The sequence below is a fragment of the Pseudofrankia asymbiotica genome (assembly GCF_001983105.1).
Taxonomy (GTDB): Bacteria; Actinomycetota; Actinomycetes; order Frankiales; family Frankiaceae; genus Pseudofrankia; species Pseudofrankia asymbiotica.
Genome location: NZ_MOMC01000055.1, coordinates 1 through 57671 on the forward strand (window position 1 = coordinate 1; position 57671 = coordinate 57671).

Consider the following 57671-nt stretch of genomic DNA (forward strand, 5'->3'; position numbering starts at 1 on the left):
GTCGGTGCTCGTGCACTCGGCGGGCGCCTACCGGCGCGGCCAGCTGGCGGGGGCGCGAGTCGCCGACCTGGACCTGCAGTTCGCGGTGAACGTCCAGGCTCCCTACACACTCACCCAGCGGCTGATCCCCGACCTGAGGAGCACCAGCGGCGACGTCGTCTTCGTCAACTCGACCCAGGGCCTGGCCGCGAGCGCCGGCGTCAGCCAGTACGCCGCCACCAAGCACGCCCTGCGCGCCATGGCGGACAGCCTGCGGGCGGAGATGTCCAGCAACGGGGTCCGGGTATGCAGCATCTATCCCGGCCGCACCGCGACCCCGATGCAGGAGAAGATCTTCCAGGCCGAGGACAGGACCTGGCGGCCGGACTGCCTCCTGTGGCCCGACGACCTCGCCGACATCGTCGCCCACACCCTCGCGCTACCCGCCCGCGCCCAGGTCACCGAACTCACCGTCTGGCCGACCCACCGCCCCTGAACCGCCCGGCGCGAGGCCCGCGGTCGGTTCGACGGCGTGGCCGGCAGAGGTCAAACCGGCGCACCGCCACGCCGTGGCAGTGCCCGAAGCCGGGCCTTCCCGCGGACATTCACCCGCCGCCGTGCACGGCCAAGATCGCGCCCCACGGCCACCGCCCCGTGACCTGGTGGGATCCTCGGCGCCAGAGCGAGGAACCGAATTTACCCAAGCCCCTCATCGGATCTGGCCATGGCTTGTGGGGTGGATCCCGGTCTCCTGGGCCCCAGAACCCAGGGACGGATGAGCGTGGCCGTGGGTCCGTCGGCGCCAGAATCCCGGAATCCATCGGGCCATGATCTGGTGGCATCGTCGGCGCCAGAGCTCCGAGGATCCCACCAGATCATGAACCTCTCCCCGCTCGGAGGGACCGCGAGGTGGGAGCCGGGTAGGTGGGAGCCGGGTAGGTGGGAGCCGGGTAGGTGGGGAAGCGGCAAGGGCGGTCAGTGGCCCTGCATGGTCTTTTCGCGGTCGGTGGCGTGCATCTCCCAGGGGGCCTGCGGAAGGACGGCGCCGGTTTCCAGGAGGGTCTTGAGGTTCGCGAAGACGGCCGGCCAGCCGTGGGCGATCGACTCGCGGGCGTCGGCGTCGGGCAGGTTCGTGTGCGTGACGGTRAGGCGCACGATGTCCGCGAAAGGCTCGATCGTGAAGGCGACGACGGACGGCTCGAAGGTCGGGTCGTCGAAGCGCGTGGGAGTGTCGAAACCGAACGCGAGCCGCAGCGGCGGCTCGACCTCCAGCACCCGGCCGACGGCGTCGACGACACCAGAGCCGTCAACCCGGACGTGCTCGACGCGGCTGCCCACCGCCCAGTCGGAGACCTGGGCGTGGCCCCAGAACCGACCAGTCAGATCCGGGCTGGTCAGTGCCCGCCACACGTCGTCGGGCGTGCTCCGGATATACGTCGTGTACACGTAGGCGGGAACCGGTTCGGCCATCGTGATCTCCTGAGCGCGGGATTTGACCTGGTCGAGGAAGCCGAGGCCGGGCTCCTCGAACTTCCAGACCCATCGGGTACGGATGTCGTGGATCGGCACCGGATTCAGGTAGTGGAGCTTGCGCCGGCCACTGCGCACGACCGTGACGAGACCGGCCGCTTCCAGCAGTCCCAGGTGCTCGCTGACCGACTGGCGGCGCATCGCCAGCCCGTCACACAGCTCGCCGAGAGTCAGTCCCGCCCGTTCGCGCAGGGCGTCGAGCAGGCGCCGTCGCGTCGGGTCCGCGAGARCCTTGAACACCGCGTCCACATCCACGCCGCCGATTATGCAGGCATCTCCCTGCATAAAGTCAAGCGCCGCGGACGGGCAAAATGCCTTGCTCGGACGACCAGCGCGCCTCGACACTGGCGCGGTGACGCGAGGCCGGACGTTCAGCGCGGTGGTGACCGCGGGCGGCGACCGCCTCGGGACCTGCGGCCCCTTCCCAGCCCAGACGCGGTGGTGGGCAGATGTCGAACCGGTCGTCGCCCGCCTGCGCCAGGAGCTCGGCGCACCGGTGATGGTGCTGCGCCTGCTGGGGGCCGACGGCGGTGACGGCGCCCGGGACGGGCATGTCCGCTACCACGCCGAAGCCTTCGGGCGGCCGGCGGTCTCGCGGCTCACGCCCTGGCCGGGCGACCCGCACGAGCTGGCCGGCCCGGTCGCGTCGCGGGCGAGCTGGGCGACACCCGACGGCCTCGCCGAGACCCTGGACTGGGCGTCGGCGGCGCTGCGCACCGCGGGGCGGCCGGCGACCGGGCCGGCGGAGCAGGTCAAGACCTGGAACCTGGCGGGGCTGTTCCGGTTCCCGACCGCGCGGGGGCCGGTCTGGCTGAAGGCCACTCCCCCGTTCGCCGCCCCGGAGGGCGCCGTGATCGACACCTTCGGGCGGGTGGACGCCGAGCTGGTTCCGCGTCTGATCGCGGCGGACCCCGCCGCCGGCCGCACGCTGCTGGATCATGTGCCGGGCACTGACAGGTGGGAGGAGTCGCCGGTCGCCATTCACGCGGCCGTGAGCCGCCTGGTGAGCGCCCAGGCGATGCTGGCCCGTGATCCGACGGCGATGCCCCACGGCCTACCGGACCGGACCATGCCCGCGCTGGTCGACCGGGTCGCGGAGCTGCTCGACGGTGAGGCGGGCGACGAGCTCGGCCCGGACGATCTCACCGCCGCCCGCGGCCTCGCCGGGCGCCTGCCCGACCTGGTGGCGGAGCTGGCCGCCTGCGGACTGCCGGACACCCTCGTCCACGGCGACCTGCACCCGGGGAACTGGAGATCGGACGGACGGCGCACGACGATCCTCGACTTCGCCGACAGCCACCTGGGCAACCCGGTCCTCGACGGCCTGCGCGTCCGCGACTTCCTGACCGACCACGCGTCGCGGGCGTACGCCACCGACACGTGGGTGACGGCATGGGAGACGGYCCTGCCCGGCAGCGACCCGGCACGCGCGCTGGCCGTCGCCGCGCCCCTCGGCCAGCTGTCCTACGCGGTCAGGTACCAGGAGTTCCTGGACAACATCGAGCCCAGCGAGCGCGTCTACCACGCTGGCGATCCAGCCGCCACCGTCCGAGCCGCGCTGCGCGAGGCCTCCGCCGTCACCGCTGCCGCCAGCACCGCCGCCAGCACCGCCGCCAGCACCGCCGCCAGCACCGCCGCCAGCACCGCCGCCAGCACCGCCGCCAGCACCGCCGCCAGCACCGCCGCCAGCACCGCCGCCAGCACCGCCGCCGAAGCATGACCGACGACTGAAACAGGTGGACGAGGTGCCCAAGTCGTCGGGCGACTACGGCTCACTCTGTTCGTTGGTCTATGAGCTCGACAAGCCGGTCGGGACGTCCTTTGGCGATGTCGAGTTCTACCGCGACCTGCTGGCCGGGACTTCCGGTGAAATCCTGGAACCGGCGGTCGGAACGGGCCGGATACTCATTCCCCTGCTGCGGGCGGGTCTGCGGGTACGCGGGTACGACTCGTCATCGTCCATGCTCGCGATCTGCCGCGACAACTGCGCCGCCAGCGGGCTGGACCCCGTGCTCTTCGAGGCGGACATGGTGACCTTCAAGGAACCCGCCGCCTTCGCCGCGATCGCGATTCCAACGGGGTCGTTCGCCCTGGTGACCGGTCGTGAACGCGCCGCCCAGGCGTTGCGCAACCTCCGGGAAAGCCTGCGGCCAGGCGGGCGGCTGATCGTCGACGTCGAGCCGCTCGAGCAGTCCACCAGCCCTGGGCCGTTGAAGCACTGGTGGTTCGGCGACGAGATGCTGACGCTCAGCTCCCTTCCACCGGCACAGCCGGAGGAGGGCCTCGTGAGCAGCTGGCTGCGCTACGAGCGATGGCGCGACGGCCGCCTCGTCGAGACCGAACTGCAGCACTTCAGGCTCCAGCGGTACGGCCTGGACGGTTTCGCCGCCCTGCTCCGGGAGACCGGCTTCACCGCCATCACCGTGCACGCCGACTACCAGGTGGGCCTGCCGCCCACCCCGGATTCCCAGGTCTGGACGTTCGAGGCGACCGTCTGATCATCCGCACCGCACGGGCATCCCGAGCCCTCGCATGATCTGGTGCGCCCCTCGGCGCCAGGACTCCGAGATCACACTCGCTCCTGGGCAGGACCAGGAGCGAGTGTGATCTTCGGCTTTGCTCCGTCCCGGCCGGCCGGGACGGCCCGGCCCGGACAACCCGGCCCAGGCGGTGTTCCCGCTAGCCGGTTCTCGGGCCGGTGTTGCCGGAGCTGCCGCCGTGGCGGGTGAAGAAGAAGACCAGGACCGCGACGACGACCAGCGCGGCGATCACCGCGAGGKCGATCTTCAGCCTGCTCCACGGGCGCTCGCCGTGGACCTCGCCGGTCAGGCCGTTGACGAGGATCTGCCAGTTCTTGCCCGCGTAGACGAAGGTGGCGATCCAGACCGGCAGCAGCATCAGCTTGAAGGTGACGTCGTTGTGCCGGGTGTTGACCGACGTGACCCGCTGCTCGTCACCGCCGATGTCGTGGCGGCAGTCCTGCTCGATGACGGGCGCCATCCGGCCGCGCGCCTCGGTGAAGCCGTTCTCCGGCTCGACGTCGTAGCGCAGCGCGAAATGCCCGGCGAGGAACTCAGGCTGGTAGGGCTCCGCCTGCTGGAGCGGCCAGGGCGCGAGGTCGTCGACCTTCTTGACCGGCAGCACGGCACTGGCCGGCACCAGCACGTCGTCGAACGCCCGGCTGACCGTGCCGCCCGCCGGGTGCCAGCGGGTCTTCTGCACACGGCGCGTCTGGGACTTGCCCTCGCTGTCCGTGTACGTCTCGGTCACCCAGTAGTGCTCGCCCCGCTGGCCGCTGTAATCGGAGACCGTCTGCGAGTCGAACGTCCAGTGCGGGACGTACGTGCTCTTCATCGACTCGGTCTCGCTGACCTTCTTCAGGCCGGACGGCGCGAACCACCGCGACTTCACCCAGGAGCGCATCGAGTCCCGGACCCTGGCCCGGTCGAGCGCGAACGGCAGCACTCCCTCAGGCACGATCTGCCCGGTCGCCGCCGCGTCGATCACCAGCGGCGCCCCGCAGAACTGGCAGACGCTGGCGGTCTCGTTCGTCTCGGTTCTCGCGGCGCAGCGCTGGCAGACGAAGACGTACGCCCCGATGCCGCCGACGGGTTTGCGGGGCAGCGTCGTCAGCTCCCCGTAGGCGGTCTCGCGGATCTCCCGGCCGCCCGCGGCGATCTCCTGGCGGAACCCGCAGTACGGGCATTGCATGGCGGTCGAGCCGGGCGCGAACTCCAGGCGCGCGCCGCAGCCGCCGCACGGGTAGGTCGTCGCCGCGACCGGTGCCTGCTGGTATGTCGGTTCAGTCATCGTGTTGGCTCCCGGGCCGGTGCCGTCAGGCCTGGGGCGGCAGCGGCGGCGGGACGTTGGCGAACAGCGGCGCGACCTCGGGCACCTGGCCGGCGGCCGTCCAGGCGGCCATGCCGGCCTTCCAGACGAGCGTGTCCGGCCGCAGCTCCCCGGCGGCGACCCGCTGGGTCAGGCCGGCCGCGTCGAACGGGCCCTGCTGCTGCCCGCCGACGCCGATGAACCACTGCGCGGCCTGCGGCAGCGGGGGCGGCGTGCCAGGCCCACCCGGCCCGCCGGGCGGCTGCCCGTAGCCGGGCTGCGGTTGCGGCTGCGGGTAGCCCTGCTGCGGGTTCCCCTGCTGGGGCTGGTAGCCGGGCTGCTGCATGCCGCCGGCGGCGCGCTGGCCGAGCGCTATGCCGAGGCCGATGCCCAGGCCCTCGCCCGCGCCGCCCTGGTTGTTCGCGGCCGCCTCGATCGCCTGCGCGGTCTGGAACTGGGTGTACTGGTTGAGGTTCCCGAGAATGCCCATCTGGCTGCGCTTGTCGATGGCCTCCTCGACCTCGGGCGGCAGCGAGATGTTCTCGATGACGAACTTCGGGATCGCGATGCCGACCGCGGCGAGTTCCTTGGTCAGCGCCTCGCCGAGCGTCGCGCCGATCACGTCCTGGCGGGTGGCGATGTCGAGGACCGGCACGCCGGAGGTCGCCAGCGCGTTGCCGAGYCGGCCGACGATGAGCTGGCGCAGGAACTCGGAGACCTCCTCGGTGCGGAACTGCGGGTCGGTGCCCGCGAGCTCGCGCAGCAGCGCCGGCGGGTCGATCACCCGGATCGAGTAGGCGCCGAACGCGCGCAGCCGGACCATGCCGAACTCGGCGTCCCGGACGATGACCGGGTTCTGCGTGCCCCACTTGAGGTCGGTGAACTGCCGGGTGTTGACGAAGTACACCTCGGCCTTGAACGGCGAGTTGAACCCGTACTTCCAGCCCTTGAGGGTGGACAGGATGGGGACGTTCTGCGTCTCGAGGGTGTACATGCCCGGCCCGAAGGCGTCGGCTACCTGCCCCTCGTTGACGAACACCGCCGCCTGCGACTCGCGGACGGTGAGCTTCGCGCCCATCTTGATCTCGTTCTCGTAGCGCGGGAAGCGCCACACGATCGTGTCCCGGCTGTCATCGGTCCATTCGATGATGTCGATGAACTCGCCGCGGACCCGGTCCATCAGCCCCACGTATGCCGCCACCCTTAGCTCTGGCCGACCGGCGGCGTTGTACCGCCGGCGGCGCTGTCACACCAGTCGCCACGCCTGATGCGTCCACATCCGAGGGGGAACCTTAGCCGCCCCGCGCCGGGCTGGTCGCGACGTGTCCTGCTCCGGACAGCACACCCGGCCCCTGCCCGCTCGCGTCAGCCGCCCGGCGCGTCGTGCCTGGCCAGGGACCGGCCAGCGGCCACGGCCCGCCAGCCCGCCAGCTCGTCAGCTCGTCAGCGGCTGGCGGAGCCGACCGTCGGCAGGGCGTGCTGGTTGCGCTCCAGCCACTGGTCGAGGATCTCGTCGAGCCGGGGCAGCTCGTCCGTCGGGAAGCTCAGCCCCTGTGTGGGGACGCTCGCGCCGAGCTCGACCAGCAATGGCCTCAGGGTGAACTCGACCGCGAGCGTGTGCGCCGGCGAGCCGATGGTGAACACCGGGAACGCGGTGACCCCGCGCAGCCCGGCGGTGGGGTACCGGTCCAGGAACGCCTTGAGCAGCCCCGTGTAGGCCGCCTTGTAGGTGGGGCTCGCGACGACGAGGAAGTCGCTGGCGGCCACCTGCTCGGTCAGGGTGTCGAGCCCGGGGTGCGGCCAGGTGAAGACGTCGCCGGCGTGGTCGGCCAGGTCGAGGCGTACCCCCCTCTCGGCGCCGAGCAGGGGGCGGAGCCGGTCGGCGAGCGCCTCGGCGATCGCCAGCGTCCGCGACCCGGCCTTCGGGTTGCCCACCACGACACTCAGCGTCGTCATCTCGGTAGTCCTCTCTGGTCGCCAGCTCTGGTCGCCAGCTCTGGTCGTCGGCCTGGCCGCCAGCACCATCCTCATGCCTCATGCCGCCGGCCAGCCATGGTTGCGGGGGTCGGGCGTCGGTGGTTCAGGCGTCGGGGTGCTCGACCAGCCCGTGGTAGCGGGACCGGTAGTAGAGCAGCGGGCGCGCCGTCTCGTGGGTGGCGTGCCCGAGCCCGACGACGTGCGCCGTGACGATCACATGGTCGCCGCCGTCGTACTCGGCCGCGAGCTCGCACTCCAGGTGCGCCAGGCTGCCGTCGATCACCGGGTGGCCGGTCCTGGCCGCGCGTTCCCAGCGGACGTCGGACCACTTGTCGGCATCCCGGCGGCCCATCGCCGCGCTGACGGCACGCTGGTCAGCGCTGAGCACGTTGACCACGAAGCTTCCGGCCCGCCTGATCACCGGGTAGGACGTCGAGGTCCGCGCGACCGAGAACGCGATCATGGGCGGGTCGACGGACAGGCTGAAGAACGACTGGCAGGTCAGTCCGACCGGCCGCCCGTCGGCGGTGGAGCTGATGATGGTGATGCCGGAGGCGAAACGTCCCAGGACGGCGGTGAACGAGGGGACGTCGGTGACCGGTCCGGTCGCGTCTCGGACAGCCATGGTCTGTCTCTCCTGTCGAGAAGGCGCGAGCGCACAGAGGGAGCACACGGAGGGAGTGAAGGGAAGCGCTCCCGCGCGGGACCGGACGCGGAAGGTCAGCGGTGCGGCGTGCTCACCCGGCGGGTGCCCACCCCAGCGCCGGCGCGACCGTGCGCGCCAGGTCGGTCAGCAGCCGGATGTTCTGCGCGAGGCCGAAGGCCGGCGGCGGGAACAGCACCAGCTCGTCCGCGGCCGAGAGCCCCGGATCGGCCAGGACGGCCTCGGTGACGGCGTCAGGGTCACCGTGGTACACCGGGCTCATCAGGAAGCCCTTGGGCAGCTCGGCCGACAGGGCCGGTCGCAGGGCGCCCTTCGGCCGGGACGCGGCCGGCCCCTCGGTGCGCCGCTGCAGGTCGTAGGCCGCGTACGTCTCGCGCAGCGCGGGCGTCGTCCCGGGCAGGATCGAGGCCGCGACCGCGACCGGTGGCGGCGGCGTGCCGTGGGCGGCCGCCCAGGCGGCGCGGTACTCGCCGATCAGCCTGGCCTGGTAGACGGGGAACGACTCGCCGGTCACCTCGTGCAGGACCGTGCCGGTGATGAGGCGCAGCCCCTGGCGGGCGGCCTGGACGGCCGAGGCGATGTGGCCCGACCCGTACCAGATCCGGTCGCGCAGCCCTGGGCTGTGCGGGGTCACCTTCAGCTCGGTGCCGGGCGCCGGTCCGGCGGGGCCGCGCGGCGCGGTGACGGTGTGCAGCGTCTCCCCCGCGACCCCGGCCAGGAACCGGGCGAGGCGCCGCTGGCCCTCGGCGCGGGCGTCGGTGGCGACGCCGCCGAAGACGTCGTCCCAGATGTCGGTTCCGCTGGAGAAGGCGAGCTGCAGCCGGCCGCCGGTCAGCAGGTCCGCGGTGCCGGCGGCCTCGGCCAGCAGGACCGGGTCCTGGTAGCGCATCGGGATGACCGCGCTGCCCAGGGTGATGCGTTCGGTGTGCTGGCCGGCGGCCGCGAAGAAGGGCAGCGGCGACGAGAGGTAGTTGTCGAAGTGCCGCTGGTAGGCCCACCCCGACTGGTAGCCGAGCGCCTCGGCGGCCCTGAACAGCTCGATGCCCTCGCGCAGGCCGCGGGCCGCCTCCCCGGTGGGGAAGGAGACGCGGGTGTTGAACCCGAGCCGCGGCTTCGGCCGGCGGTCCCGCGTCGCGGCGGGGTCGGGGCTGGTGGAGTGCTCGGGGCTGGCGAGCGTGGTCATCCGTTCCTCGCGGTGCGCTGGCCGGGGATGGCGTCGATGAGCTCGCGGGTGTGCGGGCTCTTCGGGCTGGTGAAGACCTCGGCGAYCGGGCCCTGCTCGACGACCCGGCCGCGGCTCATCACCGAGACCGTGTGGGAGATCTCCGCGACGACCGCCAGGTCGTGCGAGACGAACAGGTAGGACAGGCCAAGCTCGGCCTGCAGCTCGGTGAGCAGCAGCAGGATCTGCTCCTGGACCGAGACGTCGAGGGCCGAGACCGGCTCGTCGAGCATGAGCAGGTCGGGGCGGGGAGCCAGCGCCCTGGCGATCGCGACGCGCTGGCGCTGGCCACCGGACAGCTCGGTGGGCAGGCGGTCGAGGTAGGACGCGGGCAGCGCCACCTGGTCGAGCAGCTCCCTGGCGCGCAGGTGCCGGCTGCGCCGGTCGCCGATCCGGAACGCCACCAGCGGCTCGATGATCGACTGCTTGATCGTGAACTTCGGGTCGAGGGCCGCGAACGGGTTCTGGTGCACGATCTGGGCCTTGCGCCGCAGCGGCCGCAGCCGGCCCCACGACAGGCCGGCCAGCTCCGCGCCGTCCAGGACGATCGAGCCGCTGGTCGGCGTCTCGAGCCCGAGGGCGATCCGCAGCGTGGTCGTCTTGCCGCAGCCGGACTCGCCGACGAGCGCGTGGGTCTGCCCGCGCGGCACGGCCAGCGAGACGCCGTCGAGCGCGTTGAAGCCACGCTGGCCGCGGCGGCTGTCGCCGGCCCCGAACGTCTTGTGGACGTCGGTGAGGGTCAGGACCGCCTCGGGAGCCGCCTGGCCCCGGACGTCGAAGCGCGGGACGACCCGGCCGCCGTGCGCGAGCCCCGGGGCGGCGGCGATGAGCGCCCGGGTATATGCCTGCCGGGGCGAGACCAGGATCGTCGCCGGGTCGCCCTGCTCGACGACGCGGCCGTCGCGCATGACGAGGACCCGGTCGGCCCGGTCGGCGGCGACCGCCAGGTCGTGCGTGATGAGCAGCAGCGAGATGCCCTGCTCGCGGACCAGGCCGGTCAGGTGGTCGAGAATCCTGCGCTCGACGGTGACGTCGAGGGCGCTGGTCGGCTCGTCGGCGATGATCAGTTTGGGCCTGCCGGCGAGCGCGATCGCGATGAGCACCCGCTGGCGCAGGCCACCGGACAGCTCGTGCGGGTACTGGCGGGCCCGCTGCTCCGGGTCGGGCACGCCGGCCTGGCCCAGCAGCTCGTGGACCTCGGCGTCGACGGCGGGCCCGGTGACGCCGCGCAGCCTCACCGCCTCGGCGATCTGGGCGCCGATCCGCCGGGTCGGGTTGAGGCCGACCATCGGGTCCTGCGGGACCAGGCCGACGACCCGGCCGCGCAGCGGGCGCAGCGTCCTCTCCTTGGCGCCCGCCGTCTCGACCCCGTCGACGAGGACTGAGCCGGCGGTGACCCGGCCGCTGTCCGGCAGCAGGCCGATGACGGCGCTGGCGGTCGTGGTCTTGCCCGACCCGGACTCGCCGACGATCGCGACGATCTCCCCGCGGCCGATGGTGAGGTCGAGCCCGATCACGGCCGGCGTGACCCGGCGGTGCCGGACGTAGCCGACGTCGAGGCCCCTGATCTCGACGATCGGGCCTTCGTCGTCGGTCGGCGCGGTGGCCGGGGCGAGCGTGGTGGCCGTCATCGGTCCAGCTCCTGGAGCGTCTTGGAGATGTGGTTGAGGGCGAGGACCAGCAGGGCCACGAACAGGCCCGGGAGCAGGCTCAGCCAGGAGGCGGTGACCAGGTAGCCGCGCCCGTCGGAGATCAGGGTTCCCCACTCGGCGGCCGGCGGTTTCGCGCCGAAGCCGAGGAAGCTCAGCGACGCGATCGCGATGATCGCGACCCCGGCGTCCAGCACCACCAGGACCGCGACCGGGCCCCACGAGTTGGGCAGGATGTGGCGGACCAGCACCCGGCCCCAGGACGCGCCGCCGGCGCGCGCGGCCTCCACGTACGGCAGCGTCCTGACCCGCAGCACCTCGGCCCGGGTCGTGCGGGCGAACCCGGGGATGATGCCGACCCCGACGGCGACCGCGACCGGCACGGTGCCGTAGCCGAGCGCCGTGACGATGGACAGCGCGAGCAGCAGGCCGGGGATCGCCAGCTGCACGTCGACGATCCGCATGAGCAGCGCGTCGACGAACCCGCCCACGAAACCGGCGACGACGCCGAGCGCGAGGCCGGCGACGACCGCGATGCCCAGCGCGATCAGCGTCGCCTTGATGGTCAGCGCCGAGCCGTGCAGCATCCGGCTCCACAGGTCGCGGCCGTAGACGTCGGTGCCGAACAGGTGATGGCGGTTCGGCGGGGCGACCGCCAGCTCGGGATGGGTGTCGAAGGGGCTCTGGTGGGCGAACAGGCCGGGCGCGAAGGCCGAGGCGACCACGAAGAGCACGTAGAGCAGCGCCAGCAGGAAAACCGGCCTGCGGGTGAGCTGCGCGAGGTTCGCGCGCACGCCGGCCCAGCGCCCGCCGCCCCGCTCGGCGCGGTCCGCGCCGGCCGGCTCGGCGACGCCGGCCACGTCGGCCCCGGCCTCGTCGGCCCCGGCCGTCGCGGTGGCGCTCGTCGTCACGGTGGCGCCGTTCGCCGCGGCGGCCTCGGTCGTGGCGGAGACCTCGGTCGCGGCGGTGGCGGGGGGCTTGGCGGTGGGCACGAGGGCCCGGTCCCGCTCGGAGATGAGATGGACGTCCGCGGTCACAGGGAACCGACCTCCACGGGGGCGTCGGGGGCACGCACCTTGCCGCCGCGGGCGTGCGAGATCCGCGGGTCGAGCAGCGGGTAGAGCAGGTCGACGACCAGGTTGACGAACACGAACAGGGCGGCCGCGACGGTGACGATGCCGAGGACGACGGGCACGTCCTGGGAGAGCACCGCCTGCTGGGCGAGCCGGCCGATGCCCTCCCGGGTGAAGACCGTCTCGACGACGATCGACTGGGTCACGGTCAGGCCGACTAGCACGCCGAGGATCGTCATCGCGGGCAGCGCCGCGTTGCGGAACGCGTGCTTGAGGTGCACCGCCGAGCGGGACAGCCCCTTGGCGCGCGCGGTGACGATGTAGGGCTGGCGCAGCGTCTCCTCGAAGCTCTTGATGAGCACCTGCGCCAGCACCGCCGACGTGAGCAGCGAGATCGTGACGACCGGCATCACCAGCGAGCCGAAGCCCTGCGTCCCCGTCGCGGGGAAGAGGCCCAGGTTGAACGAGAAGACCTGGATGAGCAGCAGCGCGATGAAGAACTGCGGGAACGACGCGCCGAGCGCCGGCAGCCGGGACAGGAAGACCCGCAGCGGGTTGAACCGCACGAACGTCGCGACGTACGCCAGCAGGGCGCCGGCGACGAGCGAGACGACCGCGGCGCCCGCGGACAGCAGCAGGGTCTGGCCGACCCGCTGGCTGATCAGCTCGGTGACCGGGACGTGCTGGGTCAGCGAGGTGCCGAAGTCACCGTGCAGCGCGTCGACGAGGTGGTGCCAGTACTGCGCCCAGATGGACTCGTCGAGGCCGAACTGGTGCTTGAGCGCGGCCACCTGCTCGGCGCCGAGGCTGTCCTCGTCGATGCCGGCGGCGCCGAGCTGCAGCTTCACCGGGTCGCTCGGCAGCAGGTAGAGGATCATGAACGTGACCGTGAACGCGGCCCACAGCACGGCGATCGCCTGCAGGACGCGTCCGACGATGTATCTGGTCATTCGCTTGGGCTCCCTCACGAGGGTCCGCGGCGTACCGCCGCCCGCCCGGGAGAACCGGGCGGGCGGCGGGCGGGAACTAGCTGTTGTCCTTCCACACGTCGTTGAGCCGCAGGAAGCTCTCCGAGGTGAACGCGAAGCCGTGGAGGTGGCTGGAGACGCCGGCCATCTGCACCCGCTCGAACAGCGGGAAGGAGATGCCCTCGTCGATCAGGTAGTCCTGCAGGTCGGCGTAGGCCTTGGAGATCTGGGCCTCGTCGGTGGTCTGCAGGGCCTGCTTGAACAGCCCCTGGAGGTGCGCGATGACCTCCGGCGACGCCGAGCGGTTCGCGAGCGCCTTCGAGTTCGCCACGTCCGGGTTGAGGATGAACTGCAGCGCGCCGGGGTTGGCCCGGGTGAAGTAGGTGCTCGTCAGGTCGTAGTCGCCGCTCGGCAGGTACGTCGACTGCTCGGCCGGGGTCAGCGTGCGCAGGCTCAGGTTGATGCCGACCTTCTTCAGCTGGGCCTGGAGCAGCTCGGCGCCGGCGGTGAACTGGGTGACCGGGTAGTCGAGCGTCAGCTCCTTGCCGTCCTTGAAGCGGAAGCCGTCCTTGCCGACCGTCCAGCCGGCCGCGTCGAGGATCTTCTGCGCGCCCGCCGGGTCGTAGGCGAGCTTCGCGGACTCCGACTTGAAGTACGGCGTGGTCGAGTTGAAGACGCCCTGGACGACCGGGTAGTCGGGCCCGAAGACCGTCGACGCGTACGTCTTGACGTCGATCGCCTTGTAGAGCGCCTCACGGAGCTGCGGGTCGGCGAGCGGATGCCCGTCGGCGGTGTTCGCGAAGTGGGTGTTGGCGACGCCCGGCAGGGCGCGCTGCTCGACCGTGTCGCCCGACTTCTCGATCAGCTTGGTGTCCTGGACCGTGAACGGGTTACGCGGCCAGGCGATGTCGATCGCCCCGCTGACCAGGTTCCCGGTGCGGACGCTGTCCTCGCCGACGTAGGTGAAGATGACCTTGTCGAGGTACGCCGCGCCCTTGTTCTGGACGAGCTCCGACGGCCAGCCGTACGGCGTCGGCCGCTTGGTCAGGACCGTCTCGACCTTCGCGGTGTAGTGGTCGAGGACGAACTGGCCGGAGCCGATGACGCCCTTGCCGGTGCAGCGGTCGGCCGGCGTGGCCTGGTACTCGGCCGGGTCGGTGATCGCCAGGTTCGTCGTCGACGTCGCCTGCAGGAACGACGAGTTCGGCTGGCTGAGGTGCAGCCGCACGGTCGCCGGGTCGACGACGGTCGCGCCCGTCAGGCCCTGCACGTAGGAGGAGCCGTACGCCACGCCCTTGGTCGCCGCGACGGTGGCGACCCAGCCGGCGGCGTCGTCGGCGACGAGCTGAGCGTCGACCTTCTTGCCGTTGCTGAGGGTGACGCCGTCCCGGAGATGGAAGGTGTAGGTCAGGCCGTCGGAGCTGATCTCCCAGCTCTTCGCCAGCCAGGGCACGATCTTCCCGGTCTTCGGGTCCTGGTCGGTGAGGGAGTCCGCGAAGTTGCGGATGATCGTGCGGTGCTCGATCCAGTACACCTGGAACGGGTCGATGCAGGACAGGACCGGGTTGTCGGGGAAGAACGAGACCTTCAGGGCCCCGCCGGTCCTGGGCTCGCTCCCGGCCGGTGCCGCCGCCTGGCTGTTCCCACCGCCGCAGGCGGCCAGGGCCAGGAGCCCGGCGGTGGCGGCGGCGGCGAGGGGGAGGCGGCGCCCGGCCCGTGGGGCCAGACGTCTCAGGATGGTCATGCGGGTGCCCTTTCGGAACCAGGCACGCGGCACCTCGGACGAGGCGCGCGGCAGGGATGGATGGCGGTGCGCTGAGGGTGGGTGGCGCGGGACGGGTGGTTCAGGCGCCGAGGACGCGGCGGCCGCTTGCCAGCAGGGCGGCGTCCTCCTGCGGCGGGTGCACCCGGATACAGAGCGCGTCGCGCAGGTGGCGCTCCAGCGGGTGGTGGCGGGACAGGCCCGGGTTGCCCAGGGCCGCGACCGCGGTCTGGGTGGCGGCGATCACCGAGCGGGCGACGGCCGCCTTCAGGACGGACAGCTCGGGCACGAGCGAGGTGTCGCCGGCCTCGAGCCGCAGCAGCGCGCCGTGCAGCAGCGTCTCCGCCTGGACGACCTGCAGGTCGATCTCGCCGGCGACCGCCTGGATCCGCTCGGTCGTCGCGATCGGCCGGCCGAGCGCGGAGGGCACCCGCGAGCGGGCGAACTCGGCGAACGCCGCGCGGGCCGCCCTGGCGACGCCGACGTAGAGCGCCGGATGGCCGAAGCCGCCCGGCCCGGCCATCGCGGCCGGGTCCCGGTACACGCCGTCGGGCCCGCGGGGGATCTCGACGAACGCGTCGGCGGGGAGCTCCACGTTCTCGTAGATCACGTCGTCGGTGTGGGTGGCACGCAGGCCCAGGTGGTCCCAGGTCCGGACCCAGCGAATGCCGGGGCGGCCGCCCGGGACGATCACGTGGCCGACGCGGGGCCGCGCGGGGTCGCCGCCCGGCTCGTCGGCGACCGCCCACACGACGTGGTAGGCCAGCGCCTCGCCGCCGCTGCCGTAGGCCTTGTGCCCGCTCAGCACCCAGCCGTCGGCGGTCCGGGTCGCGGTGGTCTTCGGGATGCCGCCGCGGGCCGGGGCGCCCAGCTCCGGCTCGGCGCGGATCGCGTTGACCAGCGCCGGGCCGTCGAGGGAGCGGCGCAGCAGGTCGTCGTAGTACGCCACCGGCCAGTGCGGGTGCGCGGCCTGGCCCGCGTGGCTCATCAGCAGGTTGGACGCGAGCAGGCCGACCGAGGCGTCGCCCTCGCCGATGGCCGTCAGGATCCGGACCAGGTCACGCTGGCCGACCCCCGGGCCGCCGTACCGCCGGCCGACGGTGGCGGTGAGCAGGCCCGCGCGGAACGCGACGTCGAGGCCCTTCCACGGCGTCTCGCCGGTGCGGTCGTACTCGGTGGCCGTCCCGGCGATCCCGGCGGTCACCGCCGCGAGCCCCTCGGCCGACAGGTCGGGAACCGGGAAGTCGTAGGCCGCCGCCTCGGGCGCGCTGTCGACCCGCACGCCGCCGGTGGCCGTGGTCATGCCTGGCCCGCCGTCGCGTACCGGGAGTACTCCGGGGCGTAGTTGCCGAGGTGCTCGGCCTGCAGGGTGCCGCGCCGGCCGGTCTCCCTGCGATGGGCGATCTCCTGGCGCACCAGCGGCAGCACGTACCGGCCGTAGTCCACCGCGTCGGCGAGGGTGTCGTACCCGCGGATCGAGACGAGCGACGCGCCGCGGTCGACGTAGTCGAGGATCGCGGCGGCGACCGTCTCGGGCGACCCGACCAGCGCGGTCGAGGCGCCGGCGGCGCCCGTGACGGCGGCGGTCTTGGTCCACAGCGCGCGGTCGTAGAGCTCGGAGCGGTTCGCGAACGCGAGCGCGCGCTTCGAGCCGACGTTCTGCGGCGCCCCCTTGCCGATCATCCGCCCGGCGTACTTCTGGAAGCTCTCGGCGACCTTCGCCACGTAGTCGTGCGCCTTCTCCCAGGCCAGCTCGTCGGTCCTCGCGATGATCGGGCGGAAGGTCACCCAGATCCGCGGCAGGGTGGTCCGCCCGGAGGCGCGGGCGATGCCGTTCACCCGCTCGATCTCGGAGCGCAGGTCGTCGAGCGGCTCGCCCCAGAAGCTGAAGATGTCGGCCTTCTCGCCGCCCACCTGGAACGCCTCGTCGGACTGGCCGCCGATCGAGATCGGGATCGGCGACGCGTAGGGCGCGAAGCCCGGGCCGAAGTCGTCGAACCGGTAGAACTCGCCGTCGTGGCTGAACGGCGCGGACTCGGTCCACGAGCGGCGCAGGACGTCGACGTACTCCGAGGTGCGGGCGTAGCGCCGCTCCTTCGGCAGGTAGTCGCCCTGGCGGGCCTGCTCCGCGTCGCTGCCCCCGGAGATGAGGTGCACGACGGCCCGGCCCTCGGTCAGCTGGTCGAGGGTGGCGAGCTTCTGCGCGCCGACGGTCGGGAACGTGGTGTTCGGCCGCAGCGCGACGATCGGGCGGATCCGCTCGGTGAGCTGGCCGACCGCGCTGGCGACGACGAACGAGTCGGCGCTGTTCGAGCCGTAGGGCAGCAGCGTGTAGTCGTAGCCACCCTCCTCAAGGGCGGCCACGTAGCGGCGGAAGTACGCCAGGTCGATGCCCCTGGTCGGGACCGGGTTCAGCTCCGTCGACGGGTTCAGGTGCGAGAGGCTGATGAACTCCACCTCGGGCGAGGCGGTCTCGGGAATGGCCGAGTCGAAGTCGGGCACGGTCATGGAAGGTCCTCTCGACGACGTTCGGAGTCTCAGCGAGGTCACGACGGCGCGGGGTCAGGGCGGGCCGGGCTGGCCAGGGCGGGCCAGCGTGGAAGGCGGTGGATGGCGGAGGGTGGTTGGCCTGTCAGGCGCGGGACTCGGCGTCCCTGCCCGGCTCGCCCAGCGACTCCGCCACCGCGATCGGGGCCAGCTCGGCGCCGCCGCGCAGGCGCTCCAGGAACTGCACGACGACGGCGGCGACGGTGCGATGGGTCTGGTCGTTGAGCGCGTCGTGCAGGCCGCCGACGATGGTCACCAGTTCGGCCGACGGCGCGGACGCGTACCAGCGGCGCGCCAGAGCGACCGGGCTGAGCAGGTCGTTGCGGCCGTGCAGGCCCAGCACGGGCAGGTGGAGCTTGCCGGGGGTCGCCGGGTCGAACCAGTCGGCGGGCAGGTCGCTGAACAGCGCCGCCCGGCGCACCCCGGCCTCGGTGATCCGTCCCCGGTGGGCGCCGCAGGCGGTGCGGACGGCCAGCTCGTCGTCCCAGTCGCGGGCCGGCTGTGCCGCGGAGCCGGCCGGCAGGCCGGCGAGCACCAGCGCGGAGACCCCGTCGAGCTGCCCGCCCGCCACCAGGTGGGCGGCGTAGGCCGCGCCCGCGTCCGAGCCGACGACGACCCGGGGAGCGTCGGCGTCCGCCGCGTCGAGCACGCCGAGCAGTTCGTCGCGCGCCTGGTCCGGGGCGTCGGCCGGGGCCGCCACCGCGTGCACGCGGTAGCTGTCGGTGGCCAGGCGGCGGCCGAAACGCTCGTACACCCGCGGGGACTCGCCCCGGCCCGGCAGCACGACCAGCGTGCCGCGCAGCGCCGGCCCGCTGGGCTCATACCAGCTGAGAACCGTGGCTTCCTGGGCGAGGGTCATGACGGACCTTTCGTCGAAAATGGCGGCGGGCATGCGTCACCGCGCCGCTGGACGGCGTCGGGCATGGCACTGGGCATAGCGGCACTGGGCATAAGGGCACTGGGCATGGCCGGAGAGCGGCCGTGGGGAGACCGGCTGGCGCGGGACAGCGCACCGACCGCCCTGCTCGATGGCGAGGCGGTCCAGGGGTGGGCTAAGGGCGGTACTGGGAATGGCCGCGTGCCGGCGCGGCGCGTGTCACGGCGTCAGCGTCAGTGACAGCACATGGTGCCGCAGCGCATGAAGTCGATCACGCGACGACGGGTGAGGCGTCGCCGGGACGCGCGGGCAGCGGGGGTCGAGCCCGCGGCGGCGGACCGCGACACCGCGCGGCGCTCGCCGCCAATCTCGACCATGCCGGTAAAGATAATTGGTATTTGCCCGTCTGGCCAGCGACGATTCGCGATCGCACCGATCTCGCCGGCTTATCACCGCCGCCGGCGCCAGGCACGCGGTCCGGCGGCGGCCACGGTCGACGAGCAGCGAGAGGCCTCGGTCGGGACCGTGGCCCTAGGTTTCGCTAGATGGCCTTGCCGGGGTTGAGGATGCCCTTCGGGTCGAAGACGCCTTTGATCTGGCGCTGCAGGGCGCCGACGTCCTCGCCCAGCTCGGCGCGCATCCAGCGGCGCTTGAGCACGCCGACGCCATGCTCGCCGCTCACCGTGCCACCCAGGTCGAGCGCGGCGCGGAAGATGCTGTCCGCGGCCTCCTGGACGGCCGGGTCGGACGGCTCCTGGCCCTCGGACAGGACGATGATCGGGTGCAGGTTGCCGTCGGCCGCGTGCGCGAACGTATGGATCGACGTCCCGGTCGCCGTCGCCGCGGCACGCACCGCCTCGACCGCCGCGGGCAGCCGGGAACGGGGGACGCTGATGTCCTCGATCAGCACTCGTCCGACGCGTTCCAGCGCGGGCAGCGCGGCGCGGCGCACGGCCGTCAGCCGCGCGCCCTCGACCGGGTCGGTGGTGACCTCGAGATCGGTCGCGTACCGGCGCAGCTCCCGCGCCGCCTGATCGGCCTCCGCCTCGGCCGCGGCGCCGTCGGTCTGCATCAGCAGAAACGCGGCGCCCCTGGCTCGCAGGTCGGTGCCCAGGTGCTCGTCGATGCGCGTGAGCGTCGCCGCGTCGATGAACTCGGCGATCGCCGGCACCACCCCGGCCGCGCGAACCGCGCCGACGGCGGCGAAGGCGCTCGCCGCGCCGGGGAGGTGGGCGCAGATCGTCGCTGTGGCGGCGGGGATCGGCCGCAGCCGCAGCGCGGCGCCGACGATCACCCCGAGTGTTCCCTCCGAGCCCACGAACAGGCTGGTCAGGTCGTAGCCGGCGACTCCCTTGATCGCCCGCCTGCCGGTGTGGATGAGACGGCCGTCGGCCAGGACCACGTCCAGACCGAGGACGGCGTCGCGGGTGACCCCGTACTTCGCGCATCGCAGCCCACCGGCGTTGGTGGCGATGTTGCCGCCGATCGTCGAGATCTCGACGCTGGCGGGGTCCGGGGCGTAGCGCAGGCCGTGGCGGTGCGCCTCCCGGTCGAGGTCGGCGGTCAGCACGCCTGGCTCGACGATCGCGAGCTCGTCCGGCGCGGTGACCTCCACGATGCGGTTCAGCCCGGTCAGGTCGAGGACGATCCCACCGTCGGCGGCCGTCGCCGCGCCGGCGAGCCCGGTACCCGCGCCGCGGGCGACCACCGGTATCGCGGTCTGGTGCGCGAAGCGCAGGACATGCTGCACGCCGGCGACGCCGCGCACGGACGCCACGACGGCCGGGCGGACATCCGGCGTCCAGCCCGAACGGTCGAACCGGTGCGCGTCGAGCACCGCGGGATCGGTCCGCCAGTCGACGTCGTCATGCGGGGGCAGGTCGTCGTGCGGGGGCAGCCTGTCCAGGCGCGCCGTCATCGTGCGCCCGCGAGCCCGGCTACCACCGGGCCGGCACGATCAACATCCACATCACACTGATCACAAAACAGAATCACAGCTACCCTATCGGCATGGTCGGGATACTGGACATAATCGCACTGYGCAGCCTCACGTCCATCGCCGACTCTGGCGGCTTCCGCCGCGCCGCCGGCAGCCTGCACCTGTCCCAGTCGGCGGTGAGCCAGCACGTCCGGCGCCTCGAGCAGGTATGCGGGCGCCCCCTGGTGCGGCGCGACGGCAACAGCGCCCGCTTCACCCCCGACGGCGAGCTGCTGCTCGCCGAGGCGCGCAAGATCCTCGCCGCTCACGACGACGCCCTCGAGCGCCTGCGCAGGACCGACAGCGCCGAGCGCACCCTGGTCATCGGCTCGACGGAGCACGCCGCCGACCTGCTGCTCCCGCCGATCACCGCGCGGCTTCGGTCAGGCTTCCCCGACCACGCGGTGCGCTTCCGCATCGACCGCGGCAGGCAGCTCAACGACCGGCTCGACGAGGGCGCCATCGACGCCTCCCTGTTCATCGGCGAGGCCCGGGGGCGCGACGGCCACCCCGCCGGCGCGCTCCCGCTGGCCTGGTACGCGGCGCCAGGGTGGCAGCCGCCCGGCGGCACCATCCCGCTCGTCGTCATCGACGAGCCGTGCACCATCCGCCGCAGAGCCCTCCAGGTGTTGCGCGACAACCGGATCGAGGCGTCCGTCGTCTGCGAGGCCGGCCACCTGGCCGGCGTCCTGCATGCCGCCAGGGCCGGCCTCGGCGTCGCCCTGCTCGCCCACCTCGGCACCCCGCCCGAGGGCCTGTGCCAGCGCGAGGACCTCCCCGCGGTCGAGCCCGAACCCCTGCACGTCCGCGGCCGCCGCGGCGCGCCGGACACGCTGGTGACAGCCGTCGCCGATGCGGCGAAGACCCTGCTGGGCTAGGCGAAGACCCTGCTGGGCCAAAGGCCCGCGCCGACTACACGACAGCTCGGGAGACGCGCGCCGACCTCCGCCGGGCTCGCTCCCCGCACGCGTCTCCCCAGCGCGGTGCCTCAGTGGCGGTCCGGGGAGAACTCGAGGACCTGGGTGAGGCGGACGTTGTTGCCCGACGGGTCGCGGAACGACGTGTCGATGCCGTAGGGCTGCGGCGTCGGCGGGTCGTTGAAGACGACGCCCCGGGCGGACAGTTCGTCGTAGGCGGCCTGGCAGTCGTCGGTCTCCAGGAACAAGGTGCCGCCGAGTCCCTTGGCGACCAGCTCAGCGAGCGCCTCGCTCGCGGTGGCGTCGGTCATCGGCGGTTTCGGGACCGGCATCAGGACGAGCCCGACGCCGGGCTGGTCGCGCGGCCCGACGACGAGCCACCGGAACGACCACTCCGCCATGGTGACGTCCGAGCGCACCTCCCAGCCGAGCGTCTTCGTGTAGAAGGCGAGCGCCTCGTCCTGGTCGTGCACCCAGAACTGCGCGTTGGCTATCTTGATCACTGAAACTCCCTGATCACCGGAACTTCCCTGTTCGCCGCGTCGGCTGGGCGTGACGCTATGCGCCGGGATCAGGTCTCGACTTCTTCAAACGTGCGGTGTGCGGGCCGGCCGGCCGTAGGCCCGGGCGACGCAGTCCGGAATCCGGATGTGGCGGCGCGCGGGTGGAAAGCCGGCGCGGTACGCCGACGGCGTCACGCCGTACACCCGGCGGAAGCTGGTGAGGAAGGATCCGACGCTGGTGAGCCCGACGTCGAAGCAGATGTCGGTCACGGAACGGTCGGTGTTGCGCAGCAGCGCCGCCGCGCGCTCCAGGCGGCGGGTCAGCAGGTACTGGTGCGGCGACTCGCCGAACACCCGCCGGAACTCCCGGCTGAAGTACGCCGGCGACAGCCCCGCGGCCCGCGCCAGTTCCGCCACGGTGAGCGCCTCGAAGTACCGGCCGTCAGCCAGATCCTTGGCCCGCAACAGATGACGAGCCCGCGGCACCACACCTCGAAGTATCCCTGGCCGGCCGCCGCGCGTCGGCCCCGCGCGGGATGATCGGCGCGTCGCGGCCGGTACCGGTGCCGGTCAGGGCGCCGGAGGTCGCGCCCGTCTTCCTCTGCTCGTGGTATTCCTCCTCGACGTTGACGGTCCAGACGTCGTGGCGGGTGCCGTCGAGGATGTTCTCCACCGTCAGCATGGCCGTGAGCATGGAATGGTCGGCGTTATTGTAACGGTGCATGCCGTTGCGGCCTACGGGGTGGACGTTGGGGACGTTCTCGGCGAGCCATTCGCGCATGATCTCGACGTTGCGCCGGTAGTACTGGTCGTAGGTCGGGTACGCCTTCGCCACGCGCACCACGTAGCCACGCTCGACCGCGCCGCGGCGCACGAGTCCGAGCATTTCCAGCTCCCGGGTGCCGAGCCCGATCAGCTCGTCGTCCGGTTTCGACCACATGTCGTCGCCCTCGAAGACGAAGTACTCCAGGCCGAGACAGGTCCGCCCTTCCTTGACCAGGTAGGGCGACCAGGAGCCGTAGTTCTGGATGCGGCCGACCCTGACGCCCGGGTCGTGGATGTAGATCCAGTTGTCGGGAAAGCTGAACTCGGCGGGAACGACCAGCGCGACGGTGAGGTAGTCGCGGTAGCGCAGGTCCTTCGCCGCCTCGACGACCGCGGGCGGCGCCGGCGGGTCCATKCCCAGCACCAGGGCTGGCAGCGGCGTCGACGAGATCACCTGGTCGGCCGGCACGCGTGTCCGCTCGCCAGTCCTCGAGAGGACGGTGACGGCGACCGCGCGGCCCCGCTCGTGGTGAATGGTGGCGACGGCGGTGTCCATGGTGACCGTGCCGCCCATCTTCTCGACCTTGTCACGGCAGGACTCCCACATCATGCCCGGGCCGTACTTCGGGTAGTGGAACTCCTCTATCAGGCTGGTGATGTCCTTCTGGTTCCGCCTCGGGAGCACGGCGTTGACGATCGCGGAGGACAGGGAGAGGTTCTTCACCCGCTGCGCGGCCCAGTCGGCCGGCATCTCGCTGACCGGGATTCCCCAGAGCTTCTCGGTGTACGTCTTGAAGAAGGTGCGGTAGAGCCGCCAGCCGAAGCGCGCGACGAGCCAGGCCTCATAGTTGCTCTGGTCCGGCGGCGGGCGCAGCCGCGCGCGGGCGTAGGACCCGATGGCGAGCGCCGCGCGTCCCGGCCCGAGGTTGCGCAGCGCGTTGAGCGCGCGCAGCGGGTAGTCGTAGAGCTTTCCCTGGTAGTAGATCCGGCTCATCCGCGGCCGGAGCAGAAAGTCCTGGGCGGGCAGGATCTCCCGCCACAGCGCCTCGACGGCGGCGACCTTCGTGAAGAACCGGTGCCCGCCGATGTCGAACCGCCAGCCGTCGCGCTCGACCGTGCGACTGATGCCGCCGACGACGTCGTCGGCCTCGAACACCGTGACGGCCGCGCCGCGGGCGGCCAGCTGGTAGGCGGCGGTCAGGCCAGCCGGGCCGGCGCCGATGACCACCGTGTGCGGAACCTCGGGCGATGCCATGTCTCCCTCTCCTTGGTCGCGATCGGAAGCGGGCCAGGCGAGACTCTTCGGTCCACTTATCTGGACAGTAGAGTCCAAATTTCTGACCACACGAGTCCAGGAGGGTAGCGTGTGCTCGTGGCCACCGACGCAGCGGGTGCGAGCGCCGCCGCGCCGGCCCGTGRCCGGCTGGCCAAACGCGAAGCGATCATGAGGACCGCCTTCGAGGTCTTCGCGCGGCGGGGCTACGCGGCGACGAGCCTCGACGACATCGCCTCCGCGACCCCGGTCTCCCGCCAGACCGTCTACAACCACTTCGGCGACAAGGAGAAGCTCTTCCTCGCCGTCGTCGACGAGCGGATCTCGGCGAACCTCGACGCGCTGCGCGACGCGACGGAGGCGTTCCCCGACCGGATGGACAGCGTCGACGACGCGGCCGCCTACCTCCTCGACCTCGCCCGCCGGGTCACCAGGGTCTACGCCAGCCCGAGCACCACGTCCCTACGCCTGCTCGTCCAGACCGAGGCACCCCGTCATCCACAGCTTCTTGCCCTGTGGCKTTCCCGCGTCGCCACACCCGTCTGGCCGGCCCTCATCGGCAGCCTCGCCCGCCTCGCCCACGCCGGCGCGCTGTCCATCGACGACCCGGCCCGCGCCGCCGGCCAGTTCGTCACCCTGGTCACCGGGGCCTCCTGGCAGATGACCGAGCTCGGCACCTTCGCCCTGTCCGCGCCCCCGGACCTCGGCTCCCCCGACGTGGACGCCGCCCTTCGCGCGAACGTCGCCCTCTTCGTCCGCGCCCACCTACCCGTCACGGCGAGACCCACCGCGCCCGATCACCGTGAATAGTTCGGCCGGAGACGCCCGGTGCGCCCGTCGTCGTGGCGGCGCGCGACGGCCGGGACGCTGCTTCCAGTTCGAAGTAGTCGGCTAGCCTGCTGTCAGGCCGTGGCAAAGGGGAGGGCTTGTGGATCTCGATGCCCGTCGCATCGAGGCGTACTTCGCCTTCATGGAAGCGGGCAGCCTCCTGCAGCTCCTGGTGGATGACCAGGTGCGCAGGGACGGGAACCTCAGCTACCCGCAGTTCGTCCTGCTCGCCCGGCTGGCCGACGCCCCCGACGGCCGCATGCGGATGACCGACCTCGCCGACAGCGCCGTCCACAGCCGCAGCGGCCTGAGCTACCAGGCCCGCCTCCTCGAGGACGCGGGGCTCATCCAGCGCACCCCCTCGCCGCACGACGACCGCTCCGTGACCGCCGCGATCACCGACGCGGGGCGGGACATCCTCGCCCGCGTCATGCCCGGCCACCTCGACGCGGTACGGCAGGGGTTCTTCTCGGTGCTCGACGACAGCCAGGTCGAGGCGCTGGCCGTCACCCTCAGCGCGGTCCGCGACCGCCTGCGCACCCTGGTGCCCTCCGCCACCCAACGACGCAGAAAGGCGGCCGGCGGCTAGCGGCCACCGCCGGGAGTCAGGAGGGTCCTGCCGGCGAGCTCTCCGGCGTCCGCCTGCGCGTGGACGGCCGCGAGGTCGGCGAGGGGGCGGCGGTCGGCGACGTACAGCCGCAGGTCGCCGGTCTCGACGCGGGCGACGAGCTCGGCGAGCTGGGTGGCGTCGCCGCGCACGGCGACGCGCGCGGTGCGGACGGCGCGTTCGGCGTCGGGAAGCGCCGGGGTGGTGGCGCTGACCAGGATCCCGCCGTCCGCGACCAGGCCGACCAGATCCGCGGTCTCGGGCTCCGAGGTGCTCACCAGGTTGAGCACGACGTCGAACCGGTCGTCGGCCGCGGCCGTCGTCACCGGGGTGGCGGTGTAGTCGATGATCCGGTCGGCACCGTAGCCGCTGACGCGGTCGGCGCTGCGCGCGCTCGCGGTCGCGGTGACCACGGCTCCTGCCTGCCTGGCCAGCTGAACAGCGTATCCGCCGACGCCCCCGCCCGCACCGTTGATCAGAACTGTCTGGCCGGCCGTCAGCTCGGCGTGTTCGAACAGCGCCTGCCAGGCGGTCAGCCCCACCGCCGGCAGCGTCGCCGCGTCGGCCAGGTCGACGCCGCGCGGCGCGGCGGCCAGGACCTCAGCCGGAGCAAGCGCGTACTCGGCGGACGCGCCGTCCCCGGTCAGCGGCAGGAACGCCACGACCGCGTCACCGATCCGCCATCCCTGGACGTCCGCGCCGAGCTCGGCGACCGTTCCGGACACATCGACGCCTGGCACATGCGGGAGGTGAACGGGGAGCACCTCCTGCAGGTAACCGGCGCGGATCGCCGCGTCGGCGGGGTTKAACGTGACGCCGGCGACCCGGATGAGCACCTGCCCGGCGCCCGGCGACGGCCGGTCGACCTCCTCGTGGACCAGGACGTCGCTGGCGCCGAACTCGTGGAAGCGCACTGCCTTCATCGTGTCTCCTCGGACGAAACTGCTTCGAACTGGAAGTACATGGCAACGTAACCGCTTCCAGTTCGAAACGATGCCGACGAGTTCCAGTGACCGCCATCACGACGCGCGGGGCAGGGTCGCGGGCTCGGGCGCCGTCGGTCGCCGAGGCGATCGACCTGCTCGCCGATGGTCGCCAGACCCAGCCGCGACGGGCCCGTGTCGGGCTCAGTCGTGGAGGTCGAGCAGACGGCACGCGTAGTGGAAGACGCGCTCCCACAAGAGCGTCGGGTCGAGCGCCGCGAGCGCGGGCTGGCCGACGGCGGTGATGGCGGCGGCGAGCATCGCGGCGGGGATGCTCCAGTCGGTCTCGCTGTCGTCGTCCGCGAGCAGGGCGAACATGCGCCTGGTGAGGCGGCTGAACGGCTCGTGCTTCGCGAGGACCCGCATCATCGCGGGGTCGCCCTGCCAGGCCCGGACCTGCGCGCGGTTGCGCACGGAGAAATCGACTAGCTGCCGCAGCAGGACCCGGCGCGCCTCCACGCTGCCCGGTACCGCCTCGGCGTCCTCGACGGCCGCCTCAAGCGTGACCAGCTCGTGGTCGGCCGTCGCGATGACGATCTCGTCCTTGGTCTTGAACTGGTGGTAGACCGCCGCCTTGGTGACCCCCATCGCGTCGGCGATCATCTGCAGCGAGGTTCCGGCCACGCCGTACTCGCCGAACAGCCCGAGCGCGGCGGTGATCACGCGTACCTGGGCCGGGGACGCTCCCAGGAGATCGTCGAGACCTGCGCCACGTACTGGCACACCGTCGACTTCCTCTGGGTTCTGATCTTCGCCCTGCTCTACGTCGCGAGGTGATCCGTGGGAACCACGTTCAACAAAAGACTCCTCGCCGTCTGGCTCGTCCTGTCAGCCATCACGGTGATCTACCTGTGGATCGACCACTCGGCCGACGACCACGACGCCCCGACGGCGAGCACCGTCGTCACCGTCAGCGCGATCGCCCTCGCCCTGATCAAGGTCAGGATCATCATGCGGGAGTTCATGGAGGTACGGCACGCGCCCGCGCCGCTCCGCCGACTCACCGATCTCTGGGTCGTGCTCATGGCCGCCGCCCTGCTCGGCCTTTACTTCGCGGGGAAGGCCGCCGCATAGCAGGTCGGCACCACCACCGATGATCTCCCGCTGCGCGAACGGACCAGCCGCGCCGGCTCCGCGGAACGCGTTGATCAGTGGCGTGCGAGTTCGCCGGCGGCCTCGGCCGTGGCGGCCAGCTGGCGAGGAGCTTGAGGCCGTCCGCGGTCGGGGTACCAGCTGGCGCGGTGTGGACGAGCAGGGTCGGCGCGCCCCAGTATGCCGAGGTGCCGATGGACTTCCGATGTCTTCTTCCGCAGCGTCACCCTCACCGGCGGCGTCGCCCCAGCCCGGACATACATCGAGCAACTGCTACCAGACGTGCTCGACAGCACCGTCTAGCCCGGCCGCGTCTTCGACCGAACCATCGGACTTGAGGACACACCGGACGGGTACCAGGCGATGGCGGACCGGGGAGCGCTCAAGGTCCTCATCCGCCTCTGAACACCCACGCGCCGCATGGAAGGAAGGACCTGACAATGAAGCACGCCAAGCTGGGCGACCTGGATGTCTCGCGGATCGGCCTGGGCGCGATGGGTATGTCGACCGCGTACATCGGGCCGGGCGAYGACGACGAGTCGATCCGGACCATTCACCGGGCGCTGGACCTCGGGGTCACCTTCCTCGACACCGCCGAGGTCTACGGGCCGTACACCAACGAGGAACTGGTCGGCCGGGCGCTCAAGGGCCGGCGGGACGGCGTGGTGCTCGCGACGAAGTTCGGGATGATCTCCCACACCGGCCGCGACGGGCTCGACAGCGGCCCGGCGAACGTGCGGGCCGCCGTCGAGGGATCGCTGCGCCGGCTGGGCACCGACCACATCGACCTCTACTACCAGCACCGGGTCGACCCGAACACCCCGATCGAGGACACCGTCGGCGCCCTGGCCGAACTGGTCGTCGCGGGGAAGATCCGTCACATCGGGCTCTCCGAGGCCGGAGTGACCACGATCCGCCGGGCCCACGCCGTCCACCCGATCACCGCGCTGCAGTCGGAGTACTCCCTGTGGACCCGCGACCCGGAGCCGGCGGTGCTGCCGCTGCTGCGCGAGCTGCGCATCGGCTTCGTGCCGTACTCGCCGCTGGGCCGCGGCTTCCTCACCGGCCAGATCCGCTCCGCCAACGAGCTCGACGACGCCGACTTCCGCCGCGGCAACCCCCGGTTCTCCACCGAGAACTTCGACCGCAACCTGCGCAGCGTCGACGAGGTCGCCGCCGTGGCCGCCGAGGTGGGCGCCACACCCGCCCAGGTCGCGCTGGCCTGGCTACTCACCAAGGGTGACGACATCGCCCCGATCCCCGGCACCAAGCGGGTCACCCGCGTCGAGGAGAACGCCGCCGCCGACCAGGTCACCCTGACTCCCGAACAGATCGACCGCCTCGACCGCCTCACCCCCGCCGTCGGTGACCACTACAACGAGGAGCAGATGCGGATGATCGAAAACTGACCGCGGTCAGCGTCCCCGACGTTCGGTGTTCGGTGTTCGGTGTTCGGTCAGTACCGAACACCGAACACCCAGGAGCGTCAAGCTGGCCTGACGCTCCCCACGGCATGGCCCGCTCCCTGGCCGATGGCGGGTTCAGTCCGCCGTGGCGGCGCCGCGGCGGGCGTTGTAGACGATGACGTCCTCACGGCTGCCGTAGTCCGCGAAGACCTTCAGGGCTTCGTCGCGGAGGATGTCGGTACGCACGGTGATACCGCGGTGGGCGAACTGCTCGGCCCAGTCATCGCGCATCGGCCCTTCATCGAAGCCCGTGAGCGTTTCGAGCTCCTCGCCGTCGCCGGCGATGGTGAGCAGCTGGACGCCGGACCACAGGACAGCGCCGTAGCACATGACGCAGGGCCGCCAGTTCACGACGAGCTCGACCGGAGTGCCGATGGCGCTCAGGTCCCAGAGCCCGAGGCGGGTCTGGGCGAAGGAGAGGGCCACGACCTCGGCGTGCATCGCCGACACGCCGGTGGCGAGGACGAGGTTGACGCCGGCGGCGTAGATCTCGCCGGTGTCGGGGTTGGCGACGGCGGCGGCGAACGGGCCGCCGCTGCCTTCCTGGTGGTTGCGGGCCGCGAGCCGGTGCACGAGGCGCATCCGGTCCTCGACGTCCGGGAGCACGCCCCCGGCCGCGCGGACCTCCTCGTCGACCCAGGCGGGCAGGGCGATGTCGAGCGCGGTGGCGGCGGTACGGATGGCGGGCGCCGCGGGGATGGGGTTCATCAAGGGTGAACTTCCTGTTCAGGCGGTGAAGAAGTGGCTCAGACCAAGGGCGCGCAGGCCACGGCGGTAGGCGACGGAGCTGCGGTCGGCGACGATGTTGACCTCGATGCGAGGGTCGAGCGGGAGGTTCTCGGGCCGCTGTGCCTCGACGATCGCCCGGTCCTCCTCGAAGATCCGCAGATTGAAGTCGTAGATCTCCTGGTCGGGCTGGTCGGTGGAGAAGTTCTTCGCGATCGGCGCGAACATCCTGGTCCGCCGGGCGGAGACGGGAGACGCGGCATTCATGATCACAAGGCGGTCGTCGTCCGGGAAGTGCACGACGAGCACGCCGGTGAACGGCAGGTGGGCCTCGAAGTGGCGCAGCCAGCGGAATTCGGGGTCGCCCTGCGGGCCGCCGCGGGGATAGTTGGCGACGGTGCTCCAGTAGTCGGCGACGAAGCCGTGTTCGGTCGGGGTGGGTGAGTACTCGGGGACCTGCGCGTTGTCCGGGTCGGCGAACGTGGCGGTGTGCACGAAGGCGAAGTGCGCGACGTCGAGGAAGCCTTCCATTTGCCGGYCGGCGAACGCGGCGACGTCGAAAGGCGGGCAGGTAACCCGCTGGAAGCCGGGGTCATCCCAGTGCGGCATCCGCGGGATGACCGGTGCCGGCGGCCCGCCTGGGGCCGGATCCGGGTCCGAATCCGGGCGCAGGCAGGTCCAGACCAGTCCGTAGCGCTCGACGGCGGGGTAGGTCGTCAGGGTCATCCGGGCGGGGATCTTCGCCTGGGGATGCGCGGGTATCGCGACGCAGGCGCCGGCGGCGCCGAACCGCAGGCCGTGGTACGCGCAGGCGATGGTCTCGCCGTCGCCCTTGCCCAGGGTCAGCGGGACGCCGCGGTGGGGGCACAGGTCGCGGGCGACGACGACGGCGTCGCCGGCCCGGTAGACGACGAGCCGCTCGTCGAGCAGGCGGGCCCCGACCGGCTGGTCGCGGACCTCGCGGGACAGCGCGACCGGGTACCAGTGCCGGGCGAGGATCGCCCAGTCGTCCGGGTCGAAGGTGCAGTCGGTGGGAAGCGTCGCCGGAGCGGCGAGCGTGCCAGGTGCGTCAGCCATCGGAAGCCTCGGAAGGGATTCGGAAGGGTTCGGAACGGGTGGGAATCGCGCGCCGCCGGGCACGCGAGAGGGCTGCTGGGCACGCGAGAGAGCTGGTGGGCCGCCACCGGACGGGCACGACGAGGCGCTGGTTGGCGCGGGGCCAGCCGGAACGGGGYGGCAGCCCGGAGAGCGTGGTGGTGGGCGTCGCCAGCGTCAGGCGCCGTGCGCGATCCGCCCGCGGGTCCAGGCATGCCGGTGGACATGGCGGCGTACGTCCACGCGACGGTCCTGCCTCGTCCTCATCCGACACACCTCCTTCTGTCCGCGGGGTCATCCGGCCACGGAGCTACCCGACTCTCCGCCACCGTGGTTACGAGCCGGTGGCGTTCGTCGAAAAACGGCGTGTCGACCGACGGGGGCCACAGGGCTACCGGCGGGCACGCGAGACCAGGATCCGCGCCCGACCTGGGAAGCCGGATGATCACAATGGTGGCATCGGGGGCGGGGCGCAAAGAGGGTCTGTGACGGACCGAACAGATACGATTCCGTCCTTCGGGCGAGCGTCAGGCACGGTGGGCGGCGCACGGGAGCGGGTGGGAGATCATCCCGGGCCCGGCGCGGCTGGTGGCCCCGGCCGAGGACGCGCAATTCCGAGACAGGAGCATGCTGATGTTCGGGCGCTCTCCCCAGACGCGGACGACCACCGGGTCCACGATCACCGGGTCCACGATCACCGGGTCCACGATCACCGATCGGCGAGGGACCCTGGCGCTGGCTCTCGTGACCGGCCTGACCGAGACGGGCACGGGCACCGGTGGCCACCCGGAGGTCAGGGTCAGCCTGCACGTGACGGGATCGGGCCTCGCGTTCGACACGGCGGMCCGGCTGCTCGCCGGCGAGAGCCGCAGGGCGAGCCTGGACGCCGGAAAGATCGTGGTGCTCGTCGATCCGTCCACACACGCCATCCAGATCGACTGGGCCCGCAGCGCGCTGGTCAACGGGCTGGTTCCCGCGCGGTTCACCCTGGCCGAGGACGACACGACCTACGACCTGAGCGGGCAGACCGGCCCGCTGATGGAGATATTCCAGCTTCTCTGGAAGGCGGGCGTCTCGCTGAACCGGTCGGTCGACGCCCATCGCGACCCGGCGCTGCGCGGGCAGCTCCAGGCGATCATCCGCCGCGCGCCGGCCCAGCCGCCGGGGACCGACCGGCCCGAGCCCGCGTCTGAGTCTGAGCGCGACGCCTGAGCAGGGCGTTCCGACCGTCGGGCGCGGGGGCGCCCGCCCGCGCGACCTTCGGAGAAGGTACGGCGGGCCTGACCGGTCGTGGGGCAAGGGCGCCCCGCGACCGGTCAGGCCGTCCGGCCAGGTGGCCGGGGTCAGATGCGGGTTCGCCGGTGGGAGCCGCCCTGGTGGGGGATCTCGACGGTGCGGCCCTCGGTGGGCGGGCCGGTGTCGGCGTGGCCGGGCCACCAGGCCGCGTGGCCGATGAGTGCCGTGAGCGACGGGGTGAAGAACATCGCCATGACGAAGGCCGCGACGGCGATGCCGAAGGAGATCGCGAATCCCATCTGGGTCAGGGTGGAGTTGCCGGCGAGCATGAGCGAGGCGAAGGTCCCGGCCAGGATGACGCCGGCGGCGGCGACCGTGGGGCCGGTGTGCCGCAGCGACATCGCGGCGGCCTCGCGGGGATCGCGGCCCTCGCGGGCCTCTTCCCGAAGCCGGGCGATCATCAGGATGTTGTAGTCGGTGCCCAGAGCGACGACGAACAGATACATGATGATCGGCAGCATGAAGATCAGGCCGGGTTCCCCGCCGGCGTGCTGGAAGATCAGAACCGTGGCGCCCAGGGTCGCCGTGAAGCCGAGCCCGACGGAGAGCATCAGGTACAGCGGGGCGACGACGCTGCGCAGCAGGAGGCCGAGAATCAGCATGATCAGAAKGGCGGCGATGGGGAAGACGACCGTGTAGTCGTGGTTGACAGCCTTCTGGATGTCGACGTAGACGGCGGTGATGCCGCCGACGACGGCGGTGGTGCCGGCCGGTGCCGCGGTGTGCGCGGTCGAGCGCAGCGGGCCGCGGACGGTGTCGATCGCCGTGCTCGACTCGGGCTTGTCCGCGAGCGTGACCTGGTAGTACGCGACGGTCCTGTCCGGGGACAGCTCGGCGGGGGCGACCTGGCCGACGCCGCCGACCTTGGCCAGCGCGTCGTGGTAGGCGGCGGTCTCGGTGCCAGTCAGGGCCGTGTGCGCGGTGGAGCGCAGGTAGATCTGGGTGGGCTCGGTGGCGCCCGCTGGCAGGCCCTTGAGGAGCTCGTCGTTGTAGACGCTGGACTCCGCGTCGCTCGCGGTGGAGCCGCCGCTGAGGTCGAAGTTCGGGTGGAAGCCGAGCGCGGCGATGGACAGCGCCACGAGGACGCCGCCCGAGGCGAGGGCGAACCGGCCGGGGTGGCGGCCCATCGCGGTGCCGATCGCGGCGAAGCGGGCACCGGTCGGCTCGCGGCGCCAGCTCTTCGACGGCCAGAACACGCGGGTCCCCAGCAGGGACACGATGGCGGGAATGAGCGTGAGCCCGGCGAGCAGGGTGACCGCGACGGCGATGGCCAGCGCCGGGCCGAGCGACTTGAACAGCCCGAGCGTGGACAGGCTGAGGATCAGGAAGGCGATGATGACGGCGCCGGCGGCCGAGGCGATCGCCTCGCCCACCCGGGTGACCGCGGCGACCATCGCCGTCTTCGGGTCCTCACCTGCCCGTAGGCGTTCCCGGTAGCGGAACATCAGGAACAGGATGTAGTCGGTACCGACGCCGAACAGCACCACGATCAGCAGCGACGTCACGGAGCTGTCGGTCTTGAGGTTGAACGCCTCGTTGGCCCAGCCGATGAACCCGGTCGCGATCTGCGAGACCAGGCCGATGGTGATGATCGGCAGCAGCGCGATGATCGGGCTACGGAAGATCACCAGCAGCAGGATGATGATGAGGCCGATCGTGGCTATGCCGATGATCGCCTCGGCCCGGTTGCCGGACTTCTCCGAGTCGAGTGCCTGCGCGGCGGTGCCGGTGATGCCGCCCTTCAGCGCGGTGCCCGCCAGTTTCTCCTGAAGGTCGGCACGCAGGACCTTGGCCGCGTCGCTCTGGCGCTTGTCGTTCGCGCCGGAGAGCTCGGTCATCTGCACGCCGATCGTCTGGATCAGCTTGTTCGGGGATGGCTTCCCAGTCTGGACCGCGGTCACGTTCGGCACCTTGGCCGCGGTCAGCGCCGCGCCGATCTCGGCCACCTTCGCCGAGTCGGCCGCGGTCAGCGCCGCGCCGTCGGCGCGTTCGAGCACCACGATCGCCGCGGGCGTCGCCGCCTGCGGGAACGCCTCCTCCTGCACGTTCTGCGCCTGGATCGACTCGTAGTGGCTCGGCAGGAAGGACGCCTCGTCGCTGGTCGACTTCAGCTTCGGCGCGGAGGCCACGATCGCGACCGCCGCCACGACCCACGCGGCGATCACCCACCACCGGCGGCGCACCACGAATCGGCCGAGCGCGGCGAACATGTGCGGCTCCTTTCCCGAGCTCGGGAGGGCCGGCCGTGCCTGGCCGGCTACCGGTCCCGGGTCGCGAAGCGGTCGGACCGACCGCGCCAACGGAGGGGAGCATACCTGGCGCCCGACAAGGGACTTACTAGGCGCCCGTCAAGTAGATTCCCCGCGTGTACACGGGCGGAGCGCGCCTCCGACCGGGCGCACGTCAAGTGAATGTGAGGATGTCAACGCCCTACAATCAAGCCCCGGTCCCGGCCCGGACCGGCCGGATGACAGACACCGCTGTGAGGAGAAAGCCCGTATGGCAAGCGCTGCCGCCACGGCCCTGACGGGCGGCGTGACCCCGCCGGCGGGCACCCGAGAGCAGATCCTCAGCACGGCGCGCGAGCTGTTCGTCTCCCAGGGCTTCGCGGCCACGACGACCCGCGAGCTCGCCGAGCGGCTCGGGTTCACCAAGGCGGCCCTCTATTACCACTTCCGCACCAAGGACGACCTGCTGAAGGCGCTGGCCGCCCCCTTCGTCGACCAGATGCGGGCGCTGGTCACGGGAACACCGCTGAGCGCCTCGCCCGCGGCCCGCCGCGCGCTGCTCGCCGCCTACATCGACATCGCCACCGCGGACCTGGACCTGATCCGCGTCCTCACCCAGGACCCGTCCGTCAACCACCGCCCCGCCACCGCCGAGCACACCGACCTGTCCCGGCGGCTGCTGCAGCTGCTGTCCGGCCAGGACGAGCCGGACACGACCGCCCGCGCGCGGGCCCGAGCCGCCCTCGGCGCCATCTGGGCGGGGCTGGTCCACGCCGCGCCGGACGACGACCCCACCGCCGTCCGCGCCGCGACGCTCGCCGCCGCGTGCGGCGCGCTGGGCGTTCCCGCACCGTCGACGCGGCCTTCTTTAGTCAATCGGGCAGCCGCGCGGTGAACGCGGTGATGATGGGCAAAGGACACATCAGGAAGACACAAGTTCAGGGAAGCCACAGGGACCTGGAGGTAGCTCCATGAGCTTCGACACGCCGAACGGCACCCGCGGCGCCCGGCAACCGGGCAAATGGACCAGCTTGCCGAACAAGCTGATGACGAAGAGGATCCGCAAGAGCGGCCAGGCCATGAACACCGACGCCCTGGTCCTGACGACCATCGGCCGCAGGACCGGAACCGCGCGCGAGACCCCGGTCGCCTGTTTCCCCGGCGGCGAGTTCAGCTGGTTCATCGTGGCGTCGGCCGCCGGCGCGCCCCGCAATCCGGCCTGGTACTACAACCTCGCCGCGCATCCCGACGAGGTCCAGGTCGAGACGGCTGGCCGGAAGGTGGCCGTGACCGCCGAGCAGCTCCACGGCAGGGCGCGCGACGCCGCGTGGCAGCAGATCACCGCCAGCTCCCCCCGTTTCGCCCAGTACCAGCAGAAGACCGACCGCGAGCTCCCGGTCATCCGCCTGACCCCCCGCGAGACCTGACCACACCCGGCCCGTGCGCGGAGACGCCCTGATCCGCCTGTCCGATTTCTTACCTGGGAGGTTCTTTACTGTTCCGCTCTCGGACCCCCGGCCCGATTCTGCCTACGCTCCAGCCACATTGCCGCGGGCAGGATCGCGTACGCCCCGGCAACCAGCTGGAAGGGGCCGGCGGCTCATGGCAGGAACGGGAAGATCCAGGAACCATCGCGCCGAGACGGTGTGCTTTCTCGTCATCTTCATCGGGTTGCAGTCCATCGCGATCCTGTTCGTCGAGAACGGCGACAGCCTGTGGCAGGACGTCGTCGCCGCCTTCGTCGTCGCCGTGATCGCGCGCTGCGTGACCTGGCTGGCCTTCAGCCGTCGCCGGGCGCGCCCGTGACCGGCCAGCGCTGACCGCGCCCGGGCCGACTTTCTCGCGGTTCCAGGCAACCATGCGCGCCTTGCGTGGCCTCTGGTGGGGCGAGGAGGTCGGATGGATCTCGATCTCCACCGGGCCATCGGCTCGTCCAGGACCGGAGTGACCCATCGCTTCACCGGGCACGACCACGACGGACGGGTGTCGAGGAGACGGACGAACGGGCCGGGAGGTGGAGCGTGGGCAGGATCCTGGTCGGCACGGCGTCCTGGACGGACCCGACCCTGTTGGCGTCGGGGTGGTACCCGCCGGAGGTCAGGACACCGGAGGAACGGCTGCGCTACTACGCGCGGCGGTTCCCGCTGGTCGAGGTGGACGCGACGTACTACGCGCCCCCGAGCGAGCGCACGGTGCGCGCGTGGGCCGAGCGCAGTCCGCGGGACTTCATCTTCGACATCAAGGCCTTCTCCCTGCTCACGCAGCATCCGACCCGACCGGCGGCGCTGTATCGGGATCTGCGTGCCAAGGTCCCCGAGAACCGAAAGAACGTCTATGCCCGCGACCTGCCATCGGCCGTCGTGGACGAGGTGTGGGACCGTTTCCTCACGACGCTCGACCCGCTGGCGCGGGCCGGCAAGCTCGGCGCCGTACTGTTCCAGTTCCCGCAGTGGTTTCCCATCGGGGCCGCGAACAAGAAGTACATCCTGGAGTGCCAACGACGCTGCGCGCCGTTGCCGATCTGCGTCGAGTTCCGCAACCGGACCTGGATGGAGGAGCGTAACCAGCGCGAGACGCTCGACTTCCTGGCCTCCTACGCGGTGCCCTATGTCTGCGTCGACATGCCGCAGGGCTATCCCAGCTCGATACCGCCGGTCGCGGCCGCCACCGCCGATCTCGCCGTCGTGCGCTTCCACGGCCGTCGCGACACCTGGACCAGCAAGGACGTCCACGAGCGCTTCGGATATCTGTACAGCGACCAGGAGCTACGTGAGTGGACGCCTAAACTGCGCCACCTCGCGGAGGAGGCGTCCACCACCCACGTGCTGATGAACAACTGCTTCGCCGACTACGCGCCCGTAAACGCGCGGCAGCTGGCCGACCAGCTTGGGGCCGACGCCGTAGCCGCGTCCGCCGAGGCCTGATCGGCGACCGTGATCGGCACGGAACCGCCGCCCGTGAGAACCAAACCGACCATCCCTGGCTCACGGGGCGCCATGCCGCACCGTCGGCACGACCTACGKCCTCAGCCCAGGCGACGGTCCCGGCTGAGGCGTGTGGGCTGGTTGACGGCACATCTCAGCCGAAATCCTCATTTCCCGCGAGGTCGCAGGTGAGTCCGACGGAAACGCGGGTAGGAGAAGACGCAGAACGGACACGCAGAGAACGGAGTCGAAATGACGAGGCCCACGTCGACGCACGACGCCGCGAACTCGCGGGTCACTGACAGCAACCCATTTGTGCCGCCGGACGAGGGAACCGTCCAGAACACCGGTGGCCAGGCCGCGCCGCATGCCGGGTACCCGGTTCCTCCGGCCGACCAGACCGGATACATGCCCTATCCGGAATCCGGTCAGGACCAGTACGGCCGCTCCCCCTATTCGTACGGCGCTGCCCCGGTTGGCGAGTCCTCCGGTGTCCGCACGCTGTGGATCCTCGGCTTCGTGCTGGGCGCGCTCGGCGTCGTGGTCCCGTTCGCCGGTGTCGCCGGCATCGTCTGCGGCGCCGTGGCCTGGGGGAAGCGGAGCAGCCGCGGTAAGGCGGCGACGATCGTGGCGATCGTGTGCACGCTGATCGGCGTGGCCCTCGGGATCATGGTGTACGTCTGATCCGTGGCCGCGTCGCGTCCGGCGACGCGGCGGTCCGCCTCCCCGGACGCGACGCGGCCCGAGCTGGGTACCCAGCTCGGGCCGCGTCGCGTCCGGTTCATCCGGTTCGGGCATTCGATATCCGCCGTCAGCGGCGCCGGGTCAGCGTGGTGATGCGTTCGCCCGTTCTGGGGGCCATACGACCGCCCGTCGCCCGTTCTGCCACTGGATTGTCAGGACCTGGTGCCCGAGCTGCCGCCCGGCCGCGTCGACGCGGAACGGGCCGAAAAGCGTCGTACACGTCAGGCCCAGCGCCGCCGTCCGCAGCGCGTCGTCGCCAGACTCCCCGGCCGTACCCGACGCGCGCAGACAGCGCAGGGCGACGAGTCCCGCGGCGAACGCCTGCGCGGCCGGGTAGGGCGGTTCGAAACCGGTACGCGCCCGGTAGGCGGCGACGAACGACGCCGCGGCGGGGCCTTCGTCCGGCTCGGGCGCGGCCTCGGGCAGCCACTGCGCCGGGCCGACGAGACCCTCCCGCCCGTCGCCCAGCTCGGCGAGCACCTCCCGCACGCCGGCCGCGACGAAACCGAGCACCCGCCGGCCCGCGCGGTCCACGGCGCGCGCGACCGCGAGCTCCTCGTCGAAACGAGCCGCCACCAACAACGCGTCCGCGGGCGGAGGCGCGGCGGGCAGCACCGCCGGGCTGGCGGCGAGGCCGTCCCGTTCCGCCCGCGCCACCGCGCCGGCGGCGACGGCGCGCGCGAATCCAGTGGGGCCGTGCAGCACCCCGACCGTCCCGACACCGGGGAACTCCCGGCGGATCATCTCCACCGTGCCGGCGAAGTACGTGTCCGCCGGGGCGAGAACGCTCACCACGTTGCTCCGTGGCGGAACGACGGCGCCACCGTGGTTCCAGACGAGCCGACGGGTGGCCGCGCAGACGTCGGCTGCCGGGCGGCTTCCGTACGGACCGAACAACAGGTCCGGGCGCAGGGCCTCCGCGCGGCGGGCCGCCGCGCCGGCGTCCGGATGCGCGTCGACCACCTCAAGCGCCACCCGGTCCGGCGCGGCGAAATCCTCCGCCCAGAGGGCGAGGGCGGCCGCACCGGCCCGGCCGTACCGTGCCAGGGGGCCGGACATGGGCGTCACCAGCACCGCCCGCACCGCCGCCATCAGTCGGCGGACGCGGTCAGTAGGCGGTGGCCAGCGCCGGATGGCCACCGCCAAGGGGCCAGGGCCGGCCCGGCGTCAGGTCGCCATCCTTCTGCCGGACACCCAGCCATGCCAGGTCTCCACCTCGATCCACGCGCTCACCCGCCCGCGGACCCGGTCCGGGTAGGGCTGGCCGGTGTAGTGCGTGGCGATCCGGTCGATGTCGACCCGCTCGGGATCGTCCTTCAGCTCCACCACCTTGCCCTGCAGGCTGACGTGTGTGTACCAGTCGCCCGCCTTGAGCACGGTGAGCGACACCCGGGGGTCCGATCTCAGGTACTCGAGCCGTTTGCGGCCTTCGTCCAGGTTGACCAGCACCCGGCCGCCCTCCCACAGGTACCAGGTGGCCACCGAGACCGGCTGACCATCCGACCGCACGGTCGCCATCACGCACGGATTCGGCTCCGCCAGCAGTTCGCTGACCTTCTCTGGCAACGGGGGCTTCGCCACGGCCAGGTCCTCCTCCAGGTCGCCATCCATTCGTGCCACGGTGCGGCATGGTTCTGCCCAGAGCCCGGCCCCTCGACACCGGGCTGGACGGCCGTTGCCAGCGCCCCGCTCCGGCAACGGCCGTCCAGCCCGGTGTCTAGCGGCCGGCCAGGGTCGCGACGGAGACGTCCCACAGCCGCGTGGCGGCCTCGGGGTCGAGGGCGTACGGCGCGACGCCGTTGCGGGCACTGAGGGCACCGACCTCCGCCTCGCCGCAGTCCTCGAAGTAGCGTCCGCCGATGCCGTCGAGCAGGGGTGACGTCGCGACGAGGATCGACGTGGCGGCACCCTGTTCGGGGGTCTTCCACTGCACGTCGACCGCGCCCGCGGCGGCGCGCAGCCGCGCCAGGTCCTCCTCGGACACGTAGCGCTGCAGGTTGGTCCGGATGCCGCCGGGCATCAGGGCGTTGACGGTGATCCCGTCGCCGGCCCACCGCTTGCTCGCCTCGACGGCGAACAGCACGTTGGCGGTCTTGGACTGGCCGTAGGCGGACCACGGCTCGTACTCGCGGCGCTCGAAGTGGATGTCGTCGAAGACGACGGCCRAGCGATGGTGCGCGCTGGAGCTGACCGACACGACCCGAGCGCGGCCCGCGGCGGCCAGAGCGTCGTGCAGCCCGGTGGCGAGGGCGAAGTGGCCCAGGTGGTTCGTGGCGAACTGCATCTCCCAGCCCTCGGGAGTCCGCAGGAGCGGCGAGGCCATGATGCCGGCGTTGTTGATCAGGATGTCCAGCGGACCGTCCCACTGGGCGACGAACGCCGCGACCGACGCCTGGTCGGCGAGGTCGAGAGGAGCGACGAGGATCTGCTTGTTGCCGGTGGTGGCGATGAGGTCCGCGGCGGTGCGGTCGCCCGCCTCGAGGTTGCGGACGGCCAGGGTCACCTCCGCGCCGGCGCCGGCCAGGGCGCGAGCCGTCTCGATGYCGATGCCCGAGGCACCGCCCGTGACGACGGTGCGACGGCCGGCGAGGTCGATACCGTCGATCACCTCGGCGGCGGTCGACTCGGCGGTGAACGGGGTGGTGATCCGATCGGTCATGGCGCGTTCCTTCTTGGTACTCGGTCCTTGGTACTCGGTCTCGGTACTCGGTACGCTCAACCGGAGGAACCTCCGGCTCGTCGGACAATAACCGGAGGAACCTCCGAATATTTCCGCGGAGGAGGTGTGATGGCCGCCACACGACCGCTGCGTGCCGACGCGCGGCGCAATCGGGAGCGGCTGCTCGAGGTCGCCGTCCGGGCTCTCTCGCAGGACGGTCCGGACATAGCGCTCGAGACGATCGCGAAGGAGGCGGGCGTCGGCATCGGGACGCTCTACCGTCACTTCCCGACACGCGAGGCGCTAGTCGACGCGGCGTACCGCAACGAGCTCGACCGGCTGTGCGACTCCGTCGACGACCTGCTGGCCACGATGACGCCCGACCAGGCGCTACGGACCTGGATGGATCACTTCATCGACTACATGAGCGCGAAGCGCGGCATGGGCGACGCCCTGCGCGCGCTCATCGCCTCCGGCGGCGATCCCTTCTCCCGCAGCCGAGACCGACTGACCGGCGCCGTGACGACGTTGCTGCGGGCGGGTTCGTCGGCCGGGACACTGCGGTCGGACGTGACGCCCGACGACGTCCTGATCAGCCTGAGCGGCATGTCGCTGGCGAGCGCCGACCTGCGGGACCGCGAACAGGCCGGCCGCCTGCTCGACCTCCTCATGGACGCGCTGCGCGCCCGTCACTGAACGCCGCTCGCTCGTTGCCGAGCGAGCGGGCGGACGAACAAACGAGCGAGCGGGCAGATGAACGGATGAACGGATGAACGGATGAACGGATGAACGGCGGACGCTAGGCGGCGAACGCAGCCGCGAGGGCCTCGACGCAGGACGGCGGTCTGGTCTCGGCGACGACGAGACAGCCGGGGACGTCGAGCGGCGGGTCGGTCGGCCGGATGGCCACCGAGCGGAGCCACGCCGCCGGGTCCCTCGTGGCCTCGCCGTGCAGCACCGTCCAGGTGGCATCACCCGGGCCCTCGGCCGTCGCCGCCGGGCGGGCGGCGCCGATCTCGACCAGCGTGTCCTGGACGCTGCCGGACGGCCGTCCCAGCCGTGGCTCGAACCCGGCGGACCAGCACGCCCGGAGCACGAAAGCCCGGAAGAACGGGTCACACGCCTCCGACGGGATCCGCAGCGGAAGACGGGCCAGGGCGGCCAGGTCCACGGCGGGCCGAGGTGCCGTCTCGAGCCAGGCCGGTATCGCGACCCGCAGCGGCTCGCGCCACAGCTCCACGACCCGGACGCCCGCGCTCGGGCGGGCGGCCCGCACCAGCGCGACGTCGACCTCGCCCCGCGCCACCGCCGCCACCTGGTCCGGGATCCGTACGCTGACCAGCTCGACCGCCACCTCGCGCTGGCCCGGCGTCTCCCGCAGCTCGCGAAGCGCCCGCTCGAGCCGCGGCCCGAGGCCCGGGCTGGCGCTGACCCGCATCGTGGACCGGCCGGCCGCGACCAGCTCGGCGGCCACAGCCGACGTCCGGTCGGCCGCGGCGAGCACGGCCCGGGCCTCGACGAGCATCCGCGCCCCCTCAACCGTGAGCCGGACGCGGCGGGAGGAGCGGTCCAGCAGGCGCACCCCCAGCTCACGCTCGAGCCGGGCGACCTGCTGGCTCACCGCGGGCTGGACGACGTGCAGCCTCTCGGCCGCCCGGCCGAAATGCAGTTCCTCGGCGACGGTCACGAAACAGCGAAGCTGACGAAGCTCCACGCCGTCGCCCCCCATTCATCAACATTCGTTATCGCTGCCCAGGCTAATCGGGCCTTGGTCAGCCGCGCGGTGACTCGTTGACTGGCGATGGCCCCGGCACGCGCGGGACTCGACATCTGAAGACGAAAGACCGAACACGAGCGACCGAAGACGGAAGACGGAGGAACACATGCGGATCGGGCTGTGGCTCGACGACGGTGACCGGACGGCACGGGACCTCGCGCACGACGCCGCGCGGGCGGCCGAGGCGGGATTCGGCTCGCTGTGGCTGAGCGAACGGGACGGCTGGGACCCGCTGACCCTGCTGACCGCGGTCGGCCAGGCGGCCCCCGCCGCGACTCTGGGCACCTCGATCATCCGCAGCTACCCACGCCACCCGGTGGCGCTGGCCGCGCAGGCGCTGACGGTCCAGGCCCTGACCGGGAACCGGCTGGTGCTCGGGGTGGGTCCTGGGCCCGCTCCGATCATCGAGTTCCGGTACGGTCGCCCGTTCACCGAGCCGGTCGCGAACCTGCGTGACTACCTGCGCGTCCTGACGCCCGCCCTGCGCGGCGAGCCGTTCTCGTACCGGGGCCGGCACTGGGCGGCCGAGGGAACAGTGGCGGTACCCGGCGCGAAGGAGCCGGCGGTGCTGCTGTCCGCGCTCGGGCCGGCCATGCTCCGGCTCGCCGGCGAGGCGGCCGACGGGACTTTGACCACCTGGGCCGGTCCCGGCCTCGTCGAGAGCTACTTCCTGCCCACCCTGGCCCGGGCCGCCGCGGCGGCGGGACGCCCGGCGCCAGCGGTGGTGGCCGGCGTCTGCGTGTGCGTCACCACGGACCCGGACGGGGCGCGGCGCTGGATCGACGACGCGTTCGGCGCGGCGCGCGGCCTGCCCAGCTATCGCGCGCTCTTCGACCGTCAGGGCCTCGACGGCCCGGCCGGCACGGCCGTCGTCGGCGACGCCGCCGGCGTCGAACGGCAGCTGCGGCGGTTCGCCGACGCCGGCGCGGCCGAGGTCCAGATCATCGCCTGCGGAAGCGCCGCCGACCGCGCCCGCACGATCGAGGCCGTCGGCGCGCTGGCCCGTTCCTGGTAGGCGGTCCCGGGAAGCCCGTCCCAGGCTCCTTCGGCAGACATGGAGTGGGGCCCGCAGGGCATGGTGCCGCGCGTTCCAGTCACCGACGCCACCGAGTTACTCAAGCCGCTGCGGAGGCAGCCCGGTCGGCGGCGCCGARCTCACGGACATCGGTCCATCGAGGACCTTCATCGAAGCGGCCATCCGGTGGCTGACTTCCTCACGGCAACTGCGGCGTGTCGGCGCGGCGGACGGGACCGGTGCGGCGACCAGGCCGGAAGTGGCTGCACGGCCGGAGGTACTTCGGATGTGGTGCGACGTGTTCGTCATCTGTTGCGAATGGGACTGACCGGTTCGCGGCGGCGGCAGACCAGCGAGGATCATGGGCGCCGGCCGCCGACAGGTCTCGGCGACCATCTGTAGCCAACGTTGAGGGAGGTGTGTGGGTCATGGGGGCTCGGCCGCTCCCGACGCAGGTCCTGCACTTCACCCACCTCGACCAGCTCGCGACAATCGCCGAGGTCGGCCTGCTGTCCGAGTCGGCGGCGGTGGACGCGGACGTGCGACGGATACAGGTGGCGAACCTYGGGATCAAGGCCAGGCGTGGCCGTCGGGTTGTACCGGTGCCGCCCGGCGGGGTGGTCGCCGACTACGCACCGTTCTACTTCGCGCCGCGGAGCCCGATGATGGCGGCGATCCACCATGGTCAGGTTCTGACGTACCTCGACGGCTGCGATGAGCTCGTCTACTTGGTGACGTCGGTCGAGCGGCTCACCGACCTGGGGTTGCCCCTCGTCTTCACCGACCGCAATGCCGTGCTCCGGAACGCGACGTTCCGTTCGGATCCCGACGACCTGGCCGCGCTGGTGGACTGGCCGCTGATGCGGGCGCGGATGTGGAACTCGACCGAGGRCGAGCCGGATCGCGTCGAGCGGCGGATGGCGGAGTGCCTCGTCCACGACCGCGTGCCCTGGGCGCTTTCACTCAGGTCGTGGCCAGATCGGTTGCCAGCGCTCGTCGAGCCCAGGCGGCCATGGCGCAGGCTGATCGACGGCTCGCGGTTATCGTCAGACCCGCCTGGTACTTCTGGACCATGAGGCGGACGACGTTGATCACCGAGGCGGGCGGCAACCTCCTCGACGCGGATGTGGATGCCCTGGTCAACACCGTCAACACCGTTGGCGTGATGGGCAAGGGACTCGCGCTGCAGTTCCGTCGCGCCTACCCGAAGATGTTCGACGCCTATCGGCAAGCTGTGGCCGACGGACAGGTCGAACTCGGCCGCATGCATGTCTGGTCAACTGGCGTAGCACCCGACACCCGGTATGTGATCAATTTTCCCACGAAGGGGCACTGGCGGTCGCCGTCGCGGGTCACCGACATCGATCGGGGTCTGGTCGACCTCGTCAGGGTCATCCGGGAGCTGGGTATCCGATCGATCGCGGTGCMCCCCTTTGGATGCGGCAACGGCGGACTCGCCTGGGGMATCGTCGAGCCGCGGATTCGCGCCGCGCTCGGCGCCCTGGACGATGTGCTCGTCGTGCTCTATCCACCAGGAGAGACCCTGGCGGCGGCGGCGATGCCGACGAGAACACCGCGTCCCGCCATGACGTCCCCACGGGCGGCCCTCATCCGGATCATCGAGCGGTACTCCGCGCATGCGCTCGGCGTCTCGATCATCGAGGTACAGAAGTTGCTGTATTTTCTCCAGCTGGCCGGTGAGCCTCTCGGGCTGCAGTACACAAAGGGCTACTACGGTCCGTACGCGRACAATTTGCGCCACGCGCTGAACAACCTGGAAGGCCACTATCTGGCTGGTTTCGGCGACGGCAGCGCGAAGGCCCTCGATRCTGAACCGCTCACCCTTCTACCAGGCGCCACGGACGAAGCGGACCACGCGCTTGCGGGAGAGCCGCACGTAGCCGATCGCATCGAGCGTGTCCTTGGCCTCGCCGACGGCTTTGAGTCCGCGTATGGCATGGAACTGCTCGCAAGCGTGCACTGGATCGCCGCTCATGAGGCTATCGACCCGGACGACGCCGACGAGATCTCTCGACTGGTCCGGGCCTGGACCCCCCGCGAGGGCCGAATGTTCACTGACAGCCACATCCGAACCGCCTGGCAGGCGCTCCGCGACCAGGGCTGGTTGCCTTCCGGCGCCCACAGCGGCGGCTCCTAAGCAGCTGGCGCCGTTATCGCGCGCCGGCTACCGAGTCGTCCGGCGCGGCGCGGCGTGCCCAGTCATCTGTTGCGAGCCGAGGATCTGGCCGACGACCAGTACTTCGAGGCGTTCGCCGTGGCGGTCCTGGCGTCGACGACCCCAGATCATGTTCTTCTCCCTCTAGGCTCCGTTCGTATGCGTTCCTCCCCACACAGCGCGGATGACCTGCTCACGAGCTACCGGCCCGCCGGCCAGACCGAGACGAAGGACGTCGCCAGGGTCCGGGCAATGGTCGCCGGCACCTCGGACCCGTGGTCGCGGGACATTCCACTGCACCTCACGGGGTCGGCACTGATCGTGCATCCCGAGACCAGGCGCGTCCTGCTGCGCTGGCACGACAGGATGGGGAGCTGGCTGCAGGTCGGCGGTCACGGCGACCCCGGGGAGACCGACCCGCTGAGCGTCGCCCTGCGCGAGGGCCGCGAGGAGACGGGCCTCGCGGATCTGCGCCCCTGGCCGACCGGGGAGCTGCGGCACACGGTCGTGGTCTCGGTGCCCGGGACGCCGCGCGAACCCGCGCATGAGCACGCGGACCTTCGTTTCGTCCTGGCCACGGCCACCCCCGACGCGGCCAGCCCGGAGAAGCCGACCGCTCCCCTGCGCTGGCTCAGCCTGCCCGAGGCACTGGAGCTCGCCGCCGAGGACAACCTGCGCGAGACCCTGACGCGGACGCGGCGCCTGCTCGGCTGAGCCGATACTCGCCGGGCCCGATGTTCGCCCGATCCGCTCCGCGGGCGTCAGGCTGGATGTCACGGTCGGGGCGATATAGGCGGCTGGCGATCCGCCGTAGGCTTTCCGCGTGAGCTGGGAGCAGGACCGCGGGCCGAGGCCGCGCCGTCCCGTATCGGGTCCGGCGATGACGGTCAGGGAGGGTGCCGCACGGTTAGGCGACGCCCTGCGCAGGCCGGTGTCGCTGGTCCACCCGCGACGTCGCACGGCTGGCCCGGAAGGACCTCCCCTGGGCGCGCGCGACGCGGTCGTGGCGTGCGGGGTGTACCGCCAGGGCGAGCGCGACCCGCATCCGCACGGGTTCGACGCGGCGCTGCGCACCGTGCGCGCCGGGAGGGACAGCTTCCTGTGGCTCGGCCTGTACGAGCCGTCGGAGGACGACCTGGCCGCGGTGGCCGCCACGTTCGGGCTGCATCCGCTCGCGGTGGAGGACGCCAGCCAGAAACACGACCGGCCCAAGCTGGAACGCTACGACGACACCCTGTTCGCCGTGCTGAAGACCATCCGCTACGTCGACCACGACAAGGTCTCCACGGCCGCGGAGATCGTGGAGACCGGCCAGATCATGGTCTTCCTGGGCCGCGATTTCGTGGTCACCGTCCGGCACGGTGCGCACGGCGAGCTGCAGACGCTGCGCGCCCGGCTGGAAGCCCGCCCTCAGCTGCTCGCCCGCGGCCCGGCCATCGTGCTGCACGCCATCGCCGACCACATCGTCGATGACTACCTGAAGGTCGCCGGCCTGATGGAGACCGACATCGACGCGCTCGAGAACTCCGTGTTCGACCACCGGACCCGGTTTCCCGACGCCGGAGCGGTCTATCTGCTCAAACGGGAGGTGGTGGAGTTCAAACACGCCGTGCTGCCACTGGCCGCCCCGTTGCGCGTCCTCGCCGACCCGGACGGCGCGGCCGGGCTGGTCCCGTCCGACGTACGCAGCTACTTCCGCGACGTCGAGGACCATCTGCACCGCGTCACCGAACAGATCGCCGGATTCGACGACCTCCTCGGTTCGCTCCTGCAGGCCACCCTGGCCCAGGTCTCCGTCGCCCAGAACCAGGACATGCGCAAGATCAGCGCCTGGGTGGCGATCGCCGCCGTTCCCACCGCGACCGCGGGCATCTACGGCATGAACTTCGAGCACATGCCCGAGCTGCGCCAGGTCTGGGGCTACCCGGCCGCCCTGGCGTTCATGGTCACGGTCAGCGTCCTGCTCTACGGCGTGTTCAAACGCAACGGCTGGCTGTAGGACCGGCCGCGTCACCCGTGGCGTCGTCGTCAGTGCCGTCGCCGTCAGTGCCGTCGCCGTCAGTCCCGTCGCCGTCAGTCCCGTCGCCGTCAGCGGGACCGTCCAGGGCATCCGCTATCGCGACGAACCCGGCCAGGGCCGCCTGGAGATCCTCGACGATCTCGCGGGCGATGACGGCCGGCGGCAGGAGGCTGTCGGCGTCGTCGTGGGACGGGTCCCGCAGCCAGGTGACGTCGAGGTTGACCTTGTCGCGGGCGATCAGCTCGGCGCGGGTGAAGGGGCGGAAGCGCTCGGACTCGACCCGCTCGGCGCGGGGCCTGCCGGGGAGGTAGCACTCGACGAAGCCGTCCAGGTCGGCCTGGCGAAGCGGACGCTGGCGCAGTGTGAAGTGCTTGCCCGTGCGGAGGTCGTAGACCCAGACGACCGAGGTGTTCGGGCCGCCGTCCGGGCGCGGCGGCTTCTTCTCGAAGAACAGCACGCTGGCCTTGACGCCGCCGGCGTAGAAGATGCCGGTCGGCAGCCGCAGGATCGTGTGCAGGTCGAACTCGGCGAGCAGCCGCCGGCGCACCTTCTCACCGGCGCCACCCTCGAACAGCACGTTGTCCGGCAGGACGACCGCCGCCCGGCCGTTCACGGCGAGCAGCGACATGATGTGCTGCAGGAAGTTCAGCTGCTTGTTCGTGGTCGTGGCACAGAAGTCGTCGCGGTCGTAGGCGATGTCCTCGTTCTCCAGGCTGCCGTCGCTGCCGACGACGGTGATCGCGGACTTCCTGCCGAACGGCGGGTTCGCCAGCACCAGCGAGGCGTGCCCGCGGGGCCTTTCCGCGAGCGCGTCGTCGACGACGATCGGAGATGGGCCGTCGGCCGCGCCGATGCCGTGCAGCAGCATGTTCATCGCCGCGAGCCGGGCGGTGCCGGCCACCAGCTCGGTGCCCCAGATCCTCCCGGCGCCGAGCCCGCACCGCTCGTCCAGGCGGAGACCACTCGGGTGGTGCTCCCGGAGGTAGTGGTGCGCCGCGATGAGGAAGCCGCCGGTGCCGCAGGCCGGGTCGGAGATCGTGTCGTCGGGCCGTGGCTGGGTGACGGCGACCATCGCGTCGATCAGCGCGCGCGGGGTGAAGTACTGCCCGGCGCCGGTCTTGGTGTCCTCGGCGCCCCTGGCGAGCAGCCCCTCGTAGGCGTCGCCCTTGAGGTCGGTCCCCTCGACGGTCCAGTCCTCCCTGCCGATCAGGTCCCTGACCAGTCTCTCCAGCAGGGCGGGCCGGGTGATCCGGTTCCGCGCCCCCGCGAAGATCGTCGACAGCGTCGTGCCGGTTCCCTCGCCCAGCGTCTCGAGAATGTCCCGGTAGTGCCGCTCCAGGGCCTCGCCCCGCAACCGGACCAGCGACCGCCAGTCATGGGTGGACGGCACGACGGCCTTCGCCTCCGCCGCCGCCGCGGACGGGTCGGAGGCGATCTCGTCGGCCATCTTCAGGAACAGCAGGTAGGAGAGCTGTTCGACGTACTCGATCGTCGACAGCCCGTTGTCCCGCAGCACGGTGCAGTAGCTCCACAGCTTCGCGACCAGCGCGTTCGCCTGAGTGCGCGCCTGTGTGGCGGACGCGGGGTTCACAGACGCGAGAGGCCCCGACACGGGGTTCGTGGACGCGGGGGTCACAGCGGGAACTCCCGGGGAACGGGGATCGATCGCCGCGCGGCGGCATGCTCACCGGCGGGGTCTCGCGGCACGAGCCGGCCGCCGACCGCGCTGGCCAGGAGCGACCGCCGAAGGTGGGCCGCCCTGCTCAGCCCGTTCCGCGCGGCGCGGTCCAGGGCGTCGGCGCCGCTCATCAGCTCGTCGCAGACACCGACGAGCCGTTTCTGCGCGTCAAGTGGCGGAAGGGGGAACTCGACCGCGGCCAGCCGCTTCACGGAAAGATGGGCGATGTTCGTCGTGATTCGGGCCTCGCGCATGAAGCGGAGCGAGTGCATGTGCCGGCGGAAGACCAGCAACGCCCATTCCGGGAGCACGCCGGGACGGGGGCGGAAACGGAGCAGGCTGTTCGTGAAGGCGACGTTCTCGGGGACGCCGCGGTAGATCGCCGGCCGGCCGAGGAGATGTGGGCTCTGTCCTTCGTTCAGGAGCACGTCACCCGGCTCGAGCCGGTACTTGGCAAAGACGCCCGAGAAATCCATCTCCTTGACGTCGGCGGTGTCGATCCGGTCCTCGAACACGTTGGCGACCCGAAGGTACGGTCGCATCTCGGGGCCGTGGTGCCAGTCCGGATGGCGCTGCCGGCCGAGGTCTATGACCCCGGCCTGACCCGTCGTCGTCACCGACCACGAGGCCGGCGGGCTCTCCGGTACCAGCGTGAGCAGGATCGCCTTCCGCAGCGAGCGGGTCCGCAGGCGGGCGCTCTCGACCTCGCGGACCGCCGCGTCGAGGCGGGAGAGGTGGTCTTCGAGGGTCCCGACGATGCGGCGCTGTTCCGCTATCGGCGGCAGGGGCAACGGGATCTGCTGAACGCTGCGCGACGACAGGTGCTTGACGGTGACCGACGAGGTTCTGGCCCCTATCGCGTCAAGGTAGCCCTGCAGCACGTGCAGAAGGAAACCCGGGTCATAGACATCTGGATCACGCACGGAGACCTTGCATACACGCTGGTTGAGAAGCGCCTCGGGGCCACGCCAGACGGCCACCCGGAAATCGCCGTCCATTCCGACGATCATGTCCCCGGCCCGGACGAGGTATTCCTCTTCGTACTCACCCGAATAATAGGTGTCGCCGGCGAGCCGACCGACGTCGCGAATACGGATCAGAGGCATGCCGTGGCCATGGTCGTTGAACAGGCCCGACCTGAAGGCGAAGCCGTTCCGTACGTCCRCCACGTCCGCCAGCGGGACCCGCCTCCAGGTCTCGTGACATCCCAGCAGGCCGGGATCACCGGAGCGCTCCGCCTCGGCGACTATGTCGACGGGGTTGAGGACAAGGGTCACGAAACGGCGCTCCAGCGCGTGCCGATCAAGCCGGGTCTCTGTACGGCCCGCCCGGTCCCGCGGTCGGGGCAGGCCTGCGGGCTTCGTCCACATCCAGTTCATACCTGAGGAGTGAGATCAGGCCGGGCATACACGACGTGCCTAGGATGTGGGCTCGATCTGGGCGAGGAAGCGGTTGGTGGCCGCCTGCCTGGGGTACCCGGCAGGGTCTCTGACACATGCGGGGCACCAGTGCCCGGCGGTGAGGATGAGCCGGGGGCTGCCTGTGAACTCGTGCCCGTCGGCGCAGCGCCAGCGCAGTGGTGTGACGGTGTCGCCCGTGGTCACCGTGCGGGACAGCAGCTCGCCGCCGCGGAAGTCGGCGGCCGCGGCGAGATCAGCGCTGTTCCATGCGGCCGGGTCCTTCGTCTCGTCGTAGCCGTGGTCAAGCAGGCGCGGGGTCCGGTCCGGGGCGGGCGGCTGGAAGGTGGACCAGTCACCGATGGCGTCCCAGTCCGCGCGGGAGCCGAAATAGGCCTGGATCCGCGCCTCGTCGTTGTCGCGGATCCAGGTCATGGTGCCCCTGGGCTGCCTGGTGAGCGGACCGATGACGAAGTTCTTCACGATCGCCGCCGGCACTCTCCCGGCCAGGCGCACCGTGCGCGGGGCGACACCCAGGGCGCGGGCGAGCGCGCCGTCGAAGGTGTCGTGCCGGAAGGGGACGAGGCTCTCCAGGTCGTCCGAGTCGGTGTACCAGTGGCCGTGGAAGTTGCGGGTGGCGAACCAGCCGCGCTCATACCAGCGGCGGAGGYCCTTCACGCCGAGCGCGCCGGACAGGCCGACCTGCAGGTCCCAGTTGGTCAGCCGCCAGGGCTCACCGCCGCCGATGTTGTACACCCGGCCCCAGAACCGCTCGGGCACACCGTCCTCGCAGATGTTGGCGAGCAGGCGGGCGGAGTCCTCGGCCGACGCCCATTCCATCACCCCCGCGAACGGCACGTGGGTCACGATGGCGTCGCGGATCCCCAGKATCCCCGGATGGAAGATCCCCGTCTGGCGCAGCCATGCCCAGCGCGGCAGCCGCGACTCGATCAGCGCCCGCTCAGCGATGATCTTGCTCTGGCCGTACTCGTCGAACCGGGAGACCCGCAACGGGTCGCCGACCCGGCCCCAGTGGTGCGGGGGGTTGCGGTCTCCGGTCTCGGCGACCGACCCGATCATGACCACGCCGATCGCCGCGGGATCCTCCTGCGCCAGCACCGCCCTGACGATGTTCTGGACCCCGCCGACGTTCACCCGGCGCGTGAGCTCGGGATGGTCGTCGGCCAGCGGCGAGACGACGGCGCCCAGGTGCAGGATGTGGTCGCTGCCGCGCACGCACCGCTCGACGGTCTCGTAGTCCGTCAGATCGCCCCAGGCGACCCGCAGGTTGGGCATGCCGGCGAACTCGCCGATGGCCGCTCGCTCACGCCGGGTCGGCAGCACCAGGGCGACGACCTCGAACCGGTCGGCCCGTCCGGCGAACTCACGCAGCACGCAGCGGCCCCAGTTTCCGGTCGCCCCGGTGAGAAACACCCGCCGCCTGCCAGCCACGCCGACCATCTCCTCAATCCGAAGATGTCAGAGAATGGCATAGGAGTTCCGCGGGGACGTTTCGCTCAGGTCACCGGGAGGCCGTCGACCGGACGGCCGCGGGCCGTGGCCGGACGCCCGACCGGTCGCCCGCGCGTCGGACGCCGCCGGGAGGCGGGGGCGCCGGGGCGACGCCGTCCACCGCCACCAGCAGCTGGCGGGGGCCGCGCAGGAGCGGGCTTGGCCGGTAGGGCGGCGGGTCGGCCACCAGCCGGGGGTTCCGCAGCCGGCGCACGAGCTCCGTCAGGGCGATCTGCGCCTCGATCCGGGCCAGCGGGGCGCCGAAGCAGTAGTGGACTCCCCCGCCGAAACCGAGATGCTCGATGTAACGCCGGTCCGGGTCGAACCGGTCGGGGTCGGCGACATGGGCGGGGTCGCGGTTGCCCGCCGCGAGCGCCAGGGTGACGGGCGCGCCGCGGGGGATGACGGTGCCGGCGATCTCGATCTCGTCGAGGGCCCCGCGGTTCCCCAGGAACTGCACCGGTGGGTCGTGGCGCAGCACCTCCTCGACCACCCGGCTGGCCAGGTCGGGCTGCCGGGCCAGGCGATGCGCGACGTCGGGATGACGCAGCAGGGCGAGCATGCCGTTCGCGATGAGGTTGACGGTGGTCTCGTGGCCGGCGATGAGGAGAAGCGCGGTGTTGATCATCAGCTCGCCGCGCGAGAGCCGGCCTCGCGCGTCGGCAGCGGCATCGGTGGCGAGCCCGGACAGGATGTCGTCGCCGGGGTCGCGCCGGTGGGCGTCGGCCAGGCCGCCGAGGTACTCCCCGAGCTCGGCCAGGGCCCTGGTCCGCCGGTCACGCCGGGTGGCCAGGTCGCCGGTGGCGGGGTCGGTGGCCTCGACCACGGCGCCGGCCCAGACCCGGAAGCGCGGCTCGTCCTCGCGGGGCACCCCGAGCAGCCGGCAGATGACCGTGACCGGGAGCGGGTAGGCGAACCCGTCGACGAGGTCCACCTGGTCACGACCGGCCAGGCCGTCCACCAGGCCGCCGGTGATCTCGGTGATCTCGGGGAGCAGCCGGATGACCCGGTCGGGGTTGTGCGGCGGCCCGAAGTGCCGGGTCAGCAGCCGCCGGATCCGGTCGTGCTCGGGCGGGTCGAGGGCGATGAACGAGGGCGGCAGCGGCCCGGTGGCGCCGTCCGGGGCGAGGGCCTCGCGGTCGGAGCGGTTGCGGGGATCCGAGCTGAGCCGGGGGTCATGCAGCAGCGCGACGATCTCGGCGTACGTGCTCACGACGAAGCCGCCGTCGTCCGCCCGGCTGACCGGCGTGCGGCGCAGCTCCGCGTAGAGCGGGTACGGATCGGCACGGTTGCTGTGGTCGAGAACCTGATCGAAGACGCTGACCGGCGCCATAGCCATAGGGCGGCCCTCCGAGTTGTCGACGGCGTGTGGCCGGCTCGCTCAGCGGCCCGCCTGGACGAACCGGGCACGCCGCGCGGACGGGTCATGTCCGGTCACCATGACCGTGGCCTCCCGGACGAGCGCCGGCCGGTCCGGGATCTCCGCGGGCATGGTCCGCGCCGCGGGCTGGTCGACGCGGCGGAAGTCCGGCGGGAACGGCGCCGCCCGCTCGATCAGGCCCTGGTAGAAGTCCAGCCATTTCCCCTGGTCGAAGGCGACCGCGGCGGTGACCCGGCCGCGGCAGCCGTAGACGGCGATGAACCGGCGGTCCGCGACTGAGCCCTGCGCGATGACGACCTCGTCGGCGAAGGTGGGGACGCCCACGGACTTGATCTCTATCCCGAACTGGGTCGACCAGAAGCTGGGCACCGCCAGATGCGGCCAGCGCTCGGTCTGCGGGCTGATCATGTTGTGGGCCGCGATCTCGCCCTGCGCGACCGCGTTGCTCCAGTGCTCGAGCGCGAGGAACTGGAAGTCGTAGAGAGGGTGCGGGAACCGTGCCACGTCGCCGGCGACGAAGACGTCGTCGCAGACCATGCCGTCGACCGTGAAGGCCCTCGACCCGGTGTCGCAGGCGACTCCCCACGGCCCGGCCGCGAGCCCCGAGTCCACAAGCCACTCGACGTTGCGGACGCCGCCGAGCGCGGCGACGGCCACGTCGACGTCGAGCGACGTGCCGTCCGACAGGTGGGCGCGGCGCAGCCGGCCGGCCCGGTCGCCCTCCAGCGCCGTGACCGTGACGTCGCAGCGCAGGTCGACGCCGTGGTCGCGGTGCAGGTCCGCGGCGACCGCGCCGACCGTCCGCCCGAGGGCTCCGACCAGCGGCGCGGGGCCCCGCTCGGCGACGGTCACCGGCAGCCCCAGCCCACGGCACGACGACGCGACCTCCGACCCGGTGAAGCCGGCGCCGATGACCAGCACCCGGCGGGGCCCGGCGGCGAGCCGCCGCCGCAGGCCGTCGGCGTCGTCCCGGCCACGCAGGACGAACATGCCGTCGAGGGCCGCCTCGCCTGGATGGGGCCACGGTCGCGCCCGCGCGCCGGTGGTGATCAGCAGCCGGTCGAACTCGACCTCCTCGCCGTCCGCGAGCAGGACGCGCTTGCTGGCCAGATCGAGCCCGGTCGCGCGCACGCCGAGCCGCCACTCGGCATCGAGGTCGTCGGGCCGGGCAGGGCGGTCCGACGGCCCGGTACCCAGCCGTCCAGGACCTGCTTGGACAGCGGCGGCCGGTCGTAGGGTTCGCACGGCTCGTCGCCGATCAGCGTCAGGGGGCCGGTGAGGCCCTCCCGCCGCAGCGCCGCCGCGGCGCGCAGGCCGGCGACCGAGACGCCGACGATGACGATCCGCGCGGCGCGCCTCCTGGCGTCGGCGTCGGCGTCGCCGGTGGCGGTGCGGCCGCGAGTGGCGGTGCGGCCGCGAGTGGCCGTGCCAGCGCCGGCGGTGGCCGTGGCCCTGACGGTGGCGGTGGCACGAGCCGGCGGCCCGGGGCCGGCGCCGTCACGCGTCCGGATCGGCTCGACCCGCAGCGCCTGGACCGGGCAGGCCGCCGCCGCCCTGAGAACCTGCTCCCGCCGGGAGTCGTCGGGCTCCGGGTCGTACCAGAGCGCCTCATCCCCCTGCATGCGGAACACATCCGGGGCGAGGAACGCGCACTGGGCATATCCCTGGCAGCGCGTGAGGTCAACGACGAGTCTCACGAGAAATCCCCCCGGGTCACCTCGGCTCGGGGGCGTCCGACCCCGACGCTGCCGGACTCCTGCCCCGCGCCGCTGGTAGGAACCCTGGCCGCCACCGGTTCCGTGGCCGGTGAACCGTCCAGAGGGTCGACGAGGTTGCCCGAGGGCACACATTTCACGTAACTTGACGTAGTCCTTCGCGTACAGGCAGCGATCTCCATGAAAACGTGGACGTCCAGCGCCTCCGAATCGGAGGGGGCACGGCCTCGACCCGCATGGTTTCGGCTAGCCGGTCGGCGAAGCCCGCCGACGCGAGGGTCGCCGCCCCCACATGGACACGCATCGCGACCGCCCTGTCGCGCAGACGGCATACGGATGGCGACGCCGGCGAAAGCACCGGCGCCCAGCGCGGTGCCRGTGGCCGCCTAGGCGAGGATGACTACCCGGGTCGGTGGCGGCGGAACCGGCCGTGGCGGGCGGGCCGGCCGGGTCGGGCCGTTCCCCTCATCACCGGTGCCGTCCTCGCCGTGCTGCTCGCGCTCGCCGCCGGGCTGGTCGGACGCTGGCAGCTTGGCAACGCCGAGCACGGCCGGCTGGCCAACCGGGTCGACCTCGTCGAGAGCATCGCGAACTACCGGTCACAGACCGACAACCCAGAGGCTCTCCAGACGATGGTCGACGGCGCCGGGTTCAGCCTGACCGATCCGGCCCACGACGCCGATCTGCTGGCGGCCTTCGACCTCACACCAACCGGCAACCCGACGGTGGCCGTCGCCCTTTTGGACCTGTCCGGACGGGTGATCGCGGCCCGCCCGGACAGCGCGGCCATCCCCACCGCCCAGCTGGGCCCCGCCTGGGGGGCCGCGCTGCGCGGCGAGCCCGGCTGGTCCTCGGCATTCGATGCGGATGGCCAGGTGGTCCGCGCCGCGCTCGCCCCAATCCACGCCGACGCCAGCCCCGCCGAGGGCTTCGCGGCCGGGAAGGACGAGCCGCGGTCGGTGCTCGTCTCGCTGTCCATCGACACCGCCGGGGAGCGGTTCCAGGAGCGCCTCGGCGTGCTCGGCAACGGCGCCGGCGCGGGCGGGCTGTCCCAGGTGGACCGCGACGGCGTCGCGATCTCCTCGTGGGCGTCGACCGAGGTGGGCAGACGCATCGTCGACCCAGCCCAGCTGACGGGCCTGCGACCAGGCCATGCCAAGGTCTGGCAGACACGCGGCGCCGACGGCCACGAACGAACCGCGATCGCCGCCGCGCAGCAGACCACCGGCTATGTGACCGTGTTCGAGGCCTCGAACGAGCAGCTCTACGGCGACCTGCGCGACCAGCAGGCCAGCCGGAACCACACACTCGCCGCCGTGCTCGGGGGGTCGGTGTTCGGGCTGGTCCTCTTCGGCGCGTTACGCGAGCTGGGAGCCCGCCGGGCCCGCGCCCGGCTGCACAACCTGCTCGGCAACACCCATGACGTGATCGTGCTCGTCCGAGACCGCTCGACTGTGGTGTTCATGAGCCCATCGGCACGGCGGCTGCTGGGCCAGGCCGACGCCGAGTGGGTCGACCGGCCGCTGCTCGACCTCGTCCATCCCGACGACCGCGACCGAGTGGCGGCATCGCTCGCGTGCCTCCCGCCAAGCGAGACGACCCTCGTCGACGTCCGCCTGCGCGCCGCGAACGGTGCCGAGCACGGATCCGCGMCTGTCGGCGACGCGAGCCAGCAGGCGGCCACCGGCACGGAGGCGACCGCGGGCACGGAGGCGACCACCGGCACGGAGGCGACCGCGGACACTGGCCCGGAGCGCTTCCGGTGGTTCGATCTCACGGCCGTCGACGAGCGCGGTACCCACGACCTGGGCGGCGTGGTCATCACCTGCCACGAGGTGGGCGAGCGCAAGGCCCTTCAGGACCGCCTCGCCCACCAGGCAAGGCACGACCCCCTGACCGGCCTGCCCAACCGCGCGACCTTCCTCACCCACCTGGCCGGCGCGCTCACGACATCCGCCGTCGACGGCACGCGGGACGCGCTGCTGTTCATCGACCTCGACGACTTCAAGCCCATCAACGACGACCACGGCCACGCCGTCGGCGACCACGTGCTACGCGTCGTCGCCCAGCGCGTCGTCGCCACCCTGCGCCCGAACGACCTCGCCTGCCGGTTCGGCGGTGACGAGTTCGGCGCGCTGCTGCGCGACGCCGAACCCGCGACCGCGCGGCTGATCGCCGAGCGTCTCGCCACGGCCATCGCCCAGCCGATCAGCCTGCCCCCGCCGGACGCGGGGACGCGCGGCGCCTCGGCGTACCAGGCCGACCCCGTGCAGGTCAGCGCCAGCATCGGCGTCGCGCTGAGCACGCCGTCTCTCGACGGTCATGCTTCGGTCGCCGATGCCGATGCGCTGCTGCGGGCCGCGGACCAGGCCATGTATAAGGCGAAACGTGCCGGGTACGGCCCACGTACGGTGTTCGCGCCGGATCCCGCCCCCATCACCGGCCCGGCCGCGGCCCTCTCCGAGGCGACCGCGGCGGCCATTCCGCCCTCGCCACGGGCCGGTTCGGCGCCGCCGTCCGCGCGGCCCGCGACGGTGTCGCGGCGGACCGCCGGCGCCGCGGAGATGGCACCGGCCGCGGCGGGGGCCGCGCCGCGGGACGACGCCGCCGCACGCGGTCGCGGCCCGCGCCGGGCCGCCGCGGGCCGAGCCAGACTCGCCGCTCGGGTGGCCGGTCGGCGACGGCGGGCCTGGCCCAGTTGGCTGCGTTCCCTTGCCCCGATCCTGGCGGTCGCGACGCTCCTGCTCGGCATCCTCGGCATCGGCCTGCGGCAGGAGGCGGACGCCCAGCGCACCGCGCGTGCCGCCGCCCTCGCCCAGAACCGTGCCGTGGCGGCCGCG

Annotated in this window: 53 protein-coding genes (1 of these 53 running past the window's edge); 21 read left to right on the forward strand and 32 right to left on the reverse strand. The window is 72.0% G+C overall.

The genetic code is table 11. From position 1 onward, the window contains the following. The coding region (locus tag BL253_RS26260; protein ID WP_116438891.1) for an SDR family NAD(P)-dependent oxidoreductase at positions 1–475 on the forward strand (475 nt) is incomplete at its 5' end. Positions 476–954: 479 nt separating this feature from the next. Here BL253_RS26260 and BL253_RS26265 read toward each other — a convergent pair. Beyond that, positions 955–1749: an ArsR/SmtB family transcription factor gene (locus BL253_RS26265; RefSeq protein WP_198946401.1), complete on the reverse strand. Its 795-nt coding sequence runs from the start codon at positions 1747–1749 to the stop codon at positions 955–957. A gap of 112 nt (positions 1750–1861) precedes the next feature. Between BL253_RS26265 and BL253_RS26270 the strand changes: the two genes are divergently transcribed. Together BL253_RS26270 and BL253_RS26275 are read left to right on the forward strand one after the other, a co-directional pair. Then, positions 1862–3229 carry an aminoglycoside phosphotransferase family protein gene (locus BL253_RS26270; protein ID WP_241835151.1) on the forward strand — a complete coding sequence of 456 codons (1368 nt, stop codon included), beginning with the start codon at positions 1862–1864 and terminating at the stop codon, positions 3227–3229. A gap of 25 nt (positions 3230–3254) precedes the next feature. After that, entirely contained in the window at positions 3255–4007 is a 753-nt protein-coding gene (locus BL253_RS26275) for a class I SAM-dependent methyltransferase (protein ID WP_076820036.1), read from the forward strand. 181 nt (positions 4008–4188) lie between these two features. Here BL253_RS26275 and BL253_RS26280 read toward each other — a convergent pair whose 3' ends face one another. The 13 genes from BL253_RS26280 to BL253_RS26340 form a co-directional block, all read right to left on the reverse strand. Continuing rightward, entirely contained in the window at positions 4189–5319 is a 1131-nt protein-coding gene (locus BL253_RS26280) for a TFIIB-type zinc ribbon-containing protein (RefSeq protein WP_076819995.1), read from the reverse strand. A gap of 25 nt (positions 5320–5344) precedes the next feature. Further along, positions 5345–6517, reverse strand: coding sequence for an SPFH domain-containing protein (locus BL253_RS26285; RefSeq protein WP_241835165.1), 1173 nt, complete (start codon positions 6515–6517; stop codon positions 5345–5347). Positions 6518–6780: 263 nt separating this feature from the next. Further along, a complete protein-coding gene (locus BL253_RS26290) occupies positions 6781–7293 on the reverse strand; it encodes an NADPH-dependent FMN reductase (protein WP_076819997.1) in 513 nt (170 codons plus the stop codon). Positions 7294–7417: 124 nt separating this feature from the next. Next, positions 7418–7939 carry a flavin reductase family protein gene (locus BL253_RS26295; protein ID WP_076819998.1) on the reverse strand — a complete coding sequence of 174 codons (522 nt, stop codon included), beginning with the start codon at positions 7937–7939 and terminating at the stop codon, positions 7418–7420. Positions 7940–8051: 112 nt separating this feature from the next. Further along, the gene (locus BL253_RS26300; RefSeq protein ID WP_076819999.1) at positions 8052–9161 is read right to left on the reverse strand and encodes an LLM class flavin-dependent oxidoreductase; all 1110 of its coding nucleotides are present in this window, start codon (positions 9159–9161) and stop codon (positions 8052–8054) included. Next, a complete protein-coding gene (locus BL253_RS26305; RefSeq protein ID WP_076820000.1) occupies positions 9158–10831 on the reverse strand; it encodes a dipeptide ABC transporter ATP-binding protein in 1674 nt (557 codons plus the stop codon). The genes BL253_RS26300 and BL253_RS26305 overlap by 4 nt, the downstream gene beginning before the upstream one ends. Continuing rightward, positions 10828–11886, reverse strand: coding sequence for an ABC transporter permease (locus BL253_RS26310; RefSeq protein ID WP_076820001.1), 1059 nt, complete (start codon positions 11884–11886; stop codon positions 10828–10830). The genes BL253_RS26305 and BL253_RS26310 overlap by 4 nt, the downstream gene beginning before the upstream one ends. Continuing rightward, entirely contained in the window at positions 11883–12872 is a 990-nt protein-coding gene (locus tag BL253_RS26315; protein ID WP_076820002.1) for an ABC transporter permease, read from the reverse strand. Before BL253_RS26315 ends, BL253_RS26310 begins: the two co-directional genes overlap by 4 nt. 76 nt (positions 12873–12948) lie before the next feature. Beyond that, complete coding sequence (locus tag BL253_RS26320) at positions 12949–14634, reverse strand: ABC transporter substrate-binding protein (RefSeq protein ID WP_076820003.1); 1686 nt, start codon at positions 14632–14634, stop codon at positions 12949–12951. Between the two features lie 100 nt (positions 14635–14734). Beyond that, positions 14735–15955 carry an acyl-CoA dehydrogenase family protein gene (locus tag BL253_RS26325; RefSeq protein WP_076820004.1) on the reverse strand — a complete coding sequence of 407 codons (1221 nt, stop codon included), beginning with the start codon at positions 15953–15955 and terminating at the stop codon, positions 14735–14737. After that, positions 15952–17160 (reverse strand): LLM class flavin-dependent oxidoreductase, encoded by a 1209-nt coding sequence (locus BL253_RS26330; protein ID WP_076820005.1) that lies wholly within the window; start codon positions 17158–17160, stop codon positions 15952–15954. Before BL253_RS26330 ends, BL253_RS26325 begins: the two co-directional genes overlap by 4 nt. Positions 17161–17284: 124 nt before the next feature. Continuing rightward, positions 17285–18091 (reverse strand): alpha/beta hydrolase, encoded by an 807-nt coding sequence (locus tag BL253_RS26335; protein WP_241835152.1) that lies wholly within the window; start codon positions 18089–18091, stop codon positions 17285–17287. A gap of 526 nt (positions 18092–18617) precedes the next feature. After that, positions 18618–19994: an FAD-binding oxidoreductase gene (locus tag BL253_RS26340; RefSeq protein ID WP_076820007.1), complete on the reverse strand. Its 1377-nt coding sequence runs from the start codon at positions 19992–19994 to the stop codon at positions 18618–18620. Between the two features lie 92 nt (positions 19995–20086). Between BL253_RS26340 and BL253_RS26345 the strand changes: the two genes are divergently transcribed. Further along, a complete protein-coding gene (locus BL253_RS26345; RefSeq protein WP_076820008.1) occupies positions 20087–20932 on the forward strand; it encodes a LysR substrate-binding domain-containing protein in 846 nt (281 codons plus the stop codon). Between the two features lie 110 nt (positions 20933–21042). Here the strand turns inward: BL253_RS26345 and BL253_RS26350 are convergent, their stop codons facing one another. From BL253_RS26350 to BL253_RS26360, 3 genes are all read right to left on the reverse strand, one after another. Then, complete coding sequence (locus tag BL253_RS26350) at positions 21043–21474, reverse strand: VOC family protein (RefSeq protein WP_076820009.1); 432 nt, start codon at positions 21472–21474, stop codon at positions 21043–21045. A gap of 84 nt (positions 21475–21558) precedes the next feature. Further along, on the reverse strand, positions 21559–21960 hold the full coding sequence (locus BL253_RS26355; protein ID WP_081438713.1) for a helix-turn-helix transcriptional regulator: 402 nt from the start codon (positions 21958–21960) through the stop codon (positions 21559–21561). Next, on the reverse strand, positions 21917–23494 hold the full coding sequence (locus BL253_RS26360) for an NAD(P)/FAD-dependent oxidoreductase (RefSeq protein WP_076820011.1): 1578 nt from the start codon (positions 23492–23494) through the stop codon (positions 21917–21919). Before BL253_RS26360 ends, BL253_RS26355 begins: the two co-directional genes overlap by 44 nt. 189 nt (positions 23495–23683) lie before the next feature. On the opposite strand from BL253_RS26360, the gene BL253_RS26365 reads away from it, so the two are divergent. Together BL253_RS26365 and BL253_RS26370 are read left to right on the forward strand one after the other, a co-directional pair. Further along, positions 23684–24322: a TetR/AcrR family transcriptional regulator gene (locus BL253_RS26365; protein WP_198946402.1), complete on the forward strand. Its 639-nt coding sequence runs from the start codon at positions 23684–23686 to the stop codon at positions 24320–24322. A 118-nt stretch (positions 24323–24440) separates the two neighbouring features. Next, positions 24441–24929 (forward strand): MarR family winged helix-turn-helix transcriptional regulator, encoded by a 489-nt coding sequence (locus BL253_RS26370; RefSeq protein WP_241835153.1) that lies wholly within the window; start codon positions 24441–24443, stop codon positions 24927–24929. Here the strand turns inward: BL253_RS26370 and BL253_RS26375 are convergent. Both BL253_RS26375 and BL253_RS26380 read right to left on the reverse strand, forming a co-directional pair. Beyond that, positions 24926–25870: an NADP-dependent oxidoreductase gene (locus tag BL253_RS26375; RefSeq protein ID WP_076820013.1), complete on the reverse strand. Its 945-nt coding sequence runs from the start codon at positions 25868–25870 to the stop codon at positions 24926–24928. The genes BL253_RS26370 and BL253_RS26375 overlap by 4 nt on opposite strands. 204 nt (positions 25871–26074) lie before the next feature. After that, on the reverse strand, positions 26075–26653 hold the full coding sequence (locus BL253_RS26380; protein WP_076820014.1) for a TetR/AcrR family transcriptional regulator: 579 nt from the start codon (positions 26651–26653) through the stop codon (positions 26075–26077). Between the two features lie 57 nt (positions 26654–26710). On the opposite strand from BL253_RS26380, the gene BL253_RS26385 reads away from it, so the two are divergent. Together BL253_RS26385 and BL253_RS26395 are read left to right on the forward strand one after the other, a co-directional pair. Then, positions 26711–27004, forward strand: a complete 294-nt coding sequence (locus BL253_RS26385) for a cytochrome C oxidase subunit IV family protein (RefSeq protein WP_076820015.1) — start codon at positions 26711–26713, stop codon at positions 27002–27004. 458 nt (positions 27005–27462) lie between these two features. After that, positions 27463–28431 (forward strand): aldo/keto reductase, encoded by a 969-nt coding sequence (locus tag BL253_RS26395; protein WP_076820016.1) that lies wholly within the window; start codon positions 27463–27465, stop codon positions 28429–28431. Positions 28432–28563: 132 nt separating this feature from the next. Here BL253_RS26395 and BL253_RS26400 read toward each other — a convergent pair whose 3' ends face one another. After that, on the reverse strand, positions 28564–29196 hold the full coding sequence (locus BL253_RS26400; protein WP_076820017.1) for a tRNA-specific adenosine deaminase: 633 nt from the start codon (positions 29194–29196) through the stop codon (positions 28564–28566). An 18-nt stretch (positions 29197–29214) separates the two neighbouring features. Continuing rightward, entirely contained in the window at positions 29215–30291 is a 1077-nt protein-coding gene (locus BL253_RS26405; protein WP_076820018.1) for an aromatic ring-hydroxylating oxygenase subunit alpha, read from the reverse strand. Positions 30292–30942: 651 nt separating this feature from the next. On the opposite strand from BL253_RS26405, the gene BL253_RS26410 reads away from it, so the two are divergent. Continuing rightward, positions 30943–31521, forward strand: coding sequence for a hypothetical protein (locus BL253_RS26410; protein ID WP_076820038.1), 579 nt, complete (start codon positions 30943–30945; stop codon positions 31519–31521). A 131-nt stretch (positions 31522–31652) separates the two neighbouring features. On the opposite strand, the gene BL253_RS26415 is transcribed toward BL253_RS26410, so the two are convergent. Further along, complete coding sequence (locus BL253_RS26415) at positions 31653–33815, reverse strand: MMPL family transporter (protein WP_076820019.1); 2163 nt, start codon at positions 33813–33815, stop codon at positions 31653–31655. A 289-nt stretch (positions 33816–34104) separates the two neighbouring features. Here BL253_RS26415 and BL253_RS44865 point away from each other — a divergent pair, with 289 nt between their 5' ends. The 5 genes from BL253_RS44865 (at position 34105) to BL253_RS26440 (ending at position 37441) form a co-directional block, all read left to right on the forward strand. Next, on the forward strand, positions 34105–34728 hold the full coding sequence (locus BL253_RS44865; protein ID WP_076820020.1) for a TetR/AcrR family transcriptional regulator: 624 nt from the start codon (positions 34105–34107) through the stop codon (positions 34726–34728). Between the two features lie 76 nt (positions 34729–34804). After that, positions 34805–35260 carry a nitroreductase/quinone reductase family protein gene (locus tag BL253_RS26425; RefSeq protein WP_198946403.1) on the forward strand — a complete coding sequence of 152 codons (456 nt, stop codon included), beginning with the start codon at positions 34805–34807 and terminating at the stop codon, positions 35258–35260. Positions 35261–35435: 175 nt separating this feature from the next. Then, on the forward strand, positions 35436–35639 hold the full coding sequence (locus tag BL253_RS26430) for a hypothetical protein (RefSeq protein ID WP_076820021.1): 204 nt from the start codon (positions 35436–35438) through the stop codon (positions 35637–35639). Positions 35640–35854: 215 nt separating this feature from the next. Then, positions 35855–36757: a DUF72 domain-containing protein gene (locus BL253_RS26435; RefSeq protein WP_076820022.1), complete on the forward strand. Its 903-nt coding sequence runs from the start codon at positions 35855–35857 to the stop codon at positions 36755–36757. Between the two features lie 252 nt (positions 36758–37009). Beyond that, positions 37010–37441: a DUF4190 domain-containing protein gene (locus BL253_RS26440; protein ID WP_076820023.1), complete on the forward strand. Its 432-nt coding sequence runs from the start codon at positions 37010–37012 to the stop codon at positions 37439–37441. Between the two features lie 141 nt (positions 37442–37582). Here the strand turns inward: BL253_RS26440 and BL253_RS26445 are convergent, their stop codons facing one another. The 3 genes from BL253_RS26445 to BL253_RS26455 all read right to left on the reverse strand — a co-directional run bounded on the left by BL253_RS26445 (position 37583) and on the right by BL253_RS26455 (position 40160). After that, the gene (locus tag BL253_RS26445; protein ID WP_241835155.1) at positions 37583–38575 is read right to left on the reverse strand and encodes an ABC transporter substrate-binding protein; all 993 of its coding nucleotides are present in this window, start codon (positions 38573–38575) and stop codon (positions 37583–37585) included. Positions 38576–38668: 93 nt separating this feature from the next. Continuing rightward, positions 38669–39112 carry a PPOX class F420-dependent oxidoreductase gene (locus BL253_RS26450; RefSeq protein WP_241835156.1) on the reverse strand — a complete coding sequence of 148 codons (444 nt, stop codon included), beginning with the start codon at positions 39110–39112 and terminating at the stop codon, positions 38669–38671. Positions 39113–39218: 106 nt separating this feature from the next. Next, positions 39219–40160 carry an SDR family NAD(P)-dependent oxidoreductase gene (locus BL253_RS26455; RefSeq protein ID WP_076820025.1) on the reverse strand — a complete coding sequence of 314 codons (942 nt, stop codon included), beginning with the start codon at positions 40158–40160 and terminating at the stop codon, positions 39219–39221. A 129-nt stretch (positions 40161–40289) separates the two neighbouring features. Here BL253_RS26455 and BL253_RS26460 point away from each other — a divergent pair, with 129 nt between their 5' ends. Continuing rightward, a complete protein-coding gene (locus BL253_RS26460) occupies positions 40290–40856 on the forward strand; it encodes a TetR/AcrR family transcriptional regulator (RefSeq protein ID WP_076820026.1) in 567 nt (188 codons plus the stop codon). A 103-nt stretch (positions 40857–40959) separates the two neighbouring features. Here the strand turns inward: BL253_RS26460 and BL253_RS26465 are convergent, their stop codons facing one another. Then, positions 40960–41889: a LysR family transcriptional regulator gene (locus BL253_RS26465; protein WP_198946404.1), complete on the reverse strand. Its 930-nt coding sequence runs from the start codon at positions 41887–41889 to the stop codon at positions 40960–40962. A 154-nt stretch (positions 41890–42043) separates the two neighbouring features. Here BL253_RS26465 and BL253_RS26470 point away from each other — a divergent pair, with 154 nt between their 5' ends. The 5 genes from BL253_RS26470 (at position 42044) to BL253_RS26490 (ending at position 47127) form a co-directional block, all read left to right on the forward strand. After that, positions 42044–42952 carry a TIGR03564 family F420-dependent LLM class oxidoreductase gene (locus BL253_RS26470; RefSeq protein WP_076820027.1) on the forward strand — a complete coding sequence of 303 codons (909 nt, stop codon included), beginning with the start codon at positions 42044–42046 and terminating at the stop codon, positions 42950–42952. 428 nt (positions 42953–43380) lie between these two features. Continuing rightward, a complete protein-coding gene (gene darT / locus BL253_RS26475; protein WP_131831575.1) occupies positions 43381–44028 on the forward strand; it encodes a type II toxin-antitoxin system toxin DNA ADP-ribosyl transferase DarT in 648 nt (215 codons plus the stop codon). An 11-nt stretch (positions 44029–44039) separates the two neighbouring features. Continuing rightward, entirely contained in the window at positions 44040–45110 is a 1071-nt protein-coding gene (gene darG, locus BL253_RS26480; protein WP_096336093.1) for a type II toxin-antitoxin system antitoxin DNA ADP-ribosyl glycohydrolase DarG, read from the forward strand. 54 nt (positions 45111–45164) lie between these two features. Then, positions 45165–45842, forward strand: a complete 678-nt coding sequence (locus BL253_RS26485) for an NUDIX hydrolase (RefSeq protein ID WP_241835157.1) — start codon at positions 45165–45167, stop codon at positions 45840–45842. 166 nt (positions 45843–46008) lie between these two features. Further along, on the forward strand, positions 46009–47127 hold the full coding sequence (locus BL253_RS26490) for a magnesium and cobalt transport protein CorA (RefSeq protein WP_241835158.1): 1119 nt from the start codon (positions 46009–46011) through the stop codon (positions 47125–47127). Here BL253_RS26490 and BL253_RS26495 read toward each other — a convergent pair. The 6 genes from BL253_RS26495 to BL253_RS45910 form a co-directional block, all read right to left on the reverse strand. Then, a complete protein-coding gene (locus BL253_RS26495; RefSeq protein ID WP_081438711.1) occupies positions 47105–48739 on the reverse strand; it encodes a class I SAM-dependent DNA methyltransferase in 1635 nt (544 codons plus the stop codon). The genes BL253_RS26490 and BL253_RS26495 overlap by 23 nt on opposite strands. A gap of 41 nt (positions 48740–48780) precedes the next feature. After that, positions 48781–50103, reverse strand: coding sequence for a restriction endonuclease subunit S (locus BL253_RS26500; protein ID WP_158230423.1), 1323 nt, complete (start codon positions 50101–50103; stop codon positions 48781–48783). Between the two features lie 141 nt (positions 50104–50244). Beyond that, the gene (locus BL253_RS26505; RefSeq protein WP_198946405.1) at positions 50245–51675 is read right to left on the reverse strand and encodes an NAD-dependent epimerase/dehydratase family protein; all 1431 of its coding nucleotides are present in this window, start codon (positions 51673–51675) and stop codon (positions 50245–50247) included. 70 nt (positions 51676–51745) lie between these two features. Next, positions 51746–53074 carry a cytochrome P450 gene (locus tag BL253_RS26510; RefSeq protein ID WP_241835159.1) on the reverse strand — a complete coding sequence of 443 codons (1329 nt, stop codon included), beginning with the start codon at positions 53072–53074 and terminating at the stop codon, positions 51746–51748. 42 nt (positions 53075–53116) lie between these two features. Further along, positions 53117–54247, reverse strand: coding sequence for an NAD(P)/FAD-dependent oxidoreductase (locus BL253_RS26515; RefSeq protein ID WP_241835160.1), 1131 nt, complete (start codon positions 54245–54247; stop codon positions 53117–53119). Beyond that, entirely contained in the window at positions 54166–54813 is a 648-nt protein-coding gene (locus tag BL253_RS45910) for a ferredoxin (protein ID WP_241835161.1), read from the reverse strand. The genes BL253_RS26515 and BL253_RS45910 overlap by 82 nt, the downstream gene beginning before the upstream one ends. A gap of 506 nt (positions 54814–55319) precedes the next feature. On the opposite strand from BL253_RS45910, the gene BL253_RS26520 reads away from it, so the two are divergent. Next, a protein-coding gene (locus BL253_RS26520; protein ID WP_241835163.1) for a diguanylate cyclase domain-containing protein crosses the window boundary here: on the forward strand, positions 55320–57671 show its 5' portion. 1896 nt of this gene lie beyond the right edge of the window; the window shows 2352 of its 4248 coding nt (coding positions 1–2352); the start codon lies at positions 55320–55322; its stop codon lies off the right edge, out of view.

Excerpts from the sequence above, each read along its gene's own strand:
- BL253_RS26290 (WP_076819997.1), bottom strand. The coding sequence starts at position 7,293 with ATGACGACGCTGAGTGTCGTGGTGGGCAACCCGAAGGCCGGGTCGCGG.
- BL253_RS26295 (WP_076819998.1), bottom strand. The coding sequence starts at position 7,939 with ATGGCTGTCCGAGACGCGACCGGACCGGTCACCGACGTCCCCTCGTTC.
- BL253_RS26300 (WP_076819999.1), bottom strand. The coding sequence starts at position 9,161 with ATGACCACGCTCGCCAGCCCCGAGCACTCCACCAGCCCCGACCCCGCC.
- BL253_RS26315 (WP_076820002.1), bottom strand. The coding sequence starts at position 12,872 with ATGACCAGATACATCGTCGGACGCGTCCTGCAGGCGATCGCCGTGCTG.
- BL253_RS26320 (WP_076820003.1), bottom strand. The coding sequence starts at position 14,634 with ATGACCATCCTGAGACGTCTGGCCCCACGGGCCGGGCGCCGCCTCCCC.
- BL253_RS26325 (WP_076820004.1), bottom strand. The coding sequence starts at position 15,955 with ATGACCACGGCCACCGGCGGCGTGCGGGTCGACAGCGCGCCCGAGGCG.
- BL253_RS26330 (WP_076820005.1), bottom strand. The coding sequence starts at position 17,160 with ATGACCGTGCCCGACTTCGACTCGGCCATTCCCGAGACCGCCTCGCCC.
- BL253_RS26335 (WP_241835152.1), bottom strand. The coding sequence starts at position 18,091 with ATGCCCGCCGCCATTTTCGACGAAAGGTCCGTCATGACCCTCGCCCAG.
- BL253_RS26340 (WP_076820007.1), bottom strand. The coding sequence starts at position 19,994 with ATGACGGCGCGCCTGGACAGGCTGCCCCCGCACGACGACCTGCCCCCG.
- BL253_RS26400 (WP_076820017.1), bottom strand. The coding sequence starts at position 29,196 with ATGAACCCCATCCCCGCGGCGCCCGCCATCCGTACCGCCGCCACCGCG.
- BL253_RS44865 (WP_076820020.1), top strand. The coding sequence starts at position 34,105 with ATGGCAAGCGCTGCCGCCACGGCCCTGACGGGCGGCGTGACCCCGCCG.
- BL253_RS26425 (WP_198946403.1), top strand. The coding sequence starts at position 34,805 with ATGAGCTTCGACACGCCGAACGGCACCCGCGGCGCCCGGCAACCGGGC.
- BL253_RS26430 (WP_076820021.1), top strand. The coding sequence starts at position 35,436 with ATGGCAGGAACGGGAAGATCCAGGAACCATCGCGCCGAGACGGTGTGC.
- BL253_RS26440 (WP_076820023.1), top strand. The coding sequence starts at position 37,010 with ATGACGAGGCCCACGTCGACGCACGACGCCGCGAACTCGCGGGTCACT.
- BL253_RS26450 (WP_241835156.1), bottom strand. The coding sequence starts at position 39,112 with ATGGATGGCGACCTGGAGGAGGACCTGGCCGTGGCGAAGCCCCCGTTG.
- BL253_RS26460 (WP_076820026.1), top strand. The coding sequence starts at position 40,290 with ATGGCCGCCACACGACCGCTGCGTGCCGACGCGCGGCGCAATCGGGAG.
- BL253_RS26465 (WP_198946404.1), bottom strand. The coding sequence starts at position 41,889 with ATGGGGGGCGACGGCGTGGAGCTTCGTCAGCTTCGCTGTTTCGTGACC.
- BL253_RS26470 (WP_076820027.1), top strand. The coding sequence starts at position 42,044 with ATGCGGATCGGGCTGTGGCTCGACGACGGTGACCGGACGGCACGGGAC.
- BL253_RS26490 (WP_241835158.1), top strand. The coding sequence starts at position 46,009 with ATGACGGTCAGGGAGGGTGCCGCACGGTTAGGCGACGCCCTGCGCAGG.
- BL253_RS26510 (WP_241835159.1), bottom strand. The coding sequence starts at position 53,074 with ATGGCTATGGCGCCGGTCAGCGTCTTCGATCAGGTTCTCGACCACAGC.